Genomic DNA, 42,864 nt, shown 5'->3' with positions numbered 1-42,864 from the left:
TCAGCAAAAGCATAAAAGGAGCTTCAAAAAGTGATGCCATCAGCATAGCATAAAATGGCACTCCTGAATACGACGCCGAGTTTTGAATCACTTACACTATATCAAACCAATTTATGAATTCAAAGATAAGATTTTCCATGTACATTATAAAGATATTAAAGTGTATTTTGATAAATTAGATCAAGTTGGTATTATGGCCTATCCACTAGAGTTCATGTCTCCAAAGCTTCCAGGTCTTGGCGATGTTGATTGGGGCAAGTATGTAAGTGCGTTAACGGATATCGGGTATGACGGTTATACCTGTATAGAAGTAGAAGACAAAGCATTTGAGGGAAACCCGAAAAGGGTAATAGATAGTTTGAAATTAAGCAAAAAATATATGGAGCAGTTTGTAATCTAATCTACGGCATTCTTGGATAATGTAATTAAAAAGAACCAGCAATAGTGCAAATGAATCGGGTGGCTCCTAAAATGGTAACATATCTGTATTTCTAAGGGCCAATATGATAGAAAAATTGAAAGAAGCTAAAGTGTCCTCATAAAGATTTGAACATGAGCTGTGAGAAAGGAATGTGAATTATTATGAAGAAAATATCAGTACACTTGTCAGGAATGAACGAAGTGGTTCATTTTGTCAATGCAATAAATCAATTTGAGTGTAACTGTGACTTGTGCTGTGGTAGCTATTTTGTGGATGCAAAATCACTATTGGGAGTTGCAACGCTTCAGGGTTCTTCAAATACCGAATTGATCATACATGCTGATAGTGCGGATGTGTTAATACAAAGTATTGATCAGTATTGTTGTTAGCAGAAAAAATCAATCAGGGTTTTAAACAGGTTATAGATTGCAATGAAAAATCGTATGGAATTTAAAGATGGAGATTTCGGTCATGTGACGCTTATACTATATTTTAAGCGCACCTAAAAAAATAATGGAAGCGCCAGCACCGTGGGGAATTTCACATAGTGCCGGCGCTTCCGTATTTATGCGTCAAGCTATAATTTCACAAACTGTTTTTGCGCTGATCCTAAGATAGTCACACCAGGGTGTGCTTCTATCGTTATAAGAGAGAATATAGTTCACTGGCACACTTTCTGTGAAAGTGTGCCAGTGACATCAGGTTAGCGGTTTGGTTTGAACGTGCAGATGGATAATTGCAGAAGAACCTTTTCAAACGGAATACTCCTCTATCGAAGAAAATTTATTACGATACTGTTTCAAGGTCATTCCGGTACTGTTTTTAAAAAAATTGCCAAGATGACTTTGTGATGAAAAATTGAGATAGAAAGCAATATCGGCTGCCGCTTAATGTAATTACCGTCTTGAATTTTTTGATTTGTAAAATCAGGAAGACTACTCAATACTGTCAGCCGGTAGCATATGCTACCGGCACAATTCTTTATACAAATCATTTTGAAAAGGAAAGTCATTTTACGGTTCAACTTCTTTTTACCGCTCTTTCACATTTTCAAACAAAATTTACCATATATGAACTTTTTTAACTAATTATTACATAAAACATGCTATTTATTACAAAGTTAAAATGAAACATAAATTTTGTGGTATTGTAGAAAAGCCTACCATGCAAAGGGGGGATCAGACCTTAGTGATAAATATCTTTATGTTGAAATGTGAATACGTTTACTGACATACGAAATATCATGAATGGAAAACAAGTATAGGCGCATGCTTCAGAGCTTATGGCCTTTTGAAAGGGATGACAGCTTCGGTTCATATGAATAATCACTATATCTTTGAATAGTGTCGTTTCTCTTTATTGGCAACGATATGTTTGATTTTAAGGCAGTAGGAATAACAGGTGATAATCAACAATTTAAGAACGCATCCTTTCACTCAAAAAGCGCAGAAATTAGTAGGTCTATTAAGTATGGGGCAGAGCGTGCGGAATTAATGTACTGTCAAATGAATATGTAAATAGGCAGGGTTTAGCTTCAATTAAGGGATTTATATGTATGGATTCTAAGGATGAGAAAAGCATATGAAAGTTGATGTAGGATGGGGCAACTTTGTCATGTGCCAGAAGTATGCAAAGCGTAACTCGGGGAGGTGATCGTAGTGGAGAAGCTGCGGCCCGCTACCGGAAATGGTGGTATTGGAAAGCTGTAAGCAGAAATATCAGGTAAGGGCAATTGCGACTGAAAGGCTGCCGGCTAGAGGGAGGGGTATACATGACAAAGGATTATGTTTTAGAGGAGAATATGGAGTCGGAAGAGCTACTTACGGTGATTGAAAAATATACTGTAACACCGGAAATGATTTCCGATGAGATATTGCATAAAGCGAAGCGCCTGCTGCGAAATTACAGACATGCATTATGGAGCATAAAGAGCCATATTGATGAGAAGGAGGAATGCCAGCCTGTTATGAATCAGGATTTGAAGGATGTGACCGATATACTGGATAGATACGGTTACCATATAAATAATGGAAATCTTGATGAAAAGCTTCGGGAGATCCATGAAATAAGGCTCGTAGAGAAGATGATAGTTTTGGCAATGCAGAAGGTAATGGAGTATCCGGAAAAGGGGCCGGTTTATTGTGAAGTGCTGGAGCTGAATTATCTAGTGAAGAACGTCAATAAGGAAGATGACATCCTCCATCATCTGTCGCTTGCCAGGAGTACTTATTATAAATATAAGACAGAGGCTATTAAGATATTCGGATACTGCTTGTGGTATATTATCCTTCCGAATTTGAAGAAGATGAAACAGATTACCGTTCCAATCTATGGGAACAATGTGATCCAGGATTGATTCCCAGGTTTGCAGGGGGACTCGCTATGGACTTTTGCCGGACAGAATATGGACTATCCTCGGACTGTTTTCAGACTCTGCATATGTTACAATTGCCATGATGGAGACAGTCTCGCATTATATGGCATCTATAAATATTCAGGTAACAAATCCTCAGACCTTTACGGCCTGGGGTTTTTTTATGCCCTTTTTTAGGCTGCATAATGCATCTGTCTTCCAAATATCAGCAGAAAGAGTCGGTTACGGCTCTTTTTTGCGTTAAGGAGGAAACGCATTTGTATTATGACATTGCAGAAAGCGGAATGAGAATCAAGGCGGAAAGGCGCAGGAGGGGATTCACACAGGATATACTGTCTGAAAAGCTGAATATTTCGGTCAATGGACTTGCGAAAATTGAAAATGGGAAAAATGGGGCATCGGTTGATACGCTTGTCGCAATCTCGGCGCTTTTCGGGATTTCTATGGATTATTTAACCCATGGGGCAGTACTATCCATAGAGGAAAGGGTATCTATCCTGCTAAAAGGAAAAACTGAGAAGCAGATAGACCTGGCATTGAAAATTCTAAAAGGAATTCTGGAAAATATCGAGTAGAGCCAGATTATGCTTCCCAACCCGCAGTATTACTATGGGTCGGGAAGCAGTATTGGTTGGTTTAGGTAAGGCGATTTGTTTTGTATAATTTATTCATGGCTTAGGAATAAGCCGATGAAAACTGAATAGGACACCCATACGTCCGAAGTTTATCCTCACCTTCCAGAGCAATTCTGGCGGGCGGTACTAGCCCATTTCGTGCGACGATCAACCTGACATAAGGAATTCGTTTGTTCGCCTAAGGTTATGAGCAGAGGCTTGTATTCACCTGAATGAAGAGTCTATTCATTGTGTTACAGGGGTTAATGAGGTAAATCAGCACATGAATCTCAGCATTTTGCATTTTCATGGAAGCGTAATTCTTATATCCGGCCGGGACAGGCTCTGGCCGGGATATAGTGATGGTCGATGACAAGACCGTACATATGGGACCCGGCTGGGGGGGATTGAAAAAGGGAAGATGATTTACTGTTGTCTTCCCACGCAGGAGGATTTTCGGAAGTCTTTCTGCGTGAGAAGACAACATGCGCATGGAATTCTCAAGAAAACATGAAAGGTCAAAGCACAATAATGGAAGAACATGTAAGGATATGCATCTATGTCAGGTCAAATGACAGGAGCAGCAAGCTGGATACCAGGCTGGAAGAATTGCTGGAGTTTGCAAAGCAGCATTCGCTGAAGGTTACGAAATGCATTGTAGAAATCGACGAAGCCGGAGATATAAGCCGGGAAGGCATCAAACAACTGCTTAGGGGACTGTGTGACGGGGAGTACGAAATGATTCTCATCACGTCCATCGACACGATTACGAAATGCGGGAAGGAGATACACTCTTTTCTGGAAACGGTGGAACGGTATGGAAAAAGCCTGTATTCCGTAGGAGACGGCAAAAAACTGACGATCAATAGCTACAGCATTTCGTAACAGGCAGTCCGTACATCAAATGCCTTGGCATTGGTAAAATACCGGGAAAGGAGGAATCCATGTTATGGAACATGACTGGATAGGAAAAGAATGGCGTTATTCAGAAAAGAAATCATGAAAGAAACATCAGACAACATCACTGATGCATCAGAAATCGATGAGGGACAGACCGCAGATCCTATTCTGTCAGGAACCAGCGAAAAAACGGAAGCAGAACAAGATGATGAAACGATACTGGATGATGTCATCAATCATTTCGTCCATGTGGAAAAAAGGTCGCTGAACATGATGCAGCGCGGCATGAAGACGAAGGAGGATTTCCTAAAGGAAGTCGAAGCGTTCATGCAGCATTGCAAAGTTCAAAAAGAACAGATCCAGCGGGTCAGCGGCAAATTTGAAAAATTCATCTGGGGATATCATGTACTGGAGAGCCTGATCTATGACGAATCCATTTCGGATATCAAGGTCCTGAATGAGGACAATATCCGTATAAAGAGGTACGGGAACCGCCTTACATCGGATGTGAAATTCAGAAGCAGGGAAGACTACAGACGGTTTGTGGATCTGGTTGCAGTAAAGAACATGACAAACTTAAGCGACATCAACGCGATACAGAATTTTACGGATAAGGACAGCTGTAACACTTCCATCCTCCGCTTCAACATTGCGACGGCATACGTCAATTCGGTGGACATACCATACCTTCATATCCGGAAAATACCAAAAAACAAGCCGAGCATGGAAAAGCTGATTCAGGCAGGGATGCTGACGAAAGAAAAGGCTGAGTATCTGAAGCGGCAGGCAGTAGAGGCTTCGGGTATCCTTTTCACGGGAAAGGGGGCTAGCGGAAAGACGACGCTGATGAATGTGATGCTGGAGAAGATTCCTCATGACAGGAGCGGCCTGGTGATTCAGGAAAATGAGGAGCTGTTCTCAAAGAGCCATCCGGATCTGATGTTCCAGCATGTAGTGACATCAAAGGGCGAAGGGAAGATCCAGTATGGACTGAAGGATCTGGCAAGGAACGGACTTCTTACGGACCTCGATTATTTCATCATCGGAGAAGTGAAGGGAGGTGAAGCCTTATATCTGCTGAATGCAAGCTATACCGGTCATAAGTGCTGGGCAAGCGTGCACGGCATGAATTCCACCCAGGCACTGGATAAGCTTGCAGACTACATCAAGTACGAGAGCGACTATTCTAAGGAAGATGCCATGAAAATGCTGGCCGGCATTAAGACGGTCGTATATATGGAGAATTTCATGGTGAAGGAAATATCAGAAGTAGCTGGATGGAATGAGGAGCATCACAGGATGGATTACAGGAGGATATTTTAGGGAGGTGATAAAAAAATGGGATGGATACAGCCCTTTGCTAATGAAGCAGCCATGTTGATGAAGATACTGCTTCTCCTGTGTCTGGGGATGTCAATTGATTTTCTGATCAGGCTGATGGCACAGAACAGGGTCATCGAAAAGTCAGCGGCGGAGATTTACAAAAAGACCAGGATGCTTTCGGAAGAAAGACAGGACAAAGAGAACCAGCTGCAGAAAGAAGAGGGGAACCAGGAGAAAGTGGAGTTCCTGTACCATCTGGACCAGATGATGGAGCAGAGCAGCCTGAAGAAATGGCTTACCTTCCTGAATACGGAGTTCTATATCCTTGGCGTAATGATAGCCGGTGCAGGAGCTGCCATGTTGGCGGAATCCCTGACGGGGATGTGGATATTCGGGGTTCTGGGCATGCTTGCAATCATCGTAGCGGCATATCTGCTGATCTATATTCTGGCAGGCATCAATTACAGGAGGGTTGAAAAGAACATCATTACATTCTGCAACCTGCTTGAAAACTACAGCAAGTCAAATGATGATATCGTGAGCATATTCCGCTATACGGTGCCGTATCTGGAGGAACCTCTGAAATCTTATGTCATGGATTTTACATCAGAGGCCTATAACACGGGGGATATCGGAACTGCATTTAAGAATCTGACCAGCAAGGTGGAGCATGAAAAATTCAGGGATATCATCCGGAACATCGACATCTGCTCAAGGCATGAGGCAAATTATGAGGCCATTATCGCAGACAACAGGACGATGCTGAAGGAATACCTGAAAGGAAAGGAAGAGAGGAAGTCAATCATCAATAACGGAAGGCTGGAGATAGGGATACTTCTTTTGAGCTGCGGACTGATCATCTGGATGTTTCGGGGATTTGTCGACGGAATGGCAGGCCTCCTGCTTGGGACGTTCATTGGAAACATGATCCTGCTGTACTGCGGGATGGTATTACTGCTTTGTGCCTGGGTGATGATTTCCTTCGACAAGGGATAAAATACAATTCTTAAAATCAGAAAACAAAAGGCGGTGTGAATTTGGATATAGTGAGGATGACGGAGTACGGGGTTCAGTGCAGCATGGCTTTTCTAAGCCTGCAGGCTTATTTTATTATCTACTGCATAACAGAAAGGGTGGACAGGATATCATGCATGACGAAAGAAATGCTGCGAAAGAGCATGGCTGCAAGCAGAGTGAACTACTTCAATTATGACAGAATCGCCCTGTATCTGTCGAGGCATGGAGCTGAGTTCATGCTGAATGCAAGGGCGGACCCAGTGGCATTCATTCTGGTAAAGACGGTTCTGGCTGCATTTTTGGCAGTAATCGGATTTATGGAAGGAAACGTGCTGCTGACGGTATTGCTGGCAGTAGCCGGATTTTTTGCAGCAGACCTTATACTCAAGGTGTCAAATGACAGTGATAATGAAAGGATGCTCAATGACATCAAGCAGATTTACGATACCCTCAAAATCCAGACAAGGGCAGGTGTGTTTTTGACGGAATCCCTGACAGAATGCTATCTGACAGTAAAGAGCAGACGTCTGAAGAGCGCCCTGCTGGAACTGAATAATCAGATAATCATGAAAAAAGATATTGAATCGGCAATAGACATGTTCAATATCCGGTTTAAGAACAGCTATATCGATACGTTCTGCATTGTAATCAGGCAGTCGTTAAAAAGCGGAAAGAGCATCCAGATTCTGGAGGATCTTTCGACGCAGGTAACAGACATCCAGCAGGCGGTTGCCAGAAAGGAAAAGGCAAGGCTGGAAGGGAAGATAGAAGTTCTGCAGCTCCTGGTATTTATCGGGGTGCTTGCGGTATGCATGTATTCCCTGGCAATCGAGCTGGGAGGAGCACTGCTAGGGTTTTAGAAATAAACATGGAAACTTCACGTGTCGGTTTAGACATGGACAAAAAACGAAACTATTCAGGGTTATGTCCTTTACAACACGAATGAATGAACCGTTAGCAACAACCAAACTAAATTTCGGGAGGAAAAGAGAATGAGGAATATGAAAGTAATGGCAGAAAACGTAACAGGTAAAATGAAAGGAAAATTATTGACGAAAAAGAGAGGCGGAAAGGAAATTCTGATGGAACTTGGGCTTTCCCTGGTGGCAGTCGTTCTTCTTATCTTATTCAGAGACCAGATCAAGATCGTACTGGAAACCATCATAGCGCTGGTTTCTACAAAAATCCAAGCATTATTCACAATGTAGTCATGAACAGCAAGGTGCTTTTTCCCTTTGGGAGGAAGCGCCTTGAAATATGTGAATCGAGGTGGCATTCATTGAAACTAGCAAGGAAGAAACAGGGAAGCATGCTGAAGCTTGTGGCAGTCCTGATTTCTGTAGTGGTGACAGGCATCATTAGTATTGCAATGGTATCCTTTTACGGCGACATGGATAAGAAAGACCGGGTTGACATTACGGCAAGGGAATATCTGCTCTCCATGGAGACAAAAGGATATCTTGTAGAAGAGGATAAGGAGCAGATGCTTCTTGCCCTGGCGGAGCTGGGGATGACCAATATCTCGCTTTCCGGAACGACTCTTGCAGAGGCGGGATACGGAAATAAGGTGACCCTTGAGATTACCGGAGAAATTGAGATGACATCTTATACGGTTCTTGAAAATCTTGACTTAAGAAAAAAGATGCAGACAATCCCGGTCCACGTAAAGAAAAGCTCAACGGCCAAGTATTGAAGATGGGAGGAGTCCATATGAAGAAGAAAAGCGGGAGTCTGGAGTACCTCATCGGACTGATGATGATCACAATTCTCTGCATCCTCGTGCTTTTCGGATACCGGATGCATGTGATAAAGACGACGAAAAATTACGTGGAAGACGGGCTTGCGGCATCGAATCTTGCAGCTGCAGTCATTGATTTGAAAGAATACGGAGCAACAAACAGGATTTTTGTGGATGGTTTTTCGAAAGCATATGGCAGATATAAGGAAGCGCTGGCGGATAACCTGAACCTGGATGCGGATTTTATGCCGGAGGATGACAGGCTCATCTGCGGCAGGGTGATAGTCGAAGAGTTTGCTGTTTACGAAGTCAGTGAAGATGAGATTGCAGTGACCAGTTTGGATGAAAACGGCATCATTTCGAAAAAAGTGTATCCGGATATGGCAGGGAGGATGACGACGCCGGATGGAGCTCTGATCACAACCGCAACCATCTACAGCAGAATCGGATTTCTGTTAACTGGTTATTCAGATGCAACCTATTATGTCCACAAGGAAAACAGCGTTGATATTACTGACTGATATGGGAGATGGAGGATGTTGGATGAAAAAGGATAAGGAAGGTATAAAAAAGAAGAAAGGGAATAAGGATCTGAAACGGATGGCAGTCAGTTTTTTCGTGGCAGCTGTCCTTTTTGTTTCCCTCATGTCTCTTGAAAGGAGCATTCTGAATAAGGAGAAGACCGTATCCGCTATAAAAGCGGCTGTCGAGATTCAGGAAGGAATGGTTATCACAAAGGGAAACGTGAAAGAGTTGTTTGTAGAAACGAAGATACCGGGAGGACTGGCGGTCGATGGAACCATAGCCAGCATGGACCAACTTATCGGACAGATTACGACGAAGGACATGAAAACGAACATGATCGTATATGAGGACGCTGTCATCCCTAAGGAAGACGTGCTCGCTGATATAGAAGATCCCATTGAAGCCAGCATTCTGGTGAATGACATTTCCCAGGTGGTAGGAGGCATTTTAAGGGAAGGGGATCTGGTTTCCATTGCTGTAGTTGATGATTCAACAGGCACGAATGAGGAGATATTCGACAGGGTATATGTAACGAAGGCACTCAACAGCAGCGGCAAGGAAACTGCAAAAGGAGATTCGGAGACATCCGCAGTGGTATTGAACCTCATCATCGATAAGAAGGATGAGGCACGTCTGAACGAGAAAATCAGCCTGGGCACAGTGCGGGTCAGCAAGCTGCACGGAGCATACTGACCAAGAAAAGCGGCAGGCAAAGAAATCCAGATATACATGCACGAATAAGATACAGGAATAAGACACAGGAATAAGATACAGAAATAAGACACAGGAATAAGATACAGGAATAAGATACAGGAATAAGACATATGAACAAGATATACGAATAGAAAAATACCAGGAAAGGAGGAACGCCGGGCGTGAATGGAAGAAGAACAGTTAGAAAAAAGATAGCATCAAAAATCGTAGGACTGCTGATTTCTGCAGCGATTTTTAGCGGACTTGTATTTTTTTGCGGAAACAAAGCTGAAGCCGGAAGCCTTGACAATGCATATGAATTTTCAATCTCCTATTTGAACAGTAAAGTCATAGTGTCAGACAACTATTTCTATTTGGGGACATCTGCAAAGATTGGAACCAGCGGAACACGCTACCGCACCATAGGATGGTCCATTACTTCGAACGCAGGACATTACATTGAATGTGCCGTAGGAGGTTCCATAACACACATAAGCCAGGCGACTGTAGGAGGATATCAGTATGACCTTTACCGGATTCCCATGGCCGAAGTCATAAGACAGATGCAGTCCAAATGGCCGGATGCCGGAAATGTAAGCTGGCTGAACGGCGTGCTCAGGGGTACGACATCATCGCACTTTACCTTCAATGCAATCATGACAAAGGTAAATTACGGAACGGCACAGGGGACCATGGGCGACTCCGCAAACGGATATGCTTATTACAGCGGCTCCGTATGCAGGACCCAGAACGATATTGCCGCCTATATGGACCTTCCGGCAGCGGTTTTTATCGGATACTTTAATCTCGGCGTGGACATACCGGCGTCACAGCTACCGACCATCGACAATACGGGGATATGGATGGACCAGAGGGAATGCACATATTCTGTAGGAAACAGAACCTACTGGGTAAGGACAAAAGCAGGCATCGCTTTGAACTTCGACAGCATAGCCAGCTATTCTTCAGATTATTACCAGCCGAATTTTGCGAGCTTTAACGTGCTGAATGAAAACGGCTCCTCCGTTCTGGAGCATATCGATCTGGAGACCGGGCAGGGCGCATATGCATCAAGCGGCATGGAAAGCCTCCAGACTTATTATGATATTGCAGATGGGATTGTGCCGACAGCTGCATGGCAGAGACGGGAAGGAAATACGTCTGTATTAAAGACAAGAATCGAATGCTATATCCCGTATAACGACTGGACGATGCATGTATTCCCGCACTCCAGGGTGTATGGCAACGGCGCCCTTAACGGACTGGCTGATTACTGGATCAGCGCGGAATGTGCCGGCTATGACTGGAACAAGAGCATAACCCTGAAGTCGGACGGGACGCCGCCGGCAGGTACGCAAACAGAGATTAAAAATGCCAATCCCACCGGATATGATGTATATATCTACGGGGTGTCCGATTCCCAGTCAGGGGTAAAATCAGTCCTGGTTCCGACCTGGACGGCAGCAAACGGGCAGGACGACATCCGATGGTATACGGCGGCGAACCTGGGAAATGGAACCTGGTATTACCACGTAACGGCAAGCGGCCACAGTAACGAAGGAGGGCGGTATATCAGCCATGTCTACGCATACGACAATGTCAATAATGTTCAGTGTATCGGGGCTGCGGAAACGACAATCGACCAGATACCGCCTGTCATCAGCGGTGAAAGGAACATAGGATGGACCAGAAAAGCGGCATTATCCCTGTCGGCAACGGATGAGGGAGGGAGCGGGCTGAAAGGAATTGTGCTTTCAACAGATAACTACATGGAGATTGTAGAAGGTCTGTACCGGTATGGGCTGAACAGAACTGCGTCCCAGGATGAAATCCTGTACTGGCTGACAAAGGCAGTGGAGGAGGATCTTTCAAGAGAAATCCTTGTCCGGCAGGTGGTTTCCAGTCCGGAATTTACAGGCAGGAATTACAGCAATCAGGAATATATCGAAATCCTGTACAGGGCGGTCCTTGGCAGGGCTCCGGACGGGGCTGGGCTGAAATACCATACGGATAAGCTGAATGCATCGAAGGACAGGGCGGCAGCCCTGAAGGAATTCACGGAAAGCCAGGAATTCAGGAAGAGAATAAGCCAGACAAAGGCTGCATCAGGTTATTCGCAGGTTGACTATTCTATACTGACAGAAGGAATCACGTTCTACCAGGCAATAGCAGAGGACAATGCAGGCAATACCGCTTCGAAATACGCCCTGGTGAAACTGGATGTCACAGCGCCTGATGGGGATGCAACTGCTGCATATACGGGATCCGTGCTGGAACTGAATGTAAAAAATGTCATTGAGAAACACTCGGGGGTGCAGAAGGTATGGGCAGAAATTATTGATAAGGCAGATGTAGAGATATCCATGACAAAGGAGCTGGATGCCACAGGCACCGACAGCTATGCAGCATCCGTAACAAGTCCTGATCTTGCAGGATATAATGGAATCCATGTCATCATAAAGGCATCGGACAAGGCAGGAAACGTTGGAGTCCTTTTAGAAAAGGATATATATCTGCTAGGAGTAACAGCAACGGTCGCAAGGGTCCTGTCGCCACATGAACCTTGCTTTGCGGGAGGGGAAAAAGGAATTCTCAGGATTGCAACAACCGGATTTGCTGAAAAGGTCATAGTGACTTTTCCGGCATCCATAACGGCCCTTGATGCATCCCTGGACAGGGAAATCATCCTGACGCCTAAGGCAACAGATTCCATGGAGTATGAATTCTTTGTTCCGGTTATGGCGCAGGATGGTGCTTATGAAATAACAGTGACGGCTTACAAAGGATCGCTGACTGATACCTCAGAACCGTCGTTTACTGTGGCAGGTTCTATCCTGGATAAGCTAAGAACCAGGATCAGGACCCATTAAGGGAGGGGAAATGAAAGATGTTATGGCGATTGCCTGCACTACGGTAATAATGCTGATTCAGATGGCGGCCATGTTCTGGACCATAAAAAAGGCGGACACAGAGGTCCTGATCATCCTGGGGAAAAAGGACCGTCATCTTATGGTTGCGGCTGCAGTCGTAGCGGCTTCCGCCTTCTATATGAGGTACGGTTTGGAAGGAGAATACTACTTGTATGCGTTTCTGACAGGATACCTGTTAGTCACTGCCTTTATCGACAGGCTCACCATGCAGGTATATTCCGTCTTCAACCTGGCTGCGGGAGCTATAGGCGCCGGATATCTGATTTATCAGGCATTGCAGGGCAGACAGATGGAGACGGCCTTCATCTGTCTGGCTGTGTATGCGCTGCTGGTCAGAGTGCAGACCAGGACAGGCATGTATGGAGAAGGGGATGGAGAAATTTACATCGTGGTTTCCCTGTTTCTGTGCTCCAGGGAATATGAACTGCCTTTGCTGTATCTGCTTTATAATATGATACTTGCGGCTCTTATATTCATGGTTTCGAACAGGAGACAGCTTGATCTAAGAAGATGGAAAATGAAAGAAGAGGCGGCATTTGCGCCGAGTATAGCGGCGGCAACGATTCTGTTGCTGCTGTTATGACAACAGTACGATTCGGGATTGATTTCAGGGGGGAAAGGCGGGCTGAATATGATGGGAACAGAAAACGCATCAAAGGACTTTGCACTGGCAAATGGGACTGGAAATTTTGAAATCCCTATTTGGAGAAAATATATATTATCCGTTCAGGAAGCATCAGATTATTTCCATATCGGATATAAGAAGCTTAGGAAAATAATAGACGAGAATCCAAATGCAGATTTTATTTTATGGAATGGAACAAGACCGCAGATAAAGCGAAAGCTGTTTGAAAAATATATTGACGAATTCTTAAGCGCTATTTAACAGATGTTTGGATAGATTCAGAGCAAGATTTATGGTATTATTTGTATATCATAGTTTGGCTCTTTTATTATGAAAGGAGCAATGAATATGCCGGAGGTAAGACGCGACAGTAAAGGCCGCAAGTTATGGAATGGCGAGAGCCAACGTAAAGATGGGAAATACGAATATAAATATCAGGATGCTTTTGGAAATAGAAAAACGGTATACAGTTGTAAGTTGACAAATTCCGATCCAGTTCCGAAAGGCAGCCGTAATGATTCGTCTCTCAGAGAAAAAGAAAAGCAAATACAAAGGAATTTTTACAATGAGGCAATAAACGATGGCGAGCATGTTATTGTACTTGACCTGATTAAAAAATATGTGTCTCAAAAGCGGGGCGTAAGGCATAATACCAAAGCTAATTATAATTTTGTGATCAACATTATTGCGAAAGAGGAGTTTGGAAATAGGCGAATTGATAAGGTCAAATTTTCGGACGCAAAGGCATGGTTGATCAAGCTGCAGGATGATGGCAGAGGCTACAGTACGATCCATTCTGTCCGGGGAGTTGTCAGGCCGGCATTTCAGATGGCAGTAGAGGACGACCTGCTTCGAAAAAATCCTTTTGATTTTCAACTGAACACTGTTGTCGTGAATGATAGTGTGACGAGGGAAGCGCTTACAAGGAAACAGGAAAAAGCATTTCTGGATTTTGTTAAGAATGACAGGCACTTTTCAAAATATTATGAAGGTATCTTTATCCTGTTTAAGACAGGGCTGCGTATCTCAGAGTTTGTGGGGCTGACTATAGGTGATATCGACTTCAAGAACGCAATAATCACCGTGGATCATCAGCTGCAGAGGACGAGAAATATGAAGTACGTTATTCAGGATACGAAAACAACAAGCGGGACAAGAAAGATTCCTATGACGGAAGAGGTCGGTGAATGTTTTCGGGACATTATTAAAAACAGAAAGCGGCTGAGGACCGAACCGATGGTCGATGGCAAAAGCGGATTCCTGTATCTGGATAGAAATGACATGCCTATGGTGGCACTCCATTGGGAAAAGTATTTCAAACATATTTGTAATAAATACAATGATCTCTATAAAGTGCCGATGCCGAAAGTAACACCGCATGTATGCAGGCATACGTTTTGCAGCAATATGGCAAAGGCTGGATTGAACCCGAAGACTCTTCAATACATCATGGGACATAGTGATATCGGCGTGACGCTGAATACTTATACACATGTGGGATTTGAAGATGTCAGTGCCGAAATGATAGCGGTATGTAAGAACCAGAAAATGGAACTTATGAAAGCCTGTAATGAATAGGCGAAAAACCACTGTCGTAAAACTTTTTTATTTTACGACAGTTTTACGACACTTGATGGAAAATCCATGCCGATTTATGCTAAATTATACCATAAAAAGGAGAAACAGCCTCTGCCGTAAAATGGCCGAAAAGCCCGTAAAATCAAGGAAAACAAGCATTTAAAAGGAGTTTTGATAGATGATAAAAATAATGATGGTGTGCCACGGCAACATATGCCGTTCACCAATGGCAGAATTTGTGTTTAACGATCTGGTTAAAAAGAGAGGCCTCGACGGCATGCTGATGGCCGTCTCATCGGCCATCAGCCGTGAAGAAATCGGCAATCCGGTCCACCACGGAACCAGACGGAAACTGGCGGAATACGGCATCTCCACAGCGGGCAAGCATGCTGTACAGCTTCGAAAAGAGGACTACGGGAAGTATGATTATCTGGTGGGTATGGAACAGACAAATATAAGGAATATGCAAAGAATCGTGGGGCAGGATACAGACCATAAGATTGCAAGGCTCCTGGATTTTTGCGACAGTCCAAGGGACATTGCAGATCCGTGGTATACAGGGGATTTCGACAGGACATACGCGGATGTATTAGAGGGATGTGAAGCGATGCTGACATATCTGTTGGACCAGGATACGATATGAAGAATATCTTAAAGCTGGAAATTTATGACGGCTTCAGGTGTACAGGCGGCAGCTGCGATTTCACATGCTGCGAGGGATGGGATATTGTTGTTGATGATGCCACCAATAAGAAATGGGAAACGAAGTCGGAGCATCCCGGTTATCTTGTGCGACAAGTGATATCGAAACAGGGTGATGCCGGAACGCAGAACTTTATTAAAATGGGGCCTCGCAAATGCTGCCCTTTTTTGAATGAAAGTGGTCTCTGCAGTATCTGTGAGGAATTCGGCGAAGATTACATGCCTGAAACATGCAGAAAATTTCCGAGACAGGAAAACAGATTCGGGAAACTGCGGGAATTTTCGCTTTCCTGCGGGTGTCCGGAAGTGGTTGAAATGATAAACAGGATCAGCGGCCAGATCAAGATTGAATTTGAAGGCGATCGTGACACTTTGCTTTGTGAAGGGATGATTGACGCCGGTCAATCAGATACTGTTAGTCCGACTGCACATTCTGGGCAGAGCGTGTTCTCACATGGGACGAACGTTCCGATGAGGGAATATCTGCCGCCAGCCTACGCAATCCGAGAAGCAATATTGAATATGATACAGAACCGTGAAATTCCCATTCTGGAACGTTTCTATTCTGCGTTCAATATGCTTTTAAACATAAAAAACCAATCCGGCGCAAACGAAGAATCCGCTGCAGCTGAAGAAGCTGGTGCAACCGAAGAATCAAGTGCAGCCAAAGAACCAGGCGGAACAGGAGAAAAAGGCGGTCATGAAAATACGATCCGTGCATCAATCACAGAGATCAATGACCTTTTTCTTGATGTCGTTCAGAATTACAGGAACGAAGAAAGCTTCGGCTACTACCTGCATGATATAGCCGAGCTGGCAGAAACGCTGGAAACAGATGCAGTCTCAGCAGTATGGGATGCTTTCAAAGCAGAATTCAGCCACTACGACAGGCTTTTGGAAAACTGTATGGTTTCAAAGGTTTTTGGCACCTGCGTCAGTGACGATATTGAGGAAATGATCATGTCGTTTCAGATGGCGGTTACGGAATATGTCATGGTCAGATATTCGTGCTTTCTGATCTGGCTGATCAATGGGAAGAAAAAAATCGAATATGATGATGTGCGGGATTACATAGTGGCATATTCAAGAATAATCGGATACAATATAGAAGGCATGAAGGAGTTCTGGGACGAACGCTTTGAAAAAACAGTGTGGGAGCCCGGATATATGCTGCAGCTGATCAGCTGAAACATCACTGTTTCGAATTGATCGTGAAAACAGGGATGAAAAAAGATTGCAGGACAGACAAGGAGAACAGAAATAATGGTAAAGAGTGAAATAACAGAAATCAAAAAACAGTTTTCCCATGAGAAAACTTCTATCACAAAAATATGCGGCTGCTATGTCAACGGAGAAAAGGAAATCAAGACGAAGCTTTCGGAAGCATTCCTGTGCCTGCCGGAGGAAGAGACTTTCAAATATTTTGAAATATTTAAAAAGACCCTGTCAGGAACGCTTGGCAAGAACCTGATCAATATGGATTTCCCCACATCATCGGAATTCTATGGAGGCACACAGGATTTTCTCATGAAATTGAGAAAAAGCGAACTGAAAGATGAGACACTCGTCGAGGAATTTTATGAAAAGATAATCCAGACATATGAATATGTAGGAAACTACCTGATTCTGCTGGTGTTTGCCGCCTACGATATTCCGGGAAAGACAAGCGACAAGATCGAGATGGATGATGCTTCTGACGAGGTATACAGCTACATCCTCTGTTCCATATGTCCGGTTAACCTTTCAAAGCCGGGCTTGAGCTATCATGATGAAACAAACATGTTTCACCAGCGCATCCAGGACTGGGTCGTGGAAATGCCGCTGAATGGATTTTTATTCCCGGCCTTTAATGACAGGAGCACAGATATACACAGTACCTTGTATTATTCAAAAAAACCGGAAGAGCTGCATGAAGAACTGATCAACCAGATTCTCGGATGCGAGATTCCACTGTCTGCAGGTGTGCAGAAGGAGGCTTTTCAGACGCTGATTGAAGAGACCCTCGGTGAGGACTGCGATTACGAGATTGTTAAAAATATCCATGATATGCTGAATGAAATCATCGATGAGCACAAGGATGTACCGGAACCGGTCGTTCTGGTAAAAGCAGAGGTGAAGCGCATCTTTTCCGAAAGCGGTGTCGATGATGAGAAACTGGAAAATTTTGACGAGCATTACGAACAGCTGGCAGGAGAGAAAGCATCCCTGATGGCCGAGAATGTTGTAAATACAAAGGTTTTTGAGGTTAAGACACCGGATATCGTGATCAAGATAAATCCGGACCGTACGGATCTTGTGGAGACGAAAATGGTTGATGGCCGTAAATGCCTGGTAATTGAAATCAACGATCAGGTTCAGGTAAACGGAATATCTGTAAAGATGATCTAGATCTTTTTGGGTTACTGTTCACTTTGTGGGCAGTAACCTTTTTTCATATCACTCTGTGGCCAGTAACCTTTTTCTTGACATCATTACCAGTGGCTTATATAATTTTTGTAGCAATTCAGGTCTGCGAACAGCTGCCTGACTTTCAATATGAAGAGATTAAGGAGATAATATATGGACTTTAAGAATGTTACGGTAGTTAAGAAAGCAAATGTATATTTTGATGGAAAAGTTACAAGCCGAACTGTTTTATTTGAGAATGGCGAACGCAAGACCCTTGGATTTATGATGGCTGGAGAGTATGAGTTCAGCACTGCGGCAAGTGAAAATATGGAGATCCTTGGCGGTGATATGTCGGTCATGCTGCCGGGAGAGACAGAATACACATTGTATACAGCCGGACAGAATTATGATGTGCCAGCTGATTCAAGCTTTAAGATGATCGTTGAGAAATATGTGGACTACTGCTGCTCATACAAATAACGTAACTATTCAGGACTACGTTCTTCACAGTCACATATGAGGCACACAAATTGCAAAATCAGCAATTTGATGATAACAGTAATCATTATTATTTTGGGATTGATTTACTTTTACAATCGTGTTATAATATAATGGTTCAAAGTTATTTGAATAAATTGATAATTATATGATGGAGGTGCTATTTATGAAGAAATACGAATGTCCATGTGGTTATGTGTATGATCCTGAAGCAGGCGATCCAGATAACGGAGTTGCTCCAGGTACAGCTTGGGAAGATGTTCCTGAAGACTGGGTTTGCCCTGTATGCGGTCTTGATAAAGACGCGTTTACAGAAATATAAGATGAAAATGGTTCAGGTGTGGCTTTTTGTCACACCTGAACGTTTTTTCTATTTATGGAGAAAATAAAAGAAAAACGATTCGGAGGGAAGAATCATGAACAATAATGCATTCAGGAATCTGTCATATGGAGTTTATATCATTTCAACCTGGGACGGAGAACGTCCAACCGGCTGCACGGCAAACAGTGCTATGCAGATCACATCAAGTCCTGCAACGATTGCAATCAGCATCAACCATGACAACTATACAAACCAGTGCATTGAAAAGAGCGGCAGATTTGCAATTTCCATTCTTGCAGAAGATTCGGATCCGTCAATTATCGGAACCTTCGGCTTCCAGACAGGAAAAGACGTTAACAAGTTCGATTCCGTCGCTTATGAAGTGCGCGGAGAGATGCCGGTGGTAAAAGAAGGTTGCGCATATGTTACATGCGAGGTCATCAATAAGATGGAAACGGATACCCATACTGTTTTCCTTGGAAAAGTAGTAGATGCAGATGTACTTTCTGCAGGCGTACCGATGACCTACGCATATTATCATAAGGTCGTAAAAGGGAAGAGTCCTAAGAATGCGCCAACTTATATTGCGGAGGAGCCAAAGGAAGAAACGAAGGAAGAAGCCAAAAGCATAAAATACGTCTGCAGCGTATGCGGATATGTTTATGATGGCGATATCCCATTTGAAGAGCTGCCAGACGATTATAAGTGTCCGATATGCAAAAAGCCGAAAGCGGTTTTTGTGAAAAAAGAAGTATAGATTAATCGGACTCAGCAGAACTGAAACAGAAAAAAATCACGCAGGCGACTGTTAGTGAATCACAATGTGCCCCTCATGGTTTGGAAGAAACATGAGGGGCACATTTTATATAATCCGTCAGTATGCCAAGGCAGTTCTTTCCCGGCAGATGCAATGCTGCCGGATTAGAAAAGTTCTGGCTTTAATATGGTCATATGCCGGTGTTCGAACCGGATCAGGTCATCCTGCTGCATGCGCTGAAGCTCCCTGGAGACGGACGGTCTGGCAACGCCCAGTATATCAGCGATTTCAGTTTTCGAGTGGGGAAGTTCAAAGACCGGGCTGCCAGCCTTTCGGGATTCCCCCGCCAGGTAGATGAGCAGCCTTGTCCGGACATCCTTGTGAGCCAGTATTTTTATGGTGTTTTTAAATTCTGAGATACGGTTTGATAAAAAAGCAATATAGTTCGTACTGAACACGTCGCTTGCCTTCAGCAGCTTTTCTGTCTGGTCAAAAGGAACATAGAATATGGTTGAGTCAGAAGAGCTGGTCAGGCTGAATTTGTAACGTGGATTTGAAGAGAACAGAAGCGCCTCGCCAAAACTATTGTTTTTTTCCAGAATTTTAACGGTCACTACATTTCCTTCTGAGGTTGCCTGCTGGACCGCAAGGGAGCCCTCAAGGACAAAACCGATGGACCTGCATAAATCCTCCTCCTGGATGATAACGGTGTTCCTGGGATATCTGCTTAATATACAGTAGTTCAAATCCAGAAGGTTCTCCAAATCTGAAGAACTAAGCCCATTGAATAAATCTGCTTTTGACAATTTACTGATGTATTGATGCATTTTTACCTCCTGAGTGTAACCGTAGTTACATATTTTTGTGATTAGATTTATTATACTATAAACATATGATTAGTGTCAGATAATTTAAGCTAATTATCACGAAGTGGTAATAAGGTTATGAGCAAGTAGCGTAAGCGGATTGAGAACATCCGTTTTGACTGTCTGTCGCTGATTAGATGAGTATGGATTTTCAAATACAAACATAAGGAGGACTAAAAATGAGCATGTTTTGTTTTCAATGTCAGGAAGCAGCAAAAGGCACCGGATGTGAGGTAAAAGGTGTATGCGGAAAAAATGAAGAAGTTGCAAAGCTCCAGGATCTATTAGTCTATACACTGAAAGGCATTTCTGAAATCATCTCAAAAGGCGGGCTCGATGTTAAGGACCTTGCTGAAGTAAACCATGAAGTTATTAAGTGTCTGTTTATGACAATCACAAATGCAAATTTTGATGACGAGGCTTTTGTAAAAGAAATCAATAAAATGATCGAACTGAGGAACGGACTGCGTGGAAAGGCTGCTGGGGCTGATCTGCACGATGCAGCAACATTTGAAGCGTCATCAAAAGAAGCTATGCTTGAAAAGGCAGCCGGTATCGGCGTTCTTGCTACTGCCAATGAGGACGTAAGATCCCTGAGGGAATTGATCATCTACGGTCTGAAAGGACTTGCAGCATATACCCATCATGCACTGAATATCGGAAAAGAGAACGTTGATATTTATGCATTCGTCTACAAAGCGCTGGCTGCGACACTGAATGACAGCCTTTCTGCAGATGAACTTGTTGCGCTGACTCTTGAAACTGGAAAATTCGGCGTGGCGGCAATGGCACTTCTTGACGAGGCCAATACCTCCAAATACGGAAATCCTGAAATTACAGAAGTAAACATTGGAGTCAGAAACAATCCGGCGATATTGATTTCGGGCCACGACCTGACAGATCTTGAACAGCTTCTTGAGCAGACCAAGGGAACAGGCGTGGATGTATATACCCATAGCGAAATGCTTCCGGCACATTATTATCCTGCTTTCAAAAAATATGATAATTTTGTTGGAAACTATGGAAATGCATGGTGGAAACAGCTTGATGAGTTTGCTTCCTTCCATGGACCAATCCTGTTCACTACCAACTGCATCGTTCCGCCGAGAAGCGAAGAGATCAGAGACAGGATATTTACAAGCGGCGCTTCAGGATATCCTGGCTGCACCCATATAGAGGCTGACGAACATGGCAGAAAGAATTTTGCTGAGATTATTGAGTTCGCAAAGACTCTGCCAGCGCCTGAAGAGATTGAAAGCGGAAAAATCGTTGGCGGTTTTGCCCATGAGCAGGTATTTGCTCTTGCTGATAAGGTTGTAGATGCCGTGAAATCCGGCGCAATCAAAAAATTCTTTGTTATGGCAGGATGCGATGGCAGAATGAAATCCAGGGAATACTACACGGAATTTGCTGAAAAGCTTCCGAAAGATACAGTGATCCTGACCGCAGGCTGCGCAAAATACCGTTATAACAAGCTGAATCTTGGCGATATTGGCGGCATTCCGAGGGTTCTCGATGCCGGACAGTGCAATGATTCTTATTCATTGGCTCTGATTGCTCTGAAACTCAAAGAGGTATTTGGACTTGACGACGTGAACCAGCTTCCTATCGCTTACAACATCGCATGGTATGAGCAGAAGGCTGTTATCGTACTTCTGGCACTCCTTTACCTTGGAGTTAAGAATATCCACCTTGGACCAACACTTCCTGCATTCCTGTCACCGAATGTAGCAAAGGTACTTGTCGAGACTTTCGGCATTGCTGGTATTGGAACTGTTGATGATGATATTGCGCTTTTTATGGGAAAATGATTGTATCTGCCGGTAATCTAATAAAAGCATAGACAGCATAATTGCATAAAACTTTTAGAAATGCTGCAGACCACAGTTTCCTGACGTGGTTGCAGCATTTCTGGTAATATCATATTAAAGGAGGGGTTTCTATGTCGATCAATCATCATGATGCATTATCCCTGGAATGGATAGCAAGAGGAATCTATAATTCGGACCGGCTTGCATTCGGTGGGATGATAAGCGCAGACTATTTTGAGGTGCATCCGTTTGACGCAGCTGTAATCAGCCTGGCGCCTTTTTATCACAAGAATATCAACAATAAGGACATTAAAAGCTTTATAGAAAAATACCGAAAAGCCTTTGACCAATTTGGAGAGCAGAAAAATCCAGACCAGCTTGTCAGTGAATATGTAAGGGAACTGGAAGAGCTTGTAGTGGAACTGAAGCAGGATAACCAGATCGAAGCTTATGCGAGGGACAGTATTTAGGCGTTCTGAAGGCCTGATTCTGAAATGATACAGGATAGAAGATTTGTGAAGACTTCAAAGTAATTGCTTCAGCAGTTCGAGAGGAGTGCTTTATATGTTTAAAGATCCAGAAGGCAATAAGAATTGGACTACGATGAAAATAGTTGCAATAACTGTGGCGCTCGCCCTGCTGTTTGGAGGCGTGGCGGGAGCGGGATTCCAGACTGCCAAATATATTGCCGGAAGGATCATTCCGGACAGCAGTCCGGGAACGGATCAAAATGATGATTCTGATGGGATCACAGAAGAAGATGTGGAGAAGATCATTGAGACCGGAGATGGCAATACAGTAACCGTCACCGATGTTTCCAGTGTCGTCAAAGCAGTAATGCCCTCAGTCGTATCCATCAAGAATACGACGACGGTGACCGAACAGTACCGATGGGGACCGGGCAGGACTTATGAAAGCCAGAGCGCCGGTTCCGGAATCATCATCGGGAAAAATGATTCCGAACTTCTCGTTGTAACCAATAATCACGTGATTGAAGGCGTAGACAGCATGTCAGTCACCTTTATTGATGAACAGTCCTATGAGGCTTTGCTGAAAGGTGCAGATCCAAATCATGATCTTGCAGTGATCGCCATTCCACTGAGCGGTATTTCGGAAAGTACGCTGAATCAGATCAAGATAGCGGAACTTGGCGACTCAGACAAGCTTATTGTTGGAGAAACTGCCATTGCAATTGGAAATGCACTGGGATATGGACAATCAGTCACAGCCGGAGTAATAAGCGCCCTGCACAGGGAAGTTACCGTCAATAATGTGACCTTTGCCCTAATACAGACAGATGCGGCAATCAACCCTGGCAACAGCGGCGGAGCCCTTCTTAACATCAGAGGCGAAGTGATTGGGATTAACGCAGTCAAATTTTCGTCAAGCGATGTGGAAGGGATGGGATATGCAATCCCCATTTCCACAGCAATTCCTGTTATCGACGAGCTGGAGCTTCAGGAAACTAAGGTCAAAGTTGCGGAAGCGGAACAGGGCTACCTGGCAATCCAGACGGTTGATGTGACCGCTGAGATTGCAGCAACTTACAACATTCCTATGGGTGTTTTCGTTGCAGCAGTCGAAAACGATTCCCTGGCTGAAGATGCGGGCATTCAAAAAGGCGATATCATCACGTCTATAGATGGAAACAGCATTACAACAAAGGATCGCCTTGATGATAAGCTGGAATACTATAAGGCTGGAACTGAGGTTGTACTCACCATCCAGCGGGCTGCAGACAATGTATATGAGGAGATTGCGGTTAAGGTAACACTGGATGAAAAACCAGCTAATTAAGAGAGAACAGAACTTTATGCCTGCATTTAAAGCCGGGCTGAGGTTTGCGTATATAGGAAACGAAAAAAGGAGAGCCGGGTGACAGCACATGGAGAAGTGTGAACGCATTAAAAATGAAACCGTGCGGAAAGAAGCTGATTTGAAAATCAACTTCTATACCTTGGTCTGGGCTTTCGTGACAGGGTGCGTTCTCGGTTATTGTTATGAAATTACCTGGTATTTTTTTAAGGAAGGTCATTTTGTAAACAGGCAGGGAGTCATATACGGTCCCTTCAACCAGATATACGGCTTCGGCTTTGTGGTCCTGGTCCTGCTTCTGTATAGAATCAGAAAGATGAGAGGCGTTATCATTATGCTGGCCAGCGCAGTCCTGGGAACGGTTTTTGAATACGGATCTTCCGTGCTGTTAGAAAAAGTCTTCAAATACACTTCCTGGGATTATAGCAACTTCCCGTTTAATCTGAACGGCCGGGTCAACCTCATTAATTCGCTGATCTGGGGCTTCTATGGATACATCAGCATAAAACATATTTATCCACATGTCTGCAGCATAACAGGCAGGCTGTCAAAAAAACGATATGTGGCACTGACCTGGGCGATATTCCTGTTTCTTGTTTTTGACATAGGCCTGTCCGCCCTTGCGCAGAACAGGCAGAGGGAACGAAGCAGGGGAATCGCTCCATCCGGAAGCTTCGAGATATTCCTGGATGAACATTATCCGGATGAAAGGCTGAATAAAATATATAACACAGTCGAGTATGTGGAATGAAGGGGGAGAGCCCTTGCGGCCAGGCTTTTGTTTTCGTGAAATGTGCAAATAAGGACGCTATTTCAATCAAATGACGTCCTTATTTTTTTTTGTCGTATTCACTATAATTAGAGTATAAGCATTTATGACAAGGAGAGTAACGTATTATGAAGAATTATTATTTGGCGGTTGATATAGGTGCATCAAGCGGAAGGCATATTTTAGGAACAATAGAAGACGGAAAAATCAAGTTAGAAGAGATTCATCGTTTTGAAAACGGAATGGTAAAAAAAGATGGAAACTTGTGCTGGGAATTTGACAGGCTGTTTGATGAGATCAAAACAGGCATGAAAAAATGCAAGGAAATCGGCAAGATTCCTGCCAGCATGGGGATTGACACATGGGGCGTGGATTTCGTCATGCTTGACGGGGAAGACAAGGTAATCGGAAAAACAGTCGGGTACCGCGATAAGAGGACAGAGGGCATCGACAGCAAGGTTTATGAAGTTATTTCAGAAGAAGAGCTCTACACACGGACAGGCATCCAGAAACAGCTTTTCAATACGATCTATCAGCTGATGGCGGTGAAGACCCAGAACCCTGAACATATGGAACAGGCAAAAAGCCTCCTTCTCGTTCCGGACTATTTCCACTACCTGCTGACTGGAAAGAAGACTACTGAATATACGAATGCCACGACTACACAGCTGGTCAGCCCTGTTACAAAAGACTGGGATTACGAACTGATTGAAAAATTAGGATATACGAGAGAGATGTTCTGCAAAATCTGTATGCCAAAAACTTTCGTTGGAATGCTGTCGGAGGCTGTTGCTGAAGAAGTCGGATTTGATTGTGAAGTCGTGCTTCCGCCTACCCATGATACCGGTTCGGCAGTCCTTTCTGTTCCGGCAAATGATGACGATTATCTATATATCAGTTCGGGAACCTGGTCTCTTATGGGGATCGAAAGGATGGAAGCTGACAGCAGCATGGGAAGCAGAAATGCCAATTTCACAAATGAGGGCGGCATTGACTACAGGTTCCGCTACCTGAAGAATATCATGGGGCTTTGGATGATCCAGTCTGTCAGACATGAACTGAATGATGCCTATTCCTTTGCGCAGCTCTGCGAGATGGCAGTTGAGGCTGACAGCTTTAAATCAAGAGTTGATGTAAATGCAGCCTGCTTCCTGTCTCCTGACAATATGACAGAGGCAATCAAGCAGTACTGCAGGGATACAGACCAGGCTGTGCCGGCTACCATCGGTGAACTTGCCGCATGCATCTACCAGAGTCTTGCAGACAGTTATGCTGAGACCGTAAAAGAGATTGAAGCGATTACCGGAAGGACCTACAGCAGAATCCATATTGTAGGAGGCGGATCCAATGCGGGCTATCTGAACGAGCTGACAGCTAAGAGCACAAGGAAGTTTGTCTATGCAGGCCCGACAGAAGCAACGGCAATCGGAAACATCCTGGCACAGATGCTAAAGGCAGGAGAATATGAAACAATCGAAGCAGCAAGACAGGGAGTATTCGATTCATTCCCTATTACAAAATATACTTTTTAATTATTTGGCCCGTTAATGTAGAAGGAATTGAAGAATGGAGGATCCTGACTATGAAGATTTTAGATTCAAAGTTTGTAAAGGCATTCGTGAAAATGGCAGATGATGGATTCAAACAGGGGTGGCATGAGAGAAATGGCGGAAATCTGTCCTACAGGATAAAGGCTGACGAAGTGGAGAGCATCCGATCGAGGCTGAATGCCCCGGGTGAATGGACTTCAATCGGAGCTGGCGTTCCGGGTCTTGCCGGAGAGTTTTTCCTTGTTACAGGCAGCGGGAAATATTTCAGAAATATCATTGTGGATCCTGAAGTCTGTATCGCCATCATCGAACTTGATGAAAAAGGTGAGAACTACCGTATTAGGTGGGGGCTTGTGGAAGGCGGCACGCCGACAAGCGAACTGCCTACACATCTGATGAATCATGAGGTCAAAAAAAGAGTGACTGAAGGAAAGCACAGGGTCATCTATCATGCCCATACAACAAACGTGATCGCATTAACGTTTGTACTTCCGCTGACTGATGAGGTGTTTACAAGGGAACTTTGGGAAATGGCGACAGAATGTCCTGTAGTCTTTCCAGATGGCGTTGGTGTCATTGGATGGATGGTGCCAGGCGGCCGCGAAATAGCCGTGGAGACAAGCAGGCTTATGGAAAAGTATGATGTCGCCATCTGGGCGCATCATGGAATGTTCTGCTCGGGCGAAGATTTCGACCTTACCTTCGGACTCATGCATACTGTAGAAAAATCGGCGGAAATCCTCACCAAAGTATTGGCCATGAACCCCGCAAAACTCCAGACGATAACAGACGAGAATTTCAGGGACCTTGCAAAAGCCTTCCGGGTTAATCTGCCGGAACGATTTCTGTATAAAAAAGATTAAAAGAGAAATAATAACAAAATGGCCCTCAATCCCGAGGGCCATTTTGCTGTGCGGAGGGCTGATTTGAGGCAACCCAGTCGAATACCGTTTAAAGGGGCTGGCTGAAATAAGTTGATCAGGTAAATAAGTATGGTTGACAAAGAAACGAATGGGGGATAATATAAGGATATAGGCTGAAAACAACTATTAAAAATCAGATATGTGCGTTAATTAGCTTTGGATACAGATGTAATCCGACTATTCAATGGACCGTAAAGAAAGTACAGGAAGTAATCAGAAATATCCTGGGATTTTACAGGTAGCTGTGAAAGGGATTATGTATATCCTTTTCCGAAGAAGGAGGATTTGAAATGTTTAAAAGAATAATGATTGCTTCAGAGACATCGCCTGCCGCACAAAAAATGCTGTATTGTCTGAATGGATTAAAAAAACTCGGTGCGAAAGAATGCATAATTATGAAATGTTTTAATCCTGATGAAATATCGGTTGAAATTTCCAATTTTATCATAGACATCCTAAGAGAAGATCTTGAAAAGCAGAAAGCAGTGATGGTTTCTCAGGGATACAGCGTGGAAACCAGACTTGTTTCCGGATGTATGAGAACGGAACTTAATTGCATGGCGGAACGGGAAGAATGTTCCCTTGTCGTGGCAGCTGCCCCGGATCAGTCAATGCTTGGAGAATACCTGTTCGGAGGAACAGCCCATGATGTGATCCATTATGCGGTAAAGCCGGTATTGCTTCTCAGGGTTCCTGTTGGTCAGGATGAGGAGTGTGCAGATCCGGCAGAAGCTTTTAAAGCATTAGAGCAGTGCGACCTGACAGAGCACATCCTGTATGCGACTGATTTTTCCGATAACGCCTGGAGAGCCTTTGAATATGTCGTGAAGATGGTAGAGAGCGGTGTGAAAAAAGTAACAATCGTGCATGTGCAGGATATGGTGAAAATAAACCCTCACCTGATCAGCAGGGTTGCGGAATTTAATGAAATAGATGCGGCAAGGCTTCAGGAACTGAAAAAGATACTTATGCAGAAAGGATGTGCAGATGTAGACATCCATCTGCTTTATGGGATTCCTGCAGTTGAGATTCTCCAGCTTATCAGGGAACGAAAAGCAACTATGACTGTAATGGGAAGCCAGGGGCGCGGGTTTGTCAACGAATTTTTTCTGGGAAGTGTCAGCCAGAACGTGGCAAGGCATTCCTCATCTTCGGTACTCCTTGTTCCGGCCCTCAGGTAGCGTCCCGTATTTCGTAATCCGATGGCAGGAAGCATTGAGAGAAACGGAGGTGGAGACTTGAAAAGGATAGTTTTGGTTTTTTCAATGCTTTGTTTATTGTTAAGAGGAATGACAGCTTATGCAGATATTCAGGATGATCTCTTTGTTACGGATAATGCCGGCATGCTTACAGATCAGGAGGAAAGACAGCTTGAACAGATACTGGATTCCCTGGAAAAGCAGAGCACGATAGAATTTGCCGTGGTCACGGTAAAGAACCTTGAAGGCGGAGATATCGAAGAGTCTGCTGTCAGGATGTTCAGGGAGATGGGGCTTGGAAAGCAGGATAAAAACAACGGCCTGCTGTTGCTGATCAGCCTTGAGGACCGGGAATTCAGGCTTGAGGTGGGCTACGGACTTGAGGGGGTCATACCGGACATTACGGCTGACAGGATAATCGAAGTTATGCCGGCATATTTTACTGAATCGGATTATTATAACGGAATCCGGCAGGCTGTGGCAAATACCGTCTATTACCTTGAAAAGAGCGGTGAATATGATCTGAACATCAGTGATGAATATGGTTTGCAATATCAGGAGGAGGATTCTGTTTCTGATTTCTCACCATTTACTGCAGTCATTTTTGTGTTTATCGTTATTATGATAATATTGAGTTCGTTCTTTGGAAGAGGCAGACGGGGTGGCTTTGGAGGTGGCATCGGTGGCGGAGGATTCCATGGGGGTGGCTTCGGCGGAGGCGGCTTCGGCGGAGGTGGCTTTGGAGGTGGAGGCGGTTTCGGCGGAGGCAGTTCCGGCGGAGGCGGTTCTTCAGGCAGATGGTAATTTGACTGAAACGCAAAGGAGGAAACAGTATGAAGAAGACAGGTATAATTGGAATTGTTCTGGTGGTCTTGCTGGTTATCATAATTGCTGCTGGTGTCGGTACCTACAACAGCCTTCAAAAGCTGGATGAAACTACCAATTCGCAATGGGCTCAGGTAGAGAACCAGCTTCAGAGAAGATATGATCTGATTCCGAATCTGGTAGAAACTGTAAAAGGATATGCAGCTTTTGAACAGGAGACCCTGACCGCGGTAGTGGAAGCACGTAATAAATTTGCAACTGCGACCACTGTAGGTGAAGTCTCTGAGGCAGACAGCGAGCTTACTGCGGCAATGAGACAGCTCAGTGTTGTAGTGGAAGCCTATCCGGATCTGAAAGCGAACCAGACCTTCCAGGATCTTATGACGCAGCTGGAAGGAACAGAAAACAGGATTGCAGTAGCAAGGATGGATTATAATGATTCAGTGGAGATACTGAACCGTAAAATCAGGACCTTTCCTACTTCGATTATTGCTGGTCTGATCGGAATTGAAAAGAGGGAATATTTTGAAGCTGCTGAAGGGTCTGAAGAGGTTCCGGAAGTGGATTTTGGAAAATGACAGTATGTTAGATCTTACAAATATATTTGTCGTATCTATCCTGTAGATGACGAAAAAGAAACCGGGCTGCCAGTATAAACAATCCTTTATACTGGCAGCCCGGTTTCTGCTTATGATAAAAAAGAACGGAAGCTGAGGAACTATAAAAAACTAGGTTTCTTCGTCTTTAGAATCCTCCCCCAAAATGATGCTGTCGAAATCAGGATTATTGTTGAAATCAAACTTAGAGATAGGATCCGGTCCCCGGACTATAGTCCTGAGAACCTGCAGGCTTCCGTTTTCGTCAGCCCTGATCCTCCAGTCAACCATCATGATTTCCTCGTTCGTGATTTCTATGCCGGTTATACTGCGCGTATGTATGCAGCAGCCTGTATTGAAGTAGGGGAGTTCGCCGCTTTTCGGATACTTTGGTCGGTGGGTATGACCGCAGATCAGCATCATTCTGTTCAGCTGGATCCATTTGTTGAATGCCAGCTCTATCTTGTGGCGCTTGTATTGGCTTTTTGCAGGACTTGCAGGGTTCTTGAAACCGACAATATGCATAAACCGCCAGAAATATCTAAGCATGAACATGGACACCACCCAGAGCTGGTCATTCATAAAGTCTCCCTGGTGTCCGTGGACAGTCAGTATTTCCTGCCCGGTATCCCGGTTTTTCAAGACAAGGGATTCCCATGCTATAACACCCGGGAAAAGTTCGCATACCTGGCCGTTGTATTCATCATAATAATGATCGTAGTTCAGGCGGGTATATATGTTTTTCTTCAAATGTATATTGTGGTTGCCGTATAGCAGGATAAAACGTCTGTCATCAAAAAAACGTTTGATCGAAGTGAATACATCCTTGTGGGCTGAGCGGATGAATTTGAACGTCGAGTGCTCCCAAAGCTCATCGCCGTCACCAGCCTCTACATAGGTGTAGCCGTTTTTGTAATAGTAGTCAAGGGCATACAGGAAGACATTCTGATTCCTTGAAAATTCGTCAGACAAGCTGTCATCCCCCCTGTGGGAATCGCTGAAAAATACGTATTTGGAATCCTTGTCAAAATATTCGAATTTGGCTTCCTGATAGGCCTGTGTAAGTCTTTTGTTCGTGAACATGATTTTCACCTCACTATACAAATGCAGCCAGTGCACGGACACCAGTCTGTGATGAGACCGGTTGGTTGCCAGCAATGTTCCCTATATTATGATTATACTCCAGAGGGATAAAAAAACAATATGAAAACAATCAATTTTCAGGCAAATGCGTTAATCTTGACAATATTGTTGAACAACAATAAAATGAATGTAATATAAAAAATCAAACTTCCTGCGTGGAGTGGTTTGACTACCGACATACAGATATAAGGAGGAAGGAATCATGAAAATAGGAATTATCATACATTCTCAGACAGGGAACACTCTTTCCGTAGCCAATCAAATTAAGGAGAGGCTTTCGGCTGCCGGATATTCCGTCGAATTGGAACAGGTCACGGCAGTTGATGAAAAACAACCGGATCCGTCAAAAATCAAATTGAAGACGGTGCCGGAAACAGCCGGATACGACTACCTGATCTTCGGGGCCCCGGTGCATGGGGCATCCTTATCGCCGGTGATGAAGGCATATCTTTTCCAGGTGCAGTCTCTTAAAGGGAAAAAAGCAATCTGCTTCATGACAGAATTTTTCCCGTATCCATGGATGGGTGGAAACCGTGCAGTGGGCCAGATGAAGGCTGCATGCAGCAGCAAAGGTGCATGTGTGGTTTCAGCCGGAATCGTAAACTGGTCTAATAGGAAGAGGGCAGGAATGATTCAGGCAATTGTGGAAAAGGCGGCAGAGGAAACCGGCAGGGATGCATAGGGTTGTGTGATGGACGAATCCCGTTTGCGGACAGTTGAACAGAAAAACAGGAGAGACAGTTTATGAAAATAGGAATGATTGGAATCGGCGATATTGCCCAAAAGGCCTATCTGCCGGTTCTTGCAAGGAAAAAGGAATTGGATATCGTGCTGTGTTCGAGAAACGAGGAGCTGTTGATGGAACTGGCCAAAACCTACCGGGGGACTGCCTATGTGACAGACATCAGTGAACTGATCAGGTGCCGTCCAGCTGCTGTTTTTGTTCATGCTGCAACAGAGGCGCATTTTGAACTGTGCAGGGAACTTCTGGAGAATGGCATTCACGTCTATGTTGACAAGCCGGTTTCTTTTCATATTGAAGAGGTAAGGGAATTGTTCGGGCTGGCAAAGGAGAAGAATCGGATTCTGCGTGTCGGGTTCAACAGGAGAGAGGCTCCTATGATTAAGGGGCTTCTTGAACTGGAGAAGCCTGATGTGGTGATCCACCAGAAAAACAGGACGCATCTTCCGGCACAAATCCGAAATTATGTATTCAATGATTTTATCCATGTCGTCGACACCATCCGCTGCCTGCTTGGTGACGATATGGCATCCTGGAATGTTGCTGGGAAGACAGAGGGAGGCCAGCTGTATTCGGTCGTACTCCAGCTGGCAGGCAGTAGCGGAACGGCCATCGGGATCATGAACAGGGAATCGGGCAAGAAAGAGGAAAGAATCGAGTATATCTGCCCTGGTGAAAAATGCATTATCGAGGATATCAACGAGCTTACCGTTTTTCAGGGAGGAGCCGAGACAAAGCATAAGTTTGGCGACTGGGAGCCTGTCCTGTTCAGGAGAGGATTCCATCAGATTACGGACCGCTTTCTTAAGGATGTCGTTGAAACAGACGGTTACATGGAGGAAGACGAAGACAGCCTGGCGACACATGAGTTGTGCGAAGAGATTGTGAAGAGTTTGGAAGCGGAAGCTGGTAAAGATATATAGAACGGCCCTGAATAGCTGGCAGCTGTTTAATCTGCGAATAGCAACATAAAATGGAAACTTTACACAGATATAACAGAAAAAACCTTGTACTTAACATGTGAAAAAGATATCATTGGGACGAAGAGAAATGAAAAACAATGAATTGAACAGAAGATAGAGGAGGAGAAATGGAAACGTCCAGGATTGAAAAAATAAACATGGAAAATATAATCTATGATCATGCAAAGAATTGCCTGAAAAGATATGCAAGAATGGAAGGAAAAGGAATTAACGAGAAAATCCGCTATGAATGTGCGCTGCTTATATACGGAATCAGGCAGCAGTACAGGGTGGATACAAGGAATTACACGGTTTCCCTGCACACATATGAGGGAGAAATAGCCAGGGTTTTTATCCAGCAGAGCAGGCTGCGGGAGAACGAGGCATTTTATGAGGAGGCGCTTGAAGCCTGCAAGAATGCGATGGAATATATCGAGATGGTGCTGAGCCCAAGGCTGGAAGTGATGTCGATGGCATGTTAAAAGCTCCGAAAAACCAAAAATCTATTGGTTTTTCGGAGCTTTTTGTCACATAGATCTAGTATGCAGTCCAGCCGCCGTCAGCTGTAAGCACTGTAGCATTCACGAAACTGGAATCATCAGATGCAAGGAAAAGCGCGATTTTGGCGATCTCTTCAGGTTCGCCGGTCCTTGGAGACAGGCTCATACCTGCCATGGCGCGTTCCATGCCAAATTGATTCGGTGCATAGATGGTTGTACCGATATTGGTATTCACGGCACCGGGAGCGATGGCGTTGCATCGTATTCCAAGATTTGCATACTGGAAACCGACGTTCTTGGTTATGCCGATTACGGCATGCTTAGATGCTGTGTATATGACACCGGCCCTGGAGCCGTAGAGCCCGCCTGCAGATGCGATGTTCACGATAATGCCGTGCTTCTTCTCTTTAAAAACAGGCATTGCCTTCCGGATCATCCTCATAGGCCCGGTTGCATTGATGGCCATGATCTTATCCCATCGGTCATCGGTAACAGCTTCGACAGGTTCAAAGTTATCCATGATGCCGGCATTGTTAACAAGAATATCCAGCGTCCCGTATTTTTCGACGGTGCCGTCGATCAGGTTCTGCACATCTGCTTCTTTTGAGACATCGGCAACGATTGCAAATGCTGTTCCGCCTGCTGCTTCGATTTCCTCGACGACCAGCTGTGCTTTTTCAAGATTGAGGTCGGACACGGCAACCTTCGCACCTTCCTTCGCAAACAGAATCGCGATCTGCTTTCCCATTCCGCTTGCAGCACCGGTGACAATTGCCACCTGATTTTCAATTCTACCCATTTTAACCCTCCTTATTGTCTGGAAACTGTTTCGTGGCCGGCATTCAATCCTGCATTTCTGCATGACTGCAATGCCCTGACATTGGTTTTGGTTACATGATTGGATATTTATGTTGTAACTGTTCAGAATCCCTGTCTCGCGAAGTGTTTTTATGCTGAATTTGCATAAAAATCCGAGACATTTGTGCGCCAAATTGCTGATTTTACAATTTGTGTGCCTCTTGTATGACTATGAAGGACGTAGTCCTGAATAGTTACTTTATGTTTTGACTCAGGATGTTCTGTGCAAAGTGAAAGAATAGCAGGTTTACCAGGATGTTTCTATGATGTAATTACTGCCCGGCTGTTTGATGCCTGGCAGCCTCCAGGGTGTCCAGGATGCATCTGATCAGTTCATCGTTCTTCTCCGGCATCATGAAACAGAAGCGGATGTATTTGTCGCTCAGGAACGGAAATGTAGAGCAGTCGCGGATCATGAGCCCCTTCTTGATTGCTGCTTCGAAAAGGTCGCGTGAGGTCACGTTGTCAGCCAGTATCCTCACAAGGATAAAATTAGCCGTAGGCTTGTATACTTTGAGCCCTTCGGTTTTAGAAAGCAGGCTGTAGATTTTATCCCGTTCTGCCGAAATCAGTTTTCTGGTCGCATTGATGTATTCGGTGTCTGTAAACATAAGCTCGCCTGCGATTTCAGCCAGGCTGTTTATGGTCCAGGGGTTTTTCCTTCCGTTGATTTCCTTGATGAGGTCTGCATTCCCGGTTATCGCATATCCGAGACGGAGTCCGGGAGCGGCAAAAAACTTTGAAATGCCTCTCAGGATGATCAGGTTATTGTAGTAGTTGGTCAGCGGCACAGAGGTCGTGTCGTTGAAGTCAGGAGCAAACTCCACGTAGGTTTCGTCGATCATGATAAAGATGCCATGCTGCTTGCAGCTGTCAAGTATCATCCGCATATGGCTTGACGGGATCGAGGTCGATGTGGGATTGTTCGGGTTGCATATAATGAGCAGGTCGAGGTTCTCGGAAAGATGTTCCCTGAAATCATTGATATCGAGCTGGAAATCATCCTCTTCTTTTAACGGGTAATACAGGGAAGTGCCGCCTCCCAGCGAGATTTCCCTTTCGTATTCGGAATAGGAAGGACCGATGATGAGGGCCTTCTTAGGATGCCTGATCTGGATGAACAGGGAAATCAGCTCGGTGGAACCGTTCCCCACGATGATATTCTGGTAGTCGGTGTCCGCATATGCCGCTATGCATTTGCGCAGAGAGGTATACTCCCTGTCAGGATAGGAGGTGATGGCATCTATCCTTTCGGCAAGAGTCTTGCGGAGCTTTGGGGAGACCCCGAGGGGATTGACATTTGCACTGAAACTTGTGATGTCTTCTTTTTTTATGTGGTATACTGCCTCGATTTTCTCTAAATCGCTGCCATGAAAATGATCTGTATGCTGAATCATATTTATTACCGCCTTTTTTATTATATTATAGTTACTATTCAGTCAATTTCGCCAGGTTGCTTGCACTATTTTACAGTATAGTGTTATAATTTTATTATAACTGTATTTACTAAAAAATCAACTTACTTTAGGAGCGGGTGATAGGATTTGTGGAATAATGCGGAAGAACTGGCAGAAGGCGTTTTTGAATACAGGCGCCCGGAAGTACTGATTTCAGAAGATAAAATTTCAGCTTCGGTGAAAGTGGGGGAATCCTGTTCCGGAAGCTTTTTTTTAGAAGGCCTGGGCGGAAAAGAGGTAAGGGGCAATATCTATTCTTCGAGCATGAGGATGGAATTTGAGAGCTCCGATTTCTGCGGCATCAGGGAAGAGATTTTTTATACCTTCGACAGCCGCGGGCTCGCCGAAGGCCAGGACTACACAGGGGAAATCTGTGTGGTATGCAACTGCGGAGAGTATGTGATACCCTTCAGCATAAATGTCATGCAATATTATGAGAATTCATCTTTAGGAGAGATTAAAAATCTTTTCCATTTCGCAAATCTGGCTTCATCCCGCTGGGATGAGGCATTCAGACTTTTCAAATCACCGGCATTCAGTAAAATCATTACCGACAGGGAACACCTGGCGGTTTATGAGGTGCTGTCAAAACCTCCTGTAAAAGAGCAGTATATGGAGGAATTTCTGATCGCTGTCAGGAAAAAGCATATCGTGAATATTGAAATAGACAGGAATGCGAAAAGCTTTGATCACATAACAGGTATGATTCGGGAAAAGATCATCATAAAGAAAGAGGCCTGGGGCTATGTGAACGTCGACATATGGACGGATGCGCCGTTCATAAGGCTTGAGAAGCAGCATATAACAACGGATGACTTTCTGGGAAGCATATTTGAGCTGGGATACATCATCGACGAAGATAAATTGTATAACAGGAAAAATTTCGGGAGGATTTATTTTGCAACTCCTTACCAGAAGCTCGCATTTGAAGTGACTGTATCTCAGGCAAAGCCCCGTTTACCGGAAACGCTCAGGGAGTACAGGTCCGTGCTCAGACACCTTGCAGAACTTTATCTGGCATTCAGACTGAAAAAGACTTCCCTGAACCAATGGGTCAGGGATTCCCAGGCAGCGGCAGAACGTCTTGAAGCATTAATAGAAGGCGGCAATGGATCCGGCTCCTTTTTTTCGGAAGAAGAGCTGCAGCGGTTTGCTTTGCTGAAGGAGCAGTTTGGCCTTGCGGAAAAGAACAGGAAGGCAGCGGATTGTATCCATCTGTTTTTTCCTGGGCTCGATCAGGATCCGGAAGAAAGCAGGGATCAAAGCCTGAAAAGGCTGGAGATGATGTTTGCGGAGGGATGCCGCAGTCCGTTTCTGTATCTGGAAGCATACAGCATCATAAAGGATGATCCGCTCCTGATGATCAGAATCGGCGCATTCGAACTCCAGGTACTTTTCTGGGCCGTGAAGAACCAGCAGATGACGAAGGATGTAGCAGGGCAGGTGTTTGGTATCCTGCGGGAGTGCCGGAATACAGGTTCTCTGCTTCAGAAAATCATAGAGGAGTGCTATAAGGAGCTTCCGGAGACAGACTCTCTGTCTGCAGTCTGCAGTTTTCTGATCAGGAATAACCGGGTAGGGAAAAAATATTTCCGCTGGTACGAGGAAGGTATCGAAAAAGACCTGAAAATAACCAGGCTTTACGAATATTACATGGATTCCATAGACTTCGGATATAAGGGTCAGCTGCCCCAGGCAATACTCATGTATTTCGTCTACAACAACAGTCTGGACAGCAGGAAAAAGGCATATCTCTATGCAAGCGTCATGAGGTACAGAGAAGAGAATCCTGTCATGTACAGGAATTACTGGAAGCATATAGAACGGTTCATGATGGACGAGCTTAAGAAAAAAAGGATCAACGAGGATCTTGCATATATCTATGAAACCGGATTGGGACCAGAGACAATCACTGCCAAGGTCAGGGAGCCTCTTTCTGAGATTATTTTCACATACAGGCTTGAGTGCACGAACAGCAGGATAAGAAGCGTGGTCGTCACCCACGGGCAGTTCCAGGGGGAATCCGTATATCCGGTTTCCGACGGCAGGGCTTACCTTCAGATCTATACGGAGAACCATGGCATCATCCTTCAGGATGCCGATGGCAGCAGATTTGTGGACACGGTACCCTATACGCTGACAAGGCTCATCCGTGAGGAGAAGCTGGACTGGAAGTGCTTTGACCTGGAAGAGGTGGATGTAAGGGCGCTCATCTATCTGTATGCGGCAGGAAGGCTGAAGGAAGAGAGTTTTTACAACAGCTTCAGCCTCTTCAATCGGGCAATTGATTCGCCTGTTATTAAGCCTGCCTATAAAAAACGCATAATCGGGCAGATGATACATGAAATCTACGACCGGAAAGAGACCAGGGTCTACTCGAAATACCTGATGAATCTGGACTATTCCATGCTCACGATTTCCGACAGGGGAAGAGCGGTGGAAATCCTCATCATATCGGAGGAAAATGATAAAGCCTTCGAAATCATAAGGGTGTACGGCGCTGAGGGCATCGGAGTCAAGCTCCTTCTGAAACTGTGCGCAAGAAAGATATACCTGAACAACGGAGAATACGACCCGTTTCTCCTCAAGCTCTGCAGCTACGTCTTCAGGAAAGGAAAATACGAATCCACCATCCTGAAGTACCTGGAAAAGTATTACGAAGGCCCTACCGATGTCCTGTCTGATCTCTGGAAGGCTGCGGAATGCTTTGAAATTGACGACGAGGTGCTGACTGAGAAATTGATACTCCAGAGCCTTTATGCAGGATATCGCAGCGAGCTGAAAGAGGTGTTTGACAGCTATTACAGAAGGGGAGGGAAGGAGAAGATCATTTTGGCCTACCTTTCTTACCATGCCCATGCCGCTTTCATGAAAGACAGGAAAATTTCTGATGAAATATACGGATTTATAGCCAGGGAATACGAGGCAGGCGAACCTATGAACGACGTATGCCGTCTGGCCCTCCTGAAACATTATGCAGCGAAGAAAGAACTGAACGGGAAAGAAAAAATCATCGCCCGTTTTCTTCTGAGAGAATACATGTCCAGGGAAATGTGCTTCGGATTTTTTAAGGATTTTGAAGAAAGCCTTATTGCACCTTATTACATTGAGGACAGGACTTTTGTTGAATACAAGGCTGATCCGGCCAACCGGGTCGTCATCCATTATCTGATAGAAGGAATGGAAGAGGACGGCGACAGGTATACCGCTCAGGTCATGGAGAACCTGCATGGGGGCATATTTGTAAAGCATTTCATACTTTTCTATGGAGAAGTTCTGAGATATTATATTTCAGAAGAGACCCCGACGGGTGAAGAGCTCATAAAAAGCGGTAAGATCAGGAAGACGGAAATCAGCATGGAGAGCCAGGAAAGCAGGTTCGAGCTCATCAATGACATGATGGTGAGCCGTTCCCTTCAGGATGAAAACACGCTGGCAAGGCTTGCCGATAAATATGAAAAGCAGAAATACATAGTGGAGCATATATTTAAAATGATGTAAAAAGAGACATGATTGGCAGATGGAGGAGGGCTGTTGTGAACATGAAAGAAATACAAAGCAGAACTGCCGGTATTGAGAATAAGGAAAATACAATCGTGGTGGGGTATGATTTTGGTAAAGAGTCAGTCCAGATCAGCTTCTGTAGGAAAAATACAGAACCCGAATCGGTTGCACCCGTGGTCGGGGTTGAGAAGTTTCAGATTCCTGCAGCGCTTTGCCAGTTGGATAGCAGCGGACAGTGGCTTTATGGAGATGAGGCGGTTAAAGCTGCCGCAAGGGGGGACTGTAAACTTGCAGGGAACCTGGTTTCAAACTGCAGGAAACAGGATCCTGCAGAAGCGGAAAGCAGGGAGGAAAGCGGTCAGGAAAACAGCGGGGAAAACAGAAAGGAAGACCCGGTAAGGCTTCTGGGACTTTTTTTGAAAAAGACGTTCAGTCTCGTAAAGACCGCTTCAGGCGGGGCGGAGATCGCCGCAGTCATGTTCACCTTTGAAAGCCTTGACGGGGATGTGATCAGGATCATCAGGGCGGCAACGGCAGAACTTTACGTCAGTGAAACTAAAATCTATATCCAGGATTACAAGGAGAGTTTCTTAAGTTATGTGCTGAACCAGCCGATAGAAATATGGAAGCAGGATGTCGTTCTGTTCGAGTGCAGAGACAGGAAAATGATGGCCTATCACCTGCGCATGAATCAGAAGACCCTTCCTGCAGCCATTACAATCAGTGAGAACTACTATGACTGGCCTTATGGGGCAGAAGGAGAAAACCACGGCAGCATGGAGGAAAGACAGATCTTTCCAGACGACTCAGGCAAATCGGCAACTCCGGATACCGAATTCGGAAAGATCATAGGACTTGAATTTAATAAAAAAGTAGTGTCAGGCGTCTACCTGATCGGCGGATGCTTTGACAAAACCAGGCTCAGGAAATCAATGGATTACCTCTGCATGGGCCGCCGGGTATTTGGCGGACGCAACCTGTATACAAAGGGGGCTTGTTATGCGGCACGGGACAAGTTTTTTGAAACAGGAAGGCAGCAGTATCTGTATCTTGGCGAACACATGGTCAGCAGCAATATCGCAGTGGAAGTGAAAAAGGGCGCAGAAAGAGAGCTTTTTCCACTTGTTGAAGGCGGAAGGCATTGGTACGATGCAGGCGCATCCTGTGAGTTTATCCTCGATGATACACGGGAAATCAGGCTTCGTATCATTCCCCTTATGGGGGCTGAAGCAGCAACACAAGTCCTTGCGCTTGACAATCTGCCGAAAAGGCCTCCGATGACTACCAGAATGAGGATGGATCTGTCCTTTTCGGCACGCAGGGAAATTGATATAACAGTTGAGGATCTTGGCTTCGGAGAACTGTTTCCCGGGACCGGAAGAAAATGGCGATATAAAATCACTCTTTTATAAGAGATGAGCAGCGTTTCAGGACTTCGTCATTTATAGTATCATATGACCATGCAAATGGACGAATATGCGGATGAAGTCAAAAATACGACAGACTGGAGGATCAGATTATGGGCGGACTGTTTTTATGCAATGGAAAGCTTGCGAAGATTCCATTTTTAGTTGAAGGAACTCATACAAACATCTACTCGCTGGAGGAGCTGTGCTACTACATAAAGCACAATATTTATCTGATAGACGAAGAGATTCTCAGCGAGGAATTGTGCGACTGGATTGAAGAAGCCCTTGATAAGGTAAAACTTGCTATAAAAATCCGGGATTTTATCGGAAAGCCAGATGGCCTGAAGAAGCTTTTGCGTGCCATCAACCAGGAAACCGGTTATTATCCGGTTGAGGAAGTGCAGCGGCTGGTGGACATTCTTGTCGCAACAGAAGGGCAGACAAAAGAAGCCCGGCTCAAGTGCAAGGGTGATTCCTACATGGCAAACAGACAGAATAAAAGGGCGATACAGATATACAGTGAAATACTGAGAAATGCCCCCGTGGACTGGTCCAGGGAGCAGCAGGCTGCAATCTGGAACAACATTGGTGCTGCCTATGCCGGCCTCTTCCTGTTTCCCAGGGCTGCGGAGGCGTTCCGGAAATCCTATGACCTGGAACCGGCGGAGGAGACCTGCATGAATTACCTGTGCGCCCAGAGATTCACTGCCCCAGTCGACACCTATGCCCGGGTCATTGAAGATGAAGACATTGATCCCCAGATCGTCGTCAGGTTTGAAAAGCTGCTTGCAGAAATAAATGAGTCTGAAAAAGAAAGCAGCATGAGAAAAAGGATCTCCGCGGCAGAAAAGGACAGGCGTGAGGGCAGAATCACAAAAAGCTGCAGGGAATTCGATGAAATCGTAAATGAATGGAAAAAAGAATACAGGGATACCGAGGCGTGAAAAAGTACTTGTTTTGGTTTGTGCCCTTTCTCATGGTCTATAAGGAAGGACATGGTATAGTATGAAATTATTTAGATGGCGGAAAACCGCTAAGGAATCAGAAGAAAAGAAGACAGGGTCATCATCTGCTGAGAGCGGCAGGCACATTCCTGCGGATGAAAAGACACTGACGCCGGAGATAGAAATGGAAGCAGCCAGTGAACTGGAAAAGGCAAAGACCGAATACCAGATGGTTATCGGATACGTTACGGATATCCAGGAAATTGAAAACCTTCCGGAAGCGGAAAAGAGGCACCTGGCCGAACTTGCAAAAAGGCTGGTCAGGCTAAGCAGCGAAAGAAAAAAATATCAGTCAGGCTCTGAGAACCTTTCTGACAGTCAGATGCTGTTTATAGAAAAACATGAACCCGAAATCCCCGGAATACTCAGGGAGCTTCAGTCGGCAGAAAAGAAACAGCTGCAGATCAAAAGGGACATGCAGCAGCTTGAAGGCGAAAAGGGAGTCCTTTCAGGCAGGCTGAAAGAGCTGTTAAGTAAAATCAGGGATATCAAGGCAATTGCCATAACAGCCTTTGCGGCCATGGTGGTGATTATACTGATTCTGGCGGCCATGCAGCTGATGGCGGGGTTCGACACCAGGATCGGAATCCTGGCAGCCATCCTGGGAGCATCTTTGACAGCAGCCTGGACGCTGGTCAGAATGAGGCAAAACCAGCTTGAGCTGGCAAAAACAGAAATAAACATGAACAGAGCCATAGAATTTCTGAATAAGGCGAAGCTGCAATATGTTAATGCCACAAATGGCATCGAATATATATATGAAAAATACAGCATCAACAGCAGCAGGGAGCTGGAATACCTCTGGGAGCAATACAGGAGGGCAGCCGGAAGCCGTGAGAAATACAGGCAGAATGCAAAGGAGCTGGATTCCTGCTGTGACGAGCTGACGGCCGCTATAGGAAGGTTCAGAATCAATGATCCGGAAATCTGGGTCTACCAGGCAGAAGCCCTGGCGGATGAAAACGAGATGGAAGCGTTGAAAGGGAGGCTAATGGAACGAATTGGAAAACTGCGAGAGAAGTTAGATACCAGATAGTTTTAAACTGCAATTGCGACAGAGGTCCTCAAATGTTTGTATGATAAGAAGGGTTGAAGTATTGCGTACAAAATTTGGACAATCATCCGAAAATAAGATTTATAGTGTTTTTTAAGCAAATTAGTTCGGATTTTACATGGTTTTAGATTCCAAAAATGTTGACATCAGGTGTTTTGAGTGTATAATAATTATTAAGTTGAGTATAAATAATGATAAGAGTTTTTGATGTTTTTGAAATCCGTAATCTTAAGTGTACGGGGGTGCAGGTTAAGATGGGAACTCAAACCATCAGAAGAGAGTTCGGACGCGGCTGTGTCGGGGGAAATGGCGGTTCGGATAATCTTATTTGAAGGAGAAGGAAAACAGGGTGTTTTTGCAGTTGGGATTAAGTTAGAGACTCAAACTTCGCACATGAATAAGTGCTTATGCACCTTGAAAATTCAATAATAACTGGCATAAAAATAGCATGAAACCATCTGGTTTGGTATAA

Annotated in this window: 43 protein-coding genes and 1 pseudogene; 39 read left to right on the top strand and 5 right to left on the bottom strand. The window is 44.7% G+C overall.

Annotated elements, in window-relative coordinates:
- Positions 1-91: 91 nt before the first annotated feature.
- Positions 92-400, top strand: a pseudogene (locus BJR36_RS16335) (sugar phosphate isomerase/epimerase family protein); the annotation flags it as partial.
- A 182-nt stretch (positions 401-582) separates the two neighbouring features.
- The gene (locus BJR36_RS21195; RefSeq protein ID WP_091236343.1) at positions 583-810 is read left to right on the top strand and encodes an HPr family phosphocarrier protein; all 228 of its coding nucleotides are present in this window, start codon (positions 583-585) and stop codon (positions 808-810) included.
- A gap of 363 nt (positions 811-1,173) precedes the next feature.
- Here BJR36_RS21195 and BJR36_RS21190 read toward each other — a convergent pair whose 3' ends face one another.
- The gene (locus BJR36_RS21190) at positions 1,174-1,296 is read right to left on the bottom strand and encodes a hypothetical protein (RefSeq protein ID WP_408605736.1); all 123 of its coding nucleotides are present in this window, start codon (positions 1,294-1,296) and stop codon (positions 1,174-1,176) included.
- 896 nt (positions 1,297-2,192) lie between these two features.
- Here BJR36_RS21190 and BJR36_RS16325 point away from each other — a divergent pair.
- The 20 genes from BJR36_RS16325 to BJR36_RS16230 all read left to right on the top strand — a co-directional run bounded on the left by BJR36_RS16325 (position 2,193) and on the right by BJR36_RS16230 (position 19,405).
- Positions 2,193-2,777 (top strand): hypothetical protein, encoded by a 585-nt coding sequence (locus tag BJR36_RS16325; RefSeq protein ID WP_091236341.1) that lies wholly within the window; start codon positions 2,193-2,195, stop codon positions 2,775-2,777.
- A gap of 275 nt (positions 2,778-3,052) precedes the next feature.
- Positions 3,053-3,370, top strand: a complete 318-nt coding sequence (locus BJR36_RS16320) for a helix-turn-helix domain-containing protein (RefSeq protein WP_169823753.1) — start codon at positions 3,053-3,055, stop codon at positions 3,368-3,370.
- 549 nt (positions 3,371-3,919) lie between these two features.
- The gene (locus tag BJR36_RS16315) at positions 3,920-4,294 is read left to right on the top strand and encodes a recombinase family protein (RefSeq protein WP_139133572.1); all 375 of its coding nucleotides are present in this window, start codon (positions 3,920-3,922) and stop codon (positions 4,292-4,294) included.
- A gap of 114 nt (positions 4,295-4,408) precedes the next feature.
- A complete protein-coding gene (locus BJR36_RS16310) occupies positions 4,409-5,632 on the top strand; it encodes an ATPase, T2SS/T4P/T4SS family (RefSeq protein ID WP_169823751.1) in 1,224 nt (407 codons plus the stop codon).
- A gap of 15 nt (positions 5,633-5,647) precedes the next feature.
- Entirely contained in the window at positions 5,648-6,628 is a 981-nt protein-coding gene (locus BJR36_RS16305; protein ID WP_091236333.1) for a hypothetical protein, read from the top strand.
- Positions 6,629-6,678: 50 nt separating this feature from the next.
- Entirely contained in the window at positions 6,679-7,509 is an 831-nt protein-coding gene (locus tag BJR36_RS16300) for a type II secretion system F family protein (RefSeq protein WP_330387968.1), read from the top strand.
- A 132-nt stretch (positions 7,510-7,641) separates the two neighbouring features.
- Entirely contained in the window at positions 7,642-7,857 is a 216-nt protein-coding gene (locus BJR36_RS16295; protein WP_091236330.1) for a hypothetical protein, read from the top strand.
- Between the two features lie 71 nt (positions 7,858-7,928).
- A complete protein-coding gene (locus BJR36_RS16290) occupies positions 7,929-8,342 on the top strand; it encodes a hypothetical protein (protein ID WP_091236328.1) in 414 nt (137 codons plus the stop codon).
- Positions 8,343-8,359: 17 nt separating this feature from the next.
- The gene (locus BJR36_RS16285) at positions 8,360-8,908 is read left to right on the top strand and encodes a hypothetical protein (RefSeq protein WP_091236326.1); all 549 of its coding nucleotides are present in this window, start codon (positions 8,360-8,362) and stop codon (positions 8,906-8,908) included.
- Between the two features lie 22 nt (positions 8,909-8,930).
- Positions 8,931-9,605, top strand: coding sequence for a CpaB family protein (locus tag BJR36_RS16280; RefSeq protein ID WP_091236324.1), 675 nt, complete (start codon positions 8,931-8,933; stop codon positions 9,603-9,605).
- Positions 9,606-9,787: 182 nt separating this feature from the next.
- On the top strand, positions 9,788-12,475 hold the full coding sequence (locus tag BJR36_RS16275; RefSeq protein WP_091236322.1) for a GBS Bsp-like repeat-containing protein: 2,688 nt from the start codon (positions 9,788-9,790) through the stop codon (positions 12,473-12,475).
- Between the two features lie 10 nt (positions 12,476-12,485).
- Positions 12,486-13,118, top strand: coding sequence for a prepilin peptidase (locus tag BJR36_RS16270; protein WP_091236321.1), 633 nt, complete (start codon positions 12,486-12,488; stop codon positions 13,116-13,118).
- A 48-nt stretch (positions 13,119-13,166) separates the two neighbouring features.
- On the top strand, positions 13,167-13,421 hold the full coding sequence (locus BJR36_RS16265) for an excisionase (RefSeq protein ID WP_242875631.1): 255 nt from the start codon (positions 13,167-13,169) through the stop codon (positions 13,419-13,421).
- Between the two features lie 87 nt (positions 13,422-13,508).
- Positions 13,509-14,738 carry a site-specific integrase gene (locus BJR36_RS16260; protein WP_091236319.1) on the top strand — a complete coding sequence of 410 codons (1,230 nt, stop codon included), beginning with the start codon at positions 13,509-13,511 and terminating at the stop codon, positions 14,736-14,738.
- A 178-nt stretch (positions 14,739-14,916) separates the two neighbouring features.
- The gene (locus tag BJR36_RS16255) at positions 14,917-15,381 is read left to right on the top strand and encodes a low molecular weight protein-tyrosine-phosphatase (protein WP_139133571.1); all 465 of its coding nucleotides are present in this window, start codon (positions 14,917-14,919) and stop codon (positions 15,379-15,381) included.
- Complete coding sequence (fliB, locus tag BJR36_RS16250; RefSeq protein WP_091236317.1) at positions 15,378-16,628, top strand: flagellin lysine-N-methylase; 1,251 nt, start codon at positions 15,378-15,380, stop codon at positions 16,626-16,628. The genes BJR36_RS16255 and fliB overlap by 4 nt, the downstream gene beginning before the upstream one ends.
- A gap of 75 nt (positions 16,629-16,703) precedes the next feature.
- The gene (locus BJR36_RS16245) at positions 16,704-17,828 is read left to right on the top strand and encodes a DUF4317 domain-containing protein (RefSeq protein ID WP_091236316.1); all 1,125 of its coding nucleotides are present in this window, start codon (positions 16,704-16,706) and stop codon (positions 17,826-17,828) included.
- 171 nt (positions 17,829-17,999) lie between these two features.
- Positions 18,000-18,308, top strand: a complete 309-nt coding sequence (ppnP, locus tag BJR36_RS16240) for a pyrimidine/purine nucleoside phosphorylase (RefSeq protein ID WP_091236314.1) — start codon at positions 18,000-18,002, stop codon at positions 18,306-18,308.
- 184 nt (positions 18,309-18,492) lie between these two features.
- Positions 18,493-18,648 (top strand): rubredoxin, encoded by a 156-nt coding sequence (rd, locus tag BJR36_RS16235; RefSeq protein ID WP_091236313.1) that lies wholly within the window; start codon positions 18,493-18,495, stop codon positions 18,646-18,648.
- 94 nt (positions 18,649-18,742) lie between these two features.
- Complete coding sequence (locus tag BJR36_RS16230) at positions 18,743-19,405, top strand: flavin reductase (protein WP_091236311.1); 663 nt, start codon at positions 18,743-18,745, stop codon at positions 19,403-19,405.
- 164 nt (positions 19,406-19,569) lie between these two features.
- On the opposite strand, the gene BJR36_RS16225 is transcribed toward BJR36_RS16230, so the two are convergent.
- Positions 19,570-20,232 (bottom strand): Crp/Fnr family transcriptional regulator, encoded by a 663-nt coding sequence (locus BJR36_RS16225; protein WP_091236309.1) that lies wholly within the window; start codon positions 20,230-20,232, stop codon positions 19,570-19,572.
- 218 nt (positions 20,233-20,450) lie between these two features.
- On the opposite strand from BJR36_RS16225, the gene hcp reads away from it, so the two are divergent.
- The 9 genes from hcp to BJR36_RS16180 all read left to right on the top strand — a co-directional run bounded on the left by hcp (position 20,451) and on the right by BJR36_RS16180 (position 29,741).
- Entirely contained in the window at positions 20,451-22,082 is a 1,632-nt protein-coding gene (gene hcp, locus BJR36_RS16220; protein WP_091236308.1) for a hydroxylamine reductase, read from the top strand.
- Between the two features lie 131 nt (positions 22,083-22,213).
- Positions 22,214-22,552, top strand: coding sequence for a hypothetical protein (locus tag BJR36_RS16215; RefSeq protein WP_091236306.1), 339 nt, complete (start codon positions 22,214-22,216; stop codon positions 22,550-22,552).
- A 94-nt stretch (positions 22,553-22,646) separates the two neighbouring features.
- Positions 22,647-23,879, top strand: coding sequence for a S1C family serine protease (locus tag BJR36_RS16210; RefSeq protein WP_091236305.1), 1,233 nt, complete (start codon positions 22,647-22,649; stop codon positions 23,877-23,879).
- Between the two features lie 88 nt (positions 23,880-23,967).
- On the top strand, positions 23,968-24,648 hold the full coding sequence (locus tag BJR36_RS16205; protein ID WP_091236303.1) for a putative ABC transporter permease: 681 nt from the start codon (positions 23,968-23,970) through the stop codon (positions 24,646-24,648).
- A 146-nt stretch (positions 24,649-24,794) separates the two neighbouring features.
- On the top strand, positions 24,795-26,198 hold the full coding sequence (gene rhaB, locus BJR36_RS16200) for a rhamnulokinase (RefSeq protein ID WP_091236302.1): 1,404 nt from the start codon (positions 24,795-24,797) through the stop codon (positions 26,196-26,198).
- Between the two features lie 50 nt (positions 26,199-26,248).
- Positions 26,249-27,079: a rhamnulose-1-phosphate aldolase gene (gene rhaD, locus BJR36_RS16195; RefSeq protein WP_091236300.1), complete on the top strand. Its 831-nt coding sequence runs from the start codon at positions 26,249-26,251 to the stop codon at positions 27,077-27,079.
- 350 nt (positions 27,080-27,429) lie between these two features.
- The gene (locus BJR36_RS16190) at positions 27,430-28,320 is read left to right on the top strand and encodes a universal stress protein (RefSeq protein ID WP_091236298.1); all 891 of its coding nucleotides are present in this window, start codon (positions 27,430-27,432) and stop codon (positions 28,318-28,320) included.
- 57 nt (positions 28,321-28,377) lie between these two features.
- A complete protein-coding gene (locus BJR36_RS20585) occupies positions 28,378-29,142 on the top strand; it encodes a TPM domain-containing protein (protein WP_207648895.1) in 765 nt (254 codons plus the stop codon).
- 29 nt (positions 29,143-29,171) lie between these two features.
- Entirely contained in the window at positions 29,172-29,741 is a 570-nt protein-coding gene (locus BJR36_RS16180; protein WP_091236295.1) for a LemA family protein, read from the top strand.
- 150 nt (positions 29,742-29,891) lie between these two features.
- Here BJR36_RS16180 and BJR36_RS16175 read toward each other — a convergent pair whose 3' ends face one another.
- Complete coding sequence (locus BJR36_RS16175; RefSeq protein ID WP_091236294.1) at positions 29,892-30,842, bottom strand: metallophosphoesterase family protein; 951 nt, start codon at positions 30,840-30,842, stop codon at positions 29,892-29,894.
- Positions 30,843-31,104: 262 nt separating this feature from the next.
- Between BJR36_RS16175 and BJR36_RS16170 the strand changes: the two genes are divergently transcribed.
- The 3 genes from BJR36_RS16170 (at position 31,105) to BJR36_RS16160 (ending at position 33,088) form a co-directional block, all read left to right on the top strand.
- On the top strand, positions 31,105-31,584 hold the full coding sequence (locus BJR36_RS16170) for a flavodoxin family protein (protein ID WP_207648894.1): 480 nt from the start codon (positions 31,105-31,107) through the stop codon (positions 31,582-31,584).
- A gap of 62 nt (positions 31,585-31,646) precedes the next feature.
- Positions 31,647-32,567, top strand: a complete 921-nt coding sequence (locus BJR36_RS16165) for a Gfo/Idh/MocA family protein (protein ID WP_091236290.1) — start codon at positions 31,647-31,649, stop codon at positions 32,565-32,567.
- 167 nt (positions 32,568-32,734) lie between these two features.
- Positions 32,735-33,088 (top strand): hypothetical protein, encoded by a 354-nt coding sequence (locus BJR36_RS16160; protein WP_091236288.1) that lies wholly within the window; start codon positions 32,735-32,737, stop codon positions 33,086-33,088.
- 55 nt (positions 33,089-33,143) lie between these two features.
- Here the strand turns inward: BJR36_RS16160 and BJR36_RS16155 are convergent, their stop codons facing one another.
- The gene (locus BJR36_RS16155) at positions 33,144-33,905 is read right to left on the bottom strand and encodes an SDR family oxidoreductase (protein ID WP_091236286.1); all 762 of its coding nucleotides are present in this window, start codon (positions 33,903-33,905) and stop codon (positions 33,144-33,146) included.
- 331 nt (positions 33,906-34,236) lie between these two features.
- Complete coding sequence (locus tag BJR36_RS16150; RefSeq protein ID WP_091236285.1) at positions 34,237-35,361, bottom strand: pyridoxal phosphate-dependent aminotransferase; 1,125 nt, start codon at positions 35,359-35,361, stop codon at positions 34,237-34,239.
- A gap of 147 nt (positions 35,362-35,508) precedes the next feature.
- Here BJR36_RS16150 and BJR36_RS16145 point away from each other — a divergent pair, with 147 nt between their 5' ends.
- The 5 genes from BJR36_RS16145 (at position 35,509) to BJR36_RS20415 (ending at position 42,724) form a co-directional block, all read left to right on the top strand.
- Positions 35,509-38,922: a DUF5717 family protein gene (locus BJR36_RS16145; RefSeq protein WP_091236283.1), complete on the top strand. Its 3,414-nt coding sequence runs from the start codon at positions 35,509-35,511 to the stop codon at positions 38,920-38,922.
- 41 nt (positions 38,923-38,963) lie between these two features.
- Positions 38,964-40,337 carry a DUF5716 family protein gene (locus BJR36_RS16140; protein WP_091236281.1) on the top strand — a complete coding sequence of 458 codons (1,374 nt, stop codon included), beginning with the start codon at positions 38,964-38,966 and terminating at the stop codon, positions 40,335-40,337.
- A gap of 107 nt (positions 40,338-40,444) precedes the next feature.
- A complete protein-coding gene (locus tag BJR36_RS16135; protein WP_091236279.1) occupies positions 40,445-41,278 on the top strand; it encodes a hypothetical protein in 834 nt (277 codons plus the stop codon).
- A gap of 61 nt (positions 41,279-41,339) precedes the next feature.
- Positions 41,340-42,374 (top strand): AAA family ATPase, encoded by a 1,035-nt coding sequence (locus BJR36_RS16130; RefSeq protein WP_091236278.1) that lies wholly within the window; start codon positions 41,340-41,342, stop codon positions 42,372-42,374.
- A 209-nt stretch (positions 42,375-42,583) separates the two neighbouring features.
- Entirely contained in the window at positions 42,584-42,724 is a 141-nt protein-coding gene (locus tag BJR36_RS20415) for a hypothetical protein (RefSeq protein ID WP_169823750.1), read from the top strand.
- The last annotated feature ends 140 nt before the right edge of the window (positions 42,725-42,864 follow it).

This window comes from Anaerobium acetethylicum (genome assembly GCF_900096945.1).
In the GTDB taxonomy this organism is placed as follows: domain Bacteria; phylum Bacillota; class Clostridia; order Lachnospirales; family Lachnospiraceae; genus Anaerobium; species Anaerobium acetethylicum.
This window is presented reverse-complemented; position numbering and strand designations above follow the sequence as displayed.

What these genes read in the sequence shown, in the direction of transcription:
- BJR36_RS16305 (WP_091236333.1), top strand. Translation starts at nt 5,648, where the DNA reads ATGGGATGGATACAGCCCTTTGCTAATGAAGCAGCCATGTTGATGAAG.
- BJR36_RS16260 (WP_091236319.1), top strand. Translation starts at nt 13,509, where the DNA reads ATGCCGGAGGTAAGACGCGACAGTAAAGGCCGCAAGTTATGGAATGGC.
- BJR36_RS16265 (WP_242875631.1), top strand. Translation starts at nt 13,167, where the DNA reads ATGATGGGAACAGAAAACGCATCAAAGGACTTTGCACTGGCAAATGGG.
- BJR36_RS16180 (WP_091236295.1), top strand. Translation starts at nt 29,172, where the DNA reads ATGAAGAAGACAGGTATAATTGGAATTGTTCTGGTGGTCTTGCTGGTT.
- BJR36_RS16285 (WP_091236326.1), top strand. Translation starts at nt 8,360, where the DNA reads ATGAAGAAGAAAAGCGGGAGTCTGGAGTACCTCATCGGACTGATGATG.
- BJR36_RS16215 (WP_091236306.1), top strand. Translation starts at nt 22,214, where the DNA reads ATGTCGATCAATCATCATGATGCATTATCCCTGGAATGGATAGCAAGA.
- BJR36_RS16150 (WP_091236285.1), bottom strand. Translation starts at nt 35,361, where the DNA reads ATGATTCAGCATACAGATCATTTTCATGGCAGCGATTTAGAGAAAATC.
- BJR36_RS16205 (WP_091236303.1), top strand. Translation starts at nt 23,968, where the DNA reads ATGGAGAAGTGTGAACGCATTAAAAATGAAACCGTGCGGAAAGAAGCT.
- ppnP (WP_091236314.1), top strand. Translation starts at nt 18,000, where the DNA reads ATGGACTTTAAGAATGTTACGGTAGTTAAGAAAGCAAATGTATATTTT.
- BJR36_RS16130 (WP_091236278.1), top strand. Translation starts at nt 41,340, where the DNA reads ATGAAATTATTTAGATGGCGGAAAACCGCTAAGGAATCAGAAGAAAAG.
- BJR36_RS20415 (WP_169823750.1), top strand. Translation starts at nt 42,584, where the DNA reads ATGATAAGAGTTTTTGATGTTTTTGAAATCCGTAATCTTAAGTGTACG.
- BJR36_RS16170 (WP_207648894.1), top strand. Translation starts at nt 31,105, where the DNA reads ATGAAAATAGGAATTATCATACATTCTCAGACAGGGAACACTCTTTCC.
- BJR36_RS16135 (WP_091236279.1), top strand. Translation starts at nt 40,445, where the DNA reads ATGGGCGGACTGTTTTTATGCAATGGAAAGCTTGCGAAGATTCCATTT.
- BJR36_RS16280 (WP_091236324.1), top strand. Translation starts at nt 8,931, where the DNA reads ATGAAAAAGGATAAGGAAGGTATAAAAAAGAAGAAAGGGAATAAGGAT.
- BJR36_RS16245 (WP_091236316.1), top strand. Translation starts at nt 16,704, where the DNA reads ATGGTAAAGAGTGAAATAACAGAAATCAAAAAACAGTTTTCCCATGAG.
- BJR36_RS16210 (WP_091236305.1), top strand. Translation starts at nt 22,647, where the DNA reads ATGTTTAAAGATCCAGAAGGCAATAAGAATTGGACTACGATGAAAATA.
- BJR36_RS16310 (WP_169823751.1), top strand. Translation starts at nt 4,409, where the DNA reads ATGAAAGAAACATCAGACAACATCACTGATGCATCAGAAATCGATGAG.
- BJR36_RS16230 (WP_091236311.1), top strand. Translation starts at nt 18,743, where the DNA reads ATGAACAATAATGCATTCAGGAATCTGTCATATGGAGTTTATATCATT.
- BJR36_RS16315 (WP_139133572.1), top strand. Translation starts at nt 3,920, where the DNA reads ATGAAAGGTCAAAGCACAATAATGGAAGAACATGTAAGGATATGCATC.
- rd (WP_091236313.1), top strand. Translation starts at nt 18,493, where the DNA reads ATGAAGAAATACGAATGTCCATGTGGTTATGTGTATGATCCTGAAGCA.
- BJR36_RS16190 (WP_091236298.1), top strand. Translation starts at nt 27,430, where the DNA reads ATGTTTAAAAGAATAATGATTGCTTCAGAGACATCGCCTGCCGCACAA.
- fliB (WP_091236317.1), top strand. Translation starts at nt 15,378, where the DNA reads ATGAAGAATATCTTAAAGCTGGAAATTTATGACGGCTTCAGGTGTACA.
- BJR36_RS16255 (WP_139133571.1), top strand. Translation starts at nt 14,917, where the DNA reads ATGATAAAAATAATGATGGTGTGCCACGGCAACATATGCCGTTCACCA.
- rhaB (WP_091236302.1), top strand. Translation starts at nt 24,795, where the DNA reads ATGAAGAATTATTATTTGGCGGTTGATATAGGTGCATCAAGCGGAAGG.
- BJR36_RS16160 (WP_091236288.1), top strand. Translation starts at nt 32,735, where the DNA reads ATGGAAACGTCCAGGATTGAAAAAATAAACATGGAAAATATAATCTAT.
- BJR36_RS21195 (WP_091236343.1), top strand. Translation starts at nt 583, where the DNA reads ATGAAGAAAATATCAGTACACTTGTCAGGAATGAACGAAGTGGTTCAT.
- BJR36_RS16295 (WP_091236330.1), top strand. Translation starts at nt 7,642, where the DNA reads ATGAGGAATATGAAAGTAATGGCAGAAAACGTAACAGGTAAAATGAAA.
- rhaD (WP_091236300.1), top strand. Translation starts at nt 26,249, where the DNA reads ATGAAGATTTTAGATTCAAAGTTTGTAAAGGCATTCGTGAAAATGGCA.
- BJR36_RS16155 (WP_091236286.1), bottom strand. Translation starts at nt 33,905, where the DNA reads ATGGGTAGAATTGAAAATCAGGTGGCAATTGTCACCGGTGCTGCAAGC.
- BJR36_RS16270 (WP_091236321.1), top strand. Translation starts at nt 12,486, where the DNA reads ATGAAAGATGTTATGGCGATTGCCTGCACTACGGTAATAATGCTGATT.
- BJR36_RS16175 (WP_091236294.1), bottom strand. Translation starts at nt 30,842, where the DNA reads ATGTTCACGAACAAAAGACTTACACAGGCCTATCAGGAAGCCAAATTC.
- BJR36_RS16225 (WP_091236309.1), bottom strand. Translation starts at nt 20,232, where the DNA reads ATGCATCAATACATCAGTAAATTGTCAAAAGCAGATTTATTCAATGGG.
- hcp (WP_091236308.1), top strand. Translation starts at nt 20,451, where the DNA reads ATGAGCATGTTTTGTTTTCAATGTCAGGAAGCAGCAAAAGGCACCGGA.
- BJR36_RS16165 (WP_091236290.1), top strand. Translation starts at nt 31,647, where the DNA reads ATGAAAATAGGAATGATTGGAATCGGCGATATTGCCCAAAAGGCCTAT.
- BJR36_RS16325 (WP_091236341.1), top strand. Translation starts at nt 2,193, where the DNA reads ATGACAAAGGATTATGTTTTAGAGGAGAATATGGAGTCGGAAGAGCTA.
- BJR36_RS16140 (WP_091236281.1), top strand. Translation starts at nt 38,964, where the DNA reads ATGAAAGAAATACAAAGCAGAACTGCCGGTATTGAGAATAAGGAAAAT.